Source organism: Enterobacter sp. RHBSTW-00318 (assembly GCF_014101375.1).
In the GTDB taxonomy this organism is placed as follows: domain Bacteria; phylum Pseudomonadota; class Gammaproteobacteria; order Enterobacterales; family Enterobacteriaceae; genus Enterobacter; species Enterobacter ludwigii.
On the sequence record NZ_JABXQH010000001.1, the window covers coordinates 2,579,296 to 2,636,966 of the forward strand.

The 57,671-nt window shown below is 54.1% G+C and carries 42 protein-coding genes, 5 tRNA genes, 3 rRNA genes and 1 riboswitch (2 of these 51 only partly in view); of the genes, 14 read left to right on the forward strand and 36 right to left on the reverse strand.

The features are described 5' to 3' along the window. On the reverse strand, window positions 1-42 hold the start of the coding sequence (locus HV157_RS12855; RefSeq protein WP_182268116.1) for a Na/Pi cotransporter family protein. It extends 1,590 nt beyond the left edge of the window; the window shows 42 of its 1,632 coding nt (coding positions 1-42); it begins with the start codon at window positions 40-42; its stop codon lies off the left edge, out of view. A 114-nt stretch (window positions 43-156) separates the two neighbouring features. Further along, the gene (gene metH / locus HV157_RS12860) at window positions 157-3,840 is read right to left on the reverse strand and encodes a methionine synthase (RefSeq protein WP_032681927.1); all 3,684 of its coding nucleotides are present in this window, start codon (window positions 3,838-3,840) and stop codon (window positions 157-159) included. A gap of 194 nt (window positions 3,841-4,034) precedes the next feature. Between metH and iclR the strand changes: the two genes are divergently transcribed. After that, on the forward strand, window positions 4,035-4,859 hold the full coding sequence (gene iclR / locus HV157_RS12865) for a glyoxylate bypass operon transcriptional repressor IclR (RefSeq protein WP_153853448.1): 825 nt from the start codon (window positions 4,035-4,037) through the stop codon (window positions 4,857-4,859). A 43-nt stretch (window positions 4,860-4,902) separates the two neighbouring features. On the opposite strand, the gene aceK is transcribed toward iclR, so the two are convergent. From aceK to HV157_RS12900, 7 genes are all read right to left on the reverse strand, one after another. Next, window positions 4,903-6,630: a bifunctional isocitrate dehydrogenase kinase/phosphatase gene (gene aceK, locus HV157_RS12870; RefSeq protein ID WP_182268115.1), complete on the reverse strand. Its 1,728-nt coding sequence runs from the start codon at window positions 6,628-6,630 to the stop codon at window positions 4,903-4,905. Window positions 6,631-6,718: 88 nt separating this feature from the next. After that, entirely contained in the window at window positions 6,719-8,023 is a 1,305-nt protein-coding gene (gene aceA, locus HV157_RS12875; RefSeq protein WP_040018675.1) for an isocitrate lyase, read from the reverse strand. Window positions 8,024-8,054: 31 nt separating this feature from the next. After that, the gene (gene aceB, locus HV157_RS12880) at window positions 8,055-9,656 is read right to left on the reverse strand and encodes a malate synthase A (protein WP_182268114.1); all 1,602 of its coding nucleotides are present in this window, start codon (window positions 9,654-9,656) and stop codon (window positions 8,055-8,057) included. 270 nt (window positions 9,657-9,926) lie between these two features. After that, on the reverse strand, window positions 9,927-10,856 hold the full coding sequence (gene metA, locus HV157_RS12885; protein WP_014168174.1) for a homoserine O-succinyltransferase: 930 nt from the start codon (window positions 10,854-10,856) through the stop codon (window positions 9,927-9,929). A 178-nt stretch (window positions 10,857-11,034) separates the two neighbouring features. Beyond that, window positions 11,035-11,150 (reverse strand): 5S ribosomal RNA (rrf, locus tag HV157_RS12890). Between the two features lie 63 nt (window positions 11,151-11,213). Next, window positions 11,214-14,119, reverse strand: a 23S ribosomal RNA gene (locus HV157_RS12895). 208 nt (window positions 14,120-14,327) lie between these two features. Next, window positions 14,328-15,867, reverse strand: a 16S ribosomal RNA gene (locus HV157_RS12900). The 16S, 23S and 5S rRNA genes sit together here, the layout of an rRNA operon. Before the next feature lie 563 nt (window positions 15,868-16,430). Here HV157_RS12900 and purH point away from each other — a divergent pair. Both purH and purD read left to right on the forward strand, forming a co-directional pair. Continuing rightward, window positions 16,431-18,020, forward strand: a complete 1,590-nt coding sequence (gene purH / locus HV157_RS12905) for a bifunctional phosphoribosylaminoimidazolecarboxamide formyltransferase/IMP cyclohydrolase (RefSeq protein WP_047954909.1) — start codon at window positions 16,431-16,433, stop codon at window positions 18,018-18,020. Window positions 18,021-18,035: 15 nt separating this feature from the next. Continuing rightward, window positions 18,036-19,328 (forward strand): phosphoribosylamine--glycine ligase, encoded by a 1,293-nt coding sequence (gene purD, locus HV157_RS12910; RefSeq protein WP_182268113.1) that lies wholly within the window; start codon window positions 18,036-18,038, stop codon window positions 19,326-19,328. Between the two features lie 43 nt (window positions 19,329-19,371). Here the strand turns inward: purD and HV157_RS12915 are convergent, their stop codons facing one another. The 6 genes from HV157_RS12915 to nudC form a co-directional block, all read right to left on the reverse strand. Further along, window positions 19,372-20,064, reverse strand: coding sequence for a DUF1481 domain-containing protein (locus HV157_RS12915; RefSeq protein ID WP_020882988.1), 693 nt, complete (start codon window positions 20,062-20,064; stop codon window positions 19,372-19,374). A gap of 11 nt (window positions 20,065-20,075) precedes the next feature. After that, the gene (gene hupA / locus HV157_RS12920; protein ID WP_002445246.1) at window positions 20,076-20,348 is read right to left on the reverse strand and encodes a nucleoid-associated protein HU-alpha; all 273 of its coding nucleotides are present in this window, start codon (window positions 20,346-20,348) and stop codon (window positions 20,076-20,078) included. Between the two features lie 186 nt (window positions 20,349-20,534). Further along, window positions 20,535-21,125, reverse strand: coding sequence for a YjaG family protein (locus HV157_RS12925; protein ID WP_014168169.1), 591 nt, complete (start codon window positions 21,123-21,125; stop codon window positions 20,535-20,537). 44 nt (window positions 21,126-21,169) lie between these two features. Next, window positions 21,170-21,838, reverse strand: a complete 669-nt coding sequence (gene nfi / locus HV157_RS12930; protein ID WP_025206412.1) for a deoxyribonuclease V — start codon at window positions 21,836-21,838, stop codon at window positions 21,170-21,172. Window positions 21,839-21,847: 9 nt separating this feature from the next. After that, window positions 21,848-22,912: a uroporphyrinogen decarboxylase gene (gene hemE / locus HV157_RS12935; RefSeq protein WP_020882986.1), complete on the reverse strand. Its 1,065-nt coding sequence runs from the start codon at window positions 22,910-22,912 to the stop codon at window positions 21,848-21,850. A gap of 38 nt (window positions 22,913-22,950) precedes the next feature. Next, window positions 22,951-23,724, reverse strand: coding sequence for an NAD(+) diphosphatase (gene nudC / locus HV157_RS12940; protein ID WP_032679367.1), 774 nt, complete (start codon window positions 23,722-23,724; stop codon window positions 22,951-22,953). 95 nt (window positions 23,725-23,819) lie between these two features. Here nudC and HV157_RS12945 point away from each other — a divergent pair, with 95 nt between their 5' ends. The 10 genes from HV157_RS12945 to HV157_RS12990 all read left to right on the forward strand — a co-directional run bounded on the left by HV157_RS12945 (window position 23,820) and on the right by HV157_RS12990 (window position 32,646). Next, complete coding sequence (locus HV157_RS12945) at window positions 23,820-24,317, forward strand: Rsd/AlgQ family anti-sigma factor (protein WP_014168165.1); 498 nt, start codon at window positions 23,820-23,822, stop codon at window positions 24,315-24,317. 98 nt (window positions 24,318-24,415) lie between these two features. Next, window positions 24,416-24,525, forward strand: a riboswitch (TPP riboswitch). Between the two features lie 78 nt (window positions 24,526-24,603). After that, window positions 24,604-26,499, forward strand: coding sequence for a phosphomethylpyrimidine synthase ThiC (gene thiC / locus HV157_RS12950; protein ID WP_182268112.1), 1,896 nt, complete (start codon window positions 24,604-24,606; stop codon window positions 26,497-26,499). Then, window positions 26,499-27,134: a thiamine phosphate synthase gene (gene thiE / locus HV157_RS12955; RefSeq protein WP_182268111.1), complete on the forward strand. Its 636-nt coding sequence runs from the start codon at window positions 26,499-26,501 to the stop codon at window positions 27,132-27,134. Before thiC ends, thiE begins: the two co-directional genes overlap by 1 nt. Beyond that, window positions 27,127-27,882, forward strand: coding sequence for a HesA/MoeB/ThiF family protein (locus HV157_RS12960; protein ID WP_014168162.1), 756 nt, complete (start codon window positions 27,127-27,129; stop codon window positions 27,880-27,882). The genes thiE and HV157_RS12960 overlap by 8 nt, the downstream gene beginning before the upstream one ends. Beyond that, a complete protein-coding gene (gene thiS, locus HV157_RS12965; RefSeq protein WP_014168161.1) occupies window positions 27,866-28,066 on the forward strand; it encodes a sulfur carrier protein ThiS in 201 nt (66 codons plus the stop codon). Before HV157_RS12960 ends, thiS begins: the two co-directional genes overlap by 17 nt. 1 nt (window position 28,067) lies before the next feature. Next, complete coding sequence (gene thiG, locus HV157_RS12970) at window positions 28,068-28,838, forward strand: thiazole synthase (protein WP_014168160.1); 771 nt, start codon at window positions 28,068-28,070, stop codon at window positions 28,836-28,838. Continuing rightward, entirely contained in the window at window positions 28,835-29,968 is a 1,134-nt protein-coding gene (gene thiH, locus HV157_RS12975) for a 2-iminoacetate synthase ThiH (RefSeq protein WP_182268110.1), read from the forward strand. The genes thiG and thiH overlap by 4 nt, the downstream gene beginning before the upstream one ends. Window positions 29,969-30,297: 329 nt before the next feature. Continuing rightward, the gene (locus tag HV157_RS12980; RefSeq protein WP_182268109.1) at window positions 30,298-31,839 is read left to right on the forward strand and encodes a sensor domain-containing diguanylate cyclase; all 1,542 of its coding nucleotides are present in this window, start codon (window positions 30,298-30,300) and stop codon (window positions 31,837-31,839) included. A gap of 180 nt (window positions 31,840-32,019) precedes the next feature. After that, window positions 32,020-32,325, forward strand: a complete 306-nt coding sequence (locus HV157_RS12985) for a PTS sugar transporter subunit IIB (RefSeq protein ID WP_014068453.1) — start codon at window positions 32,020-32,022, stop codon at window positions 32,323-32,325. Window positions 32,326-32,328: 3 nt separating this feature from the next. Beyond that, on the forward strand, window positions 32,329-32,646 hold the full coding sequence (locus HV157_RS12990) for a PTS lactose/cellobiose transporter subunit IIA (RefSeq protein WP_014168157.1): 318 nt from the start codon (window positions 32,329-32,331) through the stop codon (window positions 32,644-32,646). 58 nt (window positions 32,647-32,704) lie between these two features. Here HV157_RS12990 and rpoC read toward each other — a convergent pair whose 3' ends face one another. The 13 genes from rpoC to HV157_RS13055 form a co-directional block, all read right to left on the reverse strand. Then, a complete protein-coding gene (gene rpoC / locus HV157_RS12995; RefSeq protein WP_014168156.1) occupies window positions 32,705-36,928 on the reverse strand; it encodes a DNA-directed RNA polymerase subunit beta' in 4,224 nt (1,407 codons plus the stop codon). A 76-nt stretch (window positions 36,929-37,004) separates the two neighbouring features. Further along, entirely contained in the window at window positions 37,005-41,033 is a 4,029-nt protein-coding gene (gene rpoB, locus HV157_RS13000; RefSeq protein ID WP_020882980.1) for a DNA-directed RNA polymerase subunit beta, read from the reverse strand. Window positions 41,034-41,352: 319 nt separating this feature from the next. Then, window positions 41,353-41,718 (reverse strand): 50S ribosomal protein L7/L12, encoded by a 366-nt coding sequence (gene rplL, locus HV157_RS13005; RefSeq protein WP_014168154.1) that lies wholly within the window; start codon window positions 41,716-41,718, stop codon window positions 41,353-41,355. Window positions 41,719-41,784: 66 nt separating this feature from the next. Then, the gene (gene rplJ, locus HV157_RS13010; RefSeq protein ID WP_004097644.1) at window positions 41,785-42,282 is read right to left on the reverse strand and encodes a 50S ribosomal protein L10; all 498 of its coding nucleotides are present in this window, start codon (window positions 42,280-42,282) and stop codon (window positions 41,785-41,787) included. Between the two features lie 291 nt (window positions 42,283-42,573). Continuing rightward, window positions 42,574-43,278 carry a 50S ribosomal protein L1 gene (rplA, locus tag HV157_RS13015; RefSeq protein WP_006810530.1) on the reverse strand — a complete coding sequence of 235 codons (705 nt, stop codon included), beginning with the start codon at window positions 43,276-43,278 and terminating at the stop codon, window positions 42,574-42,576. A gap of 3 nt (window positions 43,279-43,281) precedes the next feature. Then, window positions 43,282-43,710, reverse strand: coding sequence for a 50S ribosomal protein L11 (gene rplK, locus HV157_RS13020; protein ID WP_008808007.1), 429 nt, complete (start codon window positions 43,708-43,710; stop codon window positions 43,282-43,284). 155 nt (window positions 43,711-43,865) lie between these two features. After that, window positions 43,866-44,411: a transcription termination/antitermination protein NusG gene (gene nusG, locus HV157_RS13025; protein ID WP_003862341.1), complete on the reverse strand. Its 546-nt coding sequence runs from the start codon at window positions 44,409-44,411 to the stop codon at window positions 43,866-43,868. Between the two features lies 1 nt (window position 44,412). Further along, complete coding sequence (gene secE / locus HV157_RS13030; protein ID WP_003862342.1) at window positions 44,413-44,796, reverse strand: preprotein translocase subunit SecE; 384 nt, start codon at window positions 44,794-44,796, stop codon at window positions 44,413-44,415. A gap of 229 nt (window positions 44,797-45,025) precedes the next feature. Then, window positions 45,026-46,210: an elongation factor Tu gene (tuf, locus tag HV157_RS13035; RefSeq protein ID WP_014830236.1), complete on the reverse strand. Its 1,185-nt coding sequence runs from the start codon at window positions 46,208-46,210 to the stop codon at window positions 45,026-45,028. Between the two features lie 118 nt (window positions 46,211-46,328). After that, a tRNA-Thr gene (locus tag HV157_RS13040) sits at window positions 46,329-46,404 on the reverse strand. A gap of 6 nt (window positions 46,405-46,410) precedes the next feature. Next, window positions 46,411-46,485 (reverse strand) — tRNA-Gly (locus HV157_RS13045). 116 nt (window positions 46,486-46,601) lie between these two features. After that, window positions 46,602-46,686 (reverse strand) — tRNA-Tyr (locus HV157_RS13050). Between the two features lie 8 nt (window positions 46,687-46,694). Further along, a tRNA-Thr gene (locus HV157_RS13055) sits at window positions 46,695-46,770 on the reverse strand. Between the two features lie 315 nt (window positions 46,771-47,085). Between HV157_RS13055 and coaA the strand changes: the two genes are divergently transcribed. After that, window positions 47,086-48,036 carry a type I pantothenate kinase gene (gene coaA, locus HV157_RS13060; RefSeq protein ID WP_025206418.1) on the forward strand — a complete coding sequence of 317 codons (951 nt, stop codon included), beginning with the start codon at window positions 47,086-47,088 and terminating at the stop codon, window positions 48,034-48,036. 50 nt (window positions 48,037-48,086) lie between these two features. Here the strand turns inward: coaA and dppF are convergent, their stop codons facing one another. From dppF to HV157_RS13100, 8 genes are all read right to left on the reverse strand, one after another. After that, on the reverse strand, window positions 48,087-49,100 hold the full coding sequence (gene dppF / locus HV157_RS13065) for a dipeptide ABC transporter ATP-binding subunit DppF (RefSeq protein WP_151712454.1): 1,014 nt from the start codon (window positions 49,098-49,100) through the stop codon (window positions 48,087-48,089). Further along, window positions 49,097-50,080, reverse strand: a complete 984-nt coding sequence (dppD, locus tag HV157_RS13070) for a dipeptide ABC transporter ATP-binding protein (protein ID WP_014168148.1) — start codon at window positions 50,078-50,080, stop codon at window positions 49,097-49,099. Before dppD ends, dppF begins: the two co-directional genes overlap by 4 nt. A gap of 10 nt (window positions 50,081-50,090) precedes the next feature. After that, entirely contained in the window at window positions 50,091-50,993 is a 903-nt protein-coding gene (gene dppC / locus HV157_RS13075; RefSeq protein ID WP_014168147.1) for a dipeptide ABC transporter permease DppC, read from the reverse strand. 9 nt (window positions 50,994-51,002) lie between these two features. Then, window positions 51,003-52,022: a dipeptide ABC transporter permease DppB gene (dppB, locus tag HV157_RS13080; RefSeq protein WP_020882632.1), complete on the reverse strand. Its 1,020-nt coding sequence runs from the start codon at window positions 52,020-52,022 to the stop codon at window positions 51,003-51,005. Window positions 52,023-52,183: 161 nt separating this feature from the next. Beyond that, window positions 52,184-53,791: a dipeptide ABC transporter periplasmic-binding protein DppA gene (dppA, locus tag HV157_RS13085; protein WP_014168145.1), complete on the reverse strand. Its 1,608-nt coding sequence runs from the start codon at window positions 53,789-53,791 to the stop codon at window positions 52,184-52,186. Between the two features lie 620 nt (window positions 53,792-54,411). Beyond that, a tRNA-Pro gene (locus tag HV157_RS13090) sits at window positions 54,412-54,488 on the reverse strand. Window positions 54,489-54,579: 91 nt separating this feature from the next. Continuing rightward, window positions 54,580-56,274 carry a kdo(2)-lipid A phosphoethanolamine 7''-transferase gene (gene eptB, locus HV157_RS13095; RefSeq protein ID WP_151712455.1) on the reverse strand — a complete coding sequence of 565 codons (1,695 nt, stop codon included), beginning with the start codon at window positions 56,272-56,274 and terminating at the stop codon, window positions 54,580-54,582. A gap of 240 nt (window positions 56,275-56,514) precedes the next feature. Then, window positions 56,515-57,671: the 3' portion of an MFS transporter gene (locus tag HV157_RS13100; protein ID WP_134179809.1), read on the reverse strand. It continues 46 nt past the right edge of the window; 1,157 of the gene's 1,203 nt are visible here — the last part of the coding sequence; its start codon lies beyond the right edge, outside the window; it ends in the stop codon at window positions 56,515-56,517.

Sequence of the window (57,671 nt, forward strand, 5' to 3'; positions counted from 1 at the left end):
CAGCAGTGCTACTGCGGAAAGCAAGTGTAACAGGGTCAGCACGGAAGGTTCTCCTCCTTATCGTTCTACGTTTTTATGATTCAGTATAAGGGTTTAAACGTAAGAAAGAGACAGGGCGCCTAATGAGCGCCCTGTTTGTTGTAAGGAAAAGTGACGTTAGTCAGCGTCGTAGCCTAAATTGGGTGCCAGCCAGCGTTCAACCTCTGAGACACTCATACCTTTGCGCAGGGCGTAATCTTCAATCTGATCGCGCTGCAGCTGCGCGACGGCGAAGTATTTGCTGTCGGGATGGCTGAAATACCAGCCGGACACCGATGCCCCAGGCCACATGGCGAAAGACTCGGTGAGCTTCATGCCGGTATGGGCTTCTACATCCAGCAATGTCCAGATAGTGCCCTTTTCGGTGTGTTCCGGGCAGGCTGGATAGCCCGGAGCCGGACGAATCCCCTGGTAGTTTTCGCGGATCAGCTCCTCGTTGCTGAGGTTCTCATTGGCCGCGTAGCCCCAGTGTACCTTGCGCACGCGCTCGTGGAGGTACTCTGCGAAGGCTTCCGCCAGACGATCGGCAATCGCTTTCACCATGATTTTATTGTAATCATCGTGCTGCGCATCGAACGCCTCCGCCAGCGCATCTTCCTCAAGACCCCCGGTCACGGCAAACGCCCCGATATAATCCGCTTTGCCGGAAAGCTTCGGTGCAACGAAATCGGCCAGGCAGTAGTTAGCAAAGCCCACTTTCTCGGTTTGCTGGCGCAGATGGCGACTTACTGCCAGCACGTGCGTGCGGGTCTCGTCGCGATAAATTTCGATGTCGTCGCCCACACGGTTCGCCGGGAACAGGCCCACCACGCCGCGCGGGTTGAGGCTTTTCTGCGCACTCAACTGGTCAAGCATTTCGTTGGCGTCGTTGAACAGGCGTTTGGCTTCTTCCCCGACCACCTCATCTTCAAGGATGCGGGGATATTTGCCCGCCAGTGACCAGGTCATGAAGAACGGTGTCCAGTCGATGTAGTTACGCAGCGTCTCGATGCTGGCAGTGACGTCCTGAACGCCCAGACGATGCGCCACAGGGGGCGTATAGCTGGCCCAGTCAAACGCCAGATCGTTATCGCGAGCGGCCTGGAGTGTCACCGGCGGCGTCCGCGGTTTCTTACGGCCATGCTGAATACGCACGGTCTCGTACTCTTTGCGGGTACGCGCGACAAAATCATCACGCTGGGTGGCAGACAACAATGCCGACACGACGCCCACGGTACGCGAGGCGTTTTGCACATAAACCGTCGGGCCACTGTAGTTCTGCTCGATTTTCACCGCCGTGTGCGCTTTGGACGTTGTCGCCCCGCCAATCAGCAGTGGAATGGTAAAGCCCTGACGCTCCATCTCTTTCGCCACGTTGACCATCTCGTCCAGCGACGGGGTAATCAGCCCGGAAAGTCCAATCAGGTCAGCATTCACTTCGCGCGCGGTTTTGAGGATTTTATCCGCCGGCACCATCACGCCAAGATCGATAATCTCGTAGTTATTACACTGCAGTACGACGCCCACAATGTTCTTACCGATGTCATGCACGTCGCCCTTCACGGTGGCGATCACCATTTTACCGTTGCTGGAGCCTTTCTCTTTGCTGGCTTCGATAAAGGGTTCGAGATAGGCCACCGCCTGCTTCATGACGCGTGCGGATTTCACCACCTGCGGCAGGAACATTTTGCCTTCACCAAACAGATCGCCGACCACGTTCATGCCGTCCATCAGCGGCCCTTCGATCACTTCAATCGGGCGCGTGGATTGCTGACGTGCTTCTTCGGTGTCCTGTTCAATAAACTCGGTAATTCCTTTAACGAGTGAGTATTCCAGACGTTTTTTCACGTCCCAGGCACGCCACTCCGCCTGCTGAATATTTACCGATGCATCGGATTTACTGCCGCGGTATTTCTCGGCCAGATCCAGCATGCGCTCGGTGGCGTCATCACGCCGGTTGAGGATCACGTCTTCTACGGCGTCGCGCAGTTCCGCCGGCAGGTCGTCGTAAATGGCCAGCTGTCCGGCGTTAACGATCCCCATGTCCATACCGTTACGGATAGCGTAATAGAGGAACACGGCGTGGATAGCTTCACGCACCGGATCGTTACCGCGGAAGGAGAATGACACGTTCGATACGCCGCCGGAGATCAGCGCATGCGGCAGCTCGCGTTTGATGTCTTCACACGCGCCAATAAAGTCCTGCGCGTAGTTATTGTGCTCTTCAATACCGGTGGCAACCGCGAAAATGTTCGGATCGAAGATGATGTCTTCCGGCGGGAAGCCCACCTCTTCCGTCAGAATTTTGTATGCGCGGCGACAAATCTCAATTTTGCGCGCACGGGTATCGGCCTGGCCCATTTCATCGAAGGCCATCACCACCACGGCGGCACCATAACGGCGCACCATCTTCGCGTGGTGGATAAAGGTATCAACGCCTTCTTTCATCGAGATGGAGTTAACAATGCCTTTACCCTGAATACACTTCAGCCCTTTCTCGATGACTTCCCACTTAGAGGAGTCAATCATGATCGGCACCCGGGCAATGTCCGGCTCACCGGCTATCAGGTTGAGGAAGCGCACCATCGCCGCTTCGGCGTCGAGCATCCCCTCATCCATATTGATGTCGATGATCTGGGCACCGCTCTCAACCTGCTGGCGGGCCACGTCCAGCGCTTCACTGTACTTCTCTTCTTTAATCAGCCGTTTGAATTTCGCCGAACCGGTCACGTTAGTCCGCTCCCCGACGTTCACAAACAGGCTGTCGTCACCGATGGTCAACGGCTCAAGGCCGGCCAAACGGCAGGCAACCGGCAGCGTAGGCAGTTGACGCGGCGGCAGACCCGCCACCGCATTGCTCATCGCGGCAATATGCTCTGGCGTGGTACCGCAGCAACCACCGACGATATTCAGAAAACCGGATTCGGCCCACTCGCGGATTTGCGCCGCCATGGTGTCTGCATCCAGATCGTATTCACCAAAGGCGTTCGGCAGGCCGGCGTTCGGGTGTGCGGTGACATAGCATTCAGCGATGCGCGAAAGTTCCTGCACATACTGGCGCAGCTCATCGGGACCCAGCGCGCAGTTCAGGCCGAAAGAGAGCGCTTCAGCGTGACGCAGGGAGTTATAAAAAGCTTCTGTGGTCTGGCCGGAGAGGGTACGACCAGAGGCGTCGGTGATGGTACCGGAAATCATGATCGGCAGGTCGACGCCCAGCGCCTCGAACTCCTCTTTCACCGCGTAAATCGCGGCTTTGGCATTGAGGGTGTCGAATACCGTTTCAATCAGGATCAGATCGGAACCGCCTTCCACCAGCGCTTTGGTCGATTCACGATACGCCGCCACCAACTGATCAAAGCTGATGTTACGAAAGGCCGGGTCGTTTACATCGGGTGAAATCGACGCGGTGCGGTTGGTCGGGCCAAGCACCCCGGCCACGTAGCGCGGTTTGTCCGGCGTACGGGCTGTCCATTCATCAGCGCAGGCGCGGGCCAGCTTTGCCGCGGCAAGGTTTATCTCCGCCGACAGGGATTCCATCTGGTAATCCGCCATGGCGATGGTTGTCGAGTTAAAGGTGTTGGTTTCGACGATATCCGCACCCGCCTCGAAATACGCGTTGTGGATCGCCGAAATGACCTGCGGTTTGCTGAGCACCAGAAGGTCGTTGTTACCTTTGAGGTCGCATGGCCAGTCGGCGAAACGCTCGCCGCGGAAATCGTCTTCACTCAGACGATAGCTCTGGATCATGGTACCCATGCCGCCGTCCAGCACCAGAATTCGTTTATTTAACTGCGCACGCAGTTGCTCTACTTTGCTGCTCACACTTGCTCCCGACAACGCTCAACCAGGCCAAAAGGCCAGCAGTCCATACTGGCACAATCTCGCAGGGTGTAAAAGTCACACAGCGGTAACATGAGACATGTTCACTATCACTCATCCGATCAGTCAGGATAACGGTTGCAAAATCACCAAATAAAACGAAAATGATTTCCACGATACAGAAAAAGGAGTTCGTCATGGTCACGACCGTTCCCGCTAAACGCGGCAGAAAACCTGCCACCACCGCCGCCTCTCAGGGCGGACAGGTTCAATCGCTCACGCGCGGTTTGAAGCTGCTGGAATGGATAGCCGAGTCACACAGCAGCGTGGCCCTGACAGAGCTGGCACAGCAGGCTGGCCTGCCGAACTCAACGACCCATCGACTGTTGACCACGATGCAGCAGCTGGGCTTTGTGCGCCAGGTGGGCGAGCTGGGACACTGGGCGGTGGGCGCACATGCGTTTATCGTCGGCAGCAGCTTCCTGCAGAGCCGCAACCTGCTGGCGATTGTGCACCCTATTCTGCGTAAGCTGATGGAAGATTCCGGCGAGACGGTAAACCTGGCCGTGCTCGACCAGAGCGACCATCAGGCCATTATCATCGACCAGGTACAGTGCACGCAGCTAATGCGTATGTCGGCACCGATTGGCGGCAAGCTGCCGATGCATGCCTCCGGGGCGGGGAAAGCGTTTCTGTCGCAGCTCAGCGAAGAGCAGGTCACCGGACTGCTGCACCGGAAAGGGCTGCACGCCTACACCCACGCCACGCTGGTCTCACCGGTACATCTGAAAGAAGATCTGGCCCTGACCCGCAAGCGCGGCTATTCGTTTGATGACGAGGAGCATGCGTTAGGCCTGCGCTGCATTGCGGCCTGCATCTTTGACGAGCACCGCGAGCCGTTTGCCGCCATTTCGATCTCCGGACCGATTTCCCGTATGACCGATGACCGCGTCACGGAGTTAGGTGCGCTGGTGATTAAGGCGGCGAAAGAGGTCACGCTGGCATATGGCGGGATTCGATAACATCGGGTGCACCTGAATCCCTCTCCCGTCGGGAGAGGGGGCATTACACCGCATATCGGATGCAAAACCGTTGTTTGCGGCGATAGGCATACACATCTTCCACATGCCCATTCTTGATGCGCGTCTGCAGGCCCCGCCAGTAGCTGGCGCGGAACAGGTCATCATGCATCTCTTCAAACAGTGGCCTGATGCGCGGGTCAGCGCACAGCCAGTGGCGAAACTCCTCAGGAAAGACATCTCCCGGTGAGATGCTGTACCACGGCTCGCCGGACAGTTCATCTTCCGGATAGCGGGGCTGCGGTATATCGCGGAAATTCACCTCAGTCATATAGCAAATTTCATCGTAATCGTAGAACACCACCCGCCCGTGACGGGTGACCCCGAAGTTTTTAAACAGCATGTCGCCCGGGAAGATATTCGCGGCGGCAAGCTGACGGATAGCGTTGCCGTATTCTTCAATGGCATCACGCAGTGCCTGACCTTCGGACTGCTCGAGCCAGATATTAAGTGGGATCATGCGGCGTTCGATATAGAGATGGCTGATGGCAATTTTGTCACCCAGATCGGTGATTTTCGCCGGCGCTTCCTGCAGTAATAACGCCATTAATGCCGGATCGATCTGCTGCTTATCCAGCACAAAGTTCTCGAACTCCTGGGTGTCCGCCATTCGCCCGACGCGATCGTGCTCTTTAACCAGCTGGTAGCAGGCGCGGACGTGAGCAGCGGTCATCTCCTTCTGCGGCGCGAACGTATCTTTGATGACCTTAAACACCCGATCAAAACCCGGCAGGGTAAAGACCAGCATCACCATGCCGCGAATACCGGGGGCTTCGATAAATTGCTCATCTGCCGTGGTGACATAGCGCAGATATTCCCGATAGCTTTCCGTCTTGGCGTGTTTCTGACAGCCAATGGCCATGTACAGCTCGGCGGTGGTTTTCCCCGGCAGGATCTCGCGCAACCACTCCACCAGAGCAGCAGGCAGCGGGGCATACACCATAAAGTAGGAGCGGGCGAAACCAAAGACAATGCTGGCCTCGGCGCTGGTCGTCAGGCAGGCATCAACAAACAGTTCACCGTCATCGGTACGATGGATGGGTAACAGAAACGGCACAATGGCCGACGGTGTCATCAGTTTACCGACCAGCCAGGCAGCCTTATTACGGTAAAAAAGCTCATTGGCAACCTGCAAATGGCTTTGCCCGAGCACCTCTTCGCCAAAGGTCTCCTTGAGATGCGCAGAGATATAGCCGATATCACGGGTTTTATTCTCCCAGGGCAAACGCAGCGGCAAATCCGTTAATACGCGATGCAGGAGCTTTTCCCAGCCGCGATCGGGAAAGAAATCCTTCGCCAGCGGACGCGGAATAGTGCGAAAGCGGCGTTCCGGCTGAGAGCTAAAGATAAATAACCGCTCAGGAGATAATGAGCGGTGGTCAAATAACCGGCAATAGACGGAGTTGAAAAAGCTCTCCGCAATCTCGAAGCGCGGGTAATCAGGTAACAGATGGGTGTAATGCTTCTTCACGCGCAGTAAAAACTCCGCGTCAGGGATTTTGCCGTCGGTAATGCAGCGCAACTGCTCCACCACCAGACCCACATGGTGATCGTAAAGGTGGATTCGCTGCTTCATGGCCTGCTGAACCGCATGCCAGTCGGCGTGCTCAAAACGCTGCTGCGCGCCGGATGTGACTTCCAGGAAACGTCCGTACTGGGCATCGAAGCCCTGCAGAATAGTTTGGGCAATCAGTAATTCCAGACCACGCGACATTGTTCATGCTCCCTCACCCCGGCCCCCTCCCGACGGGAGAGGGAGTATGTTCACAGGCCCGGTAGCGTGCCACCGGGCGTTACACGGCTCAGAACTGGGCTTCTTCCGTCGATCCCGTTAAGGCGGTGACGGAGGAGGTGCCCCCCTGGATGATAGTGGTCACGTTATCGAAGTAACCGGTCCCGACCTCCTGCTGATGCGAAACGAAGGTATAGCCCTCTTTACCGGCAGCAAATTCCGGCTGCTGCACCTTCTCAACGTAATGCTTCATGCCTTCACCCTGCGCGTAGGCATGCGCCAGGTCGAACATGTTGAACCACATGCTGTGAATGCCAGCCAGCGTGATGAACTGATATTTGTAGCCCATGTCGGACAGTTGCTGCTGGAAGCTGGCGATGGTTTTATCGTCCAGTTTCTTCTGCCAGTTGAAGGACGGCGAGCAGTTATAGGCCAGCAGTTTGCCCGGATATTTGGCGTGGATAGCATCGGCAAAGCGTTTTGCCAGCGCCAGGTCCGGCGTGGAGGTTTCGCACCAGACCAGGTCCGCATACGGTGCATATGCCAGCCCACGGCTGATCGCCTGTTCAATGCCAGCATGGGTACGATAGAACCCTTCGCTGGTGCGTTCACCGGTAATGAACTCGCTGTCGTAAGGATCGCAGTCAGAAGTGATCAGGTCAGCCGCATCCGCATCGGTACGGGCAATCACCAGCGTGGGTACGCCGAGCACGTCAGCCGCCAGACGCGCCGCAACCAGCTTCTGAATCGCTTCCTGGGTTGGGACAAGGACTTTCCCGCCCATGTGTCCGCATTTCTTCACTGACGCGAGCTGGTCTTCGAAGTGAACGGCCGCTGCACCGGCCTCAATCATCGATTTCATCAGCTCAAAGGCGTTCAGCACGCCGCCGAATCCCGCTTCCGCATCCGCGACGATTGGCAGAAAATAGTCAATAAAACGCGGATCGTTTGGCTCAATGCCTGCCGCCCACTGGATCTGATCCGCACGGCGGAAGGTGTTGTTGATCCGATCCACCACGGTTGGTACCGAGTTTGCCGGATAGAGCGACTGATCCGGATACATGCTGGAGGCCAGGTTGGCGTCCGCCGCAACCTGCCAGCCGGAAAGATAGATGGCTTCGATGCCGGCTTTCGCCTGCTGCAGGGCCTGGCCGCCAGTCAGCGCGCCGAGGCTATTGATGTAACCTTTTTTGGCACCGCCGTGCAGCAGCTCCCACATTTTCGCAGCGCCGCGCTGCGCCAGGGTACATTCCGGATTGACCGAGCCACGCAATTTCACCACCTCTTCCGCGCTATACGGGCGGCGGATGCCTTCCCAGCGAGGTTGGGTCCACTCTTTCTTCAATTCTTCGATTTGTTGGGTACGGGTTTTCATGTGCAGATGCTCCATATTGTTGTGGGGTGAATTACGCCAGGAAGCGGTAGCCCGGCAGGGTCAGGAAGTCGATTAAGTCATCGGATGTGGTGATTTGCTCCATCAGGCGTGCGGCGTCATCAAAACGTCCGCTGCTGAAGCGGTGTTCACCCAGTTCGTCCTGGATCACCCGCATCTCTTCAGCCAGCATCTGACGGAACAGGGATTTGGTCACCGGCTTGCCGTTGCTGAGCGTTTTTTGATGGTGGATCCACTGCCAGATTGAGGTGCGAGAGATTTCGGCGGTAGCGGCATCTTCCATCAGGCCGTATATCGGCACGCAGCCGTTACCGGAGATCCACGCTTCAATGTACTGGACGGCTACGCGGATATTGGCGCGCATACCCTCTTCCGTACGCTCGCCCGCACACGGTGCCAGCAGGTGTTCTTCAGCCGTTGGGGCATCCTCATCACGCGTCACAAACAGCTGGTTTTTGTTCTCACCGAGTACGCGGTTGAAGACGTCCATTGCCGTATCCGCCAGACCCGGATGCGCGATCCACGTTCCGTCATGGCCATTTCGTGCTTCAAGCTCTTTATCGGCTTTCACCTTGTTGAGCACCTGATTGTTACGTTCAGCATCTTTGCTTGGGATAAATGCTGCCATTCCCCCCATCGCAAAGGCCCCACGCTTGTGGCAGGTCTTAATCAACAGGCGTGAGTAGGCACTCAGGAACGGTTTATCCATGGTGACCACCTGGCGATCCGGCAGCACACGATCGGGATGATTTTTCAGGGTTTTGATGTAGCTGAAGATGTAATCCCAGCGTCCACAGTTCAGCCCAACAATATGGTCGCGCAGCGCATGCAGAATTTCGTTCATCTGGAACACGGCAGGCAGCGTTTCAATCAGCAGGGTGGCTTTAATGGTGCCGCGCGGCAGGTTGAAACGATCTTCCGTGAAGCTAAACACTTCACTCCACCAGGCCGCTTCCTGCCAGGCCTGTGTTTTCGGCAGATAGAAATAGGGGCCGCTGCCTTTTGCCAGCAGATTCTTGTGGTTGTGGAAGAAATAGAGGGCGAAGTCAAACAGACTGCCCGGAATGGCTTCGCCACGCCAGGTGACATGCTTTTCAGGCAGATGCAGTCCACGTACGCGACAGATCAGAACCGCCGGATTGGGTTTCAGTTGATAGATTTTGCCGGCTTCGTTGGTATAGCTGATGGTGCCGTTCACGGCATCGCGCAGATTGATTTGCCCGTCGATGACCTTATGCCAGTCCGGCGCCAGTGAGTCCTCAAAATCTGCCATAAAGACTTTTACGTTCGCGTTCATGGCGTTGATCACCATTTTGCGCTCCACCGGGCCGGTGATTTCGACGCGCCGATCCTGTAAATCATCCGGAATGCCGCGGATTTTCCACTCACCACGGCGAATGGAAGCGGTTTCCGAAATAAACCCAGGCAACTTGCCATCATCAATTTCCTGCTGCTGATGAATGCGTGCCGCCAGCATCTTATTGCGCGTTGGCGTAAAGCGGGTCACCAGTTCGGTCAGGAATTCGACAGCGTCTGCTGTCAAAATTTGCTGTTCTTGCTCGCCATGCGGCTGGGTAAAGGCCAGTTCATCGACCGTCGTTGCCTGTTGAGTCATTACTCTGCTCCTCATCAAAGATCCAAAATCACGCCCCCGATGCGAACGAAAGATCGTTGTGTAGTTTTCGCTCAGCAGAATTAAGACTATCTATATTTTTTCCAAAATCAAAAACAATTTCCATTTTAATTATTAAATGCATTTAACGCATTGATTAATATGAAATTAAAGTTTTATTGTTTGTTGAGTGACATTTCGGAAATGAAAAAGGCACCCGAAGGTGCCTGATGTGAATAGCTGAAACGCTTTAGGATCGTTTAGTGCAGAAGATTACTCCAGCGTTGGATTCATGTGGCGCAGATCGTATGGTGTGATCTGGTAGACGTAATAGTTGAGCCAGTTCGTAAACAGCAAATTCCCGTGGCTACGCCAGGTGGCTCTCGGTTTGTTCTGTGGATCGTTTTTGGGGAAATAGTTGTACGGAACGTCCGGATTCAGACCGGCTTCAACGTCACGGAAATACTCCGACGCGAGGGTGTTCGGATCGTACTCAGGATGGCCGGTAACAAAGGCAATGCGCTTGTCTTTACTGGCAAACAGGTAAGCATCCCCGTCTTCGGTTTCGGCCAGGATATCGAGATCGGTGTAATCACGAATCAGCTGTGCCGGGAAATCGGCGTAGCGCGAGTGTGGGGCCAGGAAGGAGTCATCGAACCCGCGCGTCAACAGGGCGTGAGGTTGGACAAGGTGGTGCTCGTAAACACCTGAAAGCTTCTCAGTGCGGGTTTGTTTGGGGATCCCATAGAGGATATTCAGGGCGGCTTGCACCGCCCAACAAACAAACAGCGTGGACGTGACGTGATCTTTAGCCCACTCCAGTACCTGTTTGATCTGCGGCCAGTAGGCAACATCATTAAATTCGACCAGGCCCAGCGGTGCACCGGTCACAATCAGCCCATCGAAGTTTTCGTCGCGAATGTCGTCGAAGTTACAGTAAAAATTATTCAAATGCTCAGAAGGCGTATTTCGCGACTCACGGGCATCGATTCGCAGCAGCTGGATATCAACCTGCAGCGGCGAGTTCGAAAGCAAACGCAGGAACTGGTTCTCTGTTTCGATCTTTTTCGGCATCAGATTGAGAATAAGCACCTTCAGTGGGCGAATTTCCTGACCTGTAGCGCGTGAAGTCGTCATCACAAAGACGTTTTCATCACGTAAGAAATTGACGGCTGGTAGCTCGTCCTGCACCCGAATCGGCATAACCTCATATCCTCACAGCATACGTATAAACGTTTAGACATCCAGACAGCTAACGATACCCAGAAACAGGCTGAATGTCGAGTCTGCAAGCGGAAGGTGAGAAAGTTTCAAGGAGGAAATAAGAAGCCCAAAAAGCAAAAAACCCCGCACCATACGGTACGGGGTTCTTTTAATTGATGCCTGGCAGTTCCCTACTCTCGCATGGGGAGACCCCACACTACCATCGGCGCTACGGCGTTTCACTTCTGAGTTCGGCATGGGGTCAGGTGGGACCACCGCGCTAAAGCCGCCAGGCAAATTCTGTAATCTGTATCAGCTGAAAATCGTCTCTCATCGCCAAAACACCTTCGGCGTTGTAAGGTTAAGCCTCACGGTTCATTAGTATCGGTTAGCTCAACGCATCGCTGCGCTTACACACCCGACCTATCAACGTCGTAGTCTTCAACGTTCCTTCAGGAGACTTAAAGTCTCAGGGAGAACTCATCTCGGGGCAAGTTTCGTGCTTAGATGCTTTCAGCACTTATCTCTTCCGCATTTAGCTACCGGGCAGTGCCATTGGCATGACAACCCGAACACCAGTGATGCGTCCACTCCGGTCCTCTCGTACTAGGAGCAGCCCCCCTCAATTCTCCAGCGCCCACGGCAGATAGGGACCGAACTGTCTCACGACGTTCTAAACCCAGCTCGCGTACCACTTTAAATGGCGAACAGCCATACCCTTGGGACCTACTTCAGCCCCAGGATGTGATGAGCCGACATCGAGGTGCCAAACACCGCCGTCGATATGAACTCTTGGGCGGTATCAGCCTGTTATCCCCGGAGTACCTTTTATCCGTTGAGCGATGGCCCTTCCATTCAGAACCACCGGATCACTATGACCTGCTTTCGCACCTGCTCGAGCCGTCACTCTCGCAGTCAAGCTAGCTTATGCCATTGCACTAACCTCCTGATGTCCGACCAGGATTAGCTAACCTTCGTGCTCCTCCGTTACTCTTTGGGAGGAGACCGCCCCAGTCAAACTACCCACCAGACACTGTCCGCAACCCGGATTACGGGTCTACGTTAGAACACCAGCCATTAAAGGGTGGTATTTCAAGGTTGGCTCCACGCAGACTGGCGTCCACGCTTCAAAGCCTCCCACCTATCCTACACATCAAGGACCAGTGTTCAGTGTCAAGCTATAGTAAAGGTTCACGGGGTCTTTCCGTCTTGCCGCGGGTACACTGCATCTTCACAGCGAGTTCAATTTCACTGAGTCTCGGGTGGAGACAGCCTGGCCATCATTACGCCATTCGTGCAGGTCGGAACTTACCCGACAAGGAATTTCGCTACCTTAGGACCGTTATAGTTACGGCCGCCGTTTACCGGGGCTTCGATCAAGAGCTTCGCGTTACCGCTAACCCCATCAATTAACCTTCCGGCACCGGGCAGGCGTCACACCGTATACGTCCACTTTCGTGTTTGCACAGTGCTGTGTTTTTAATAAACAGTTGCAGCCAGCTGGTATCTTCGACTGATTTCAGCTCCACCCGCAGGGGCTTCACCTACATATCAGCGTGCCTTCTCCCGAAGTTACGGCACCATTTTGCCTAGTTCCTTCACCCGAGTTCTCTCAAGCGCCTTGGTATTCTCTACCTGACCACCTGTGTCGGTTTGGGGTACGATTTGATGTTACCTGATGCTTAGAGGCTTTTCCTGGAAGCAGGGCATTTGTTACTTCAGCACCGTAGTGCCTCGTCATCACACCTCAGCGTTAACAAGGAACCGGATTTACCTGGAACCTCCGCCTACATGCTTAAACCGGGACAACCGTCGCCCGGCTAACATAGCCTTCTCCGTCCCCCCTTCGCAGTAACACCAAGTACAGGAATATTAACCTGTTTCCCATCGACTACGCCTTTCGGCCTCGCCTTAGGGGTCGACTCACCCTGCCCCGATTAACGTTGGACAGGAACCCTTGGTCTTCCGGCGAGCGGGCTTTTCACCCGCTTTATCGTTACTTATGTCAGCATTCGCACTTCTGATACCTCCAGCACCCCTCACAGGACACCTTCAACGGCTTACAGAACGCTCCCCTACCCAACAACACATAGTGTCGCTGCCGCAGCTTCGGTGCATGGTTTAGCCCCGTTACATCTTCCGCGCAGGCCGACTCGACCAGTGAGCTATTACGCTTTCTTTAAATGATGGCTGCTTCTAAGCCAACATCCTGGCTGTCTGTGCCTTCCCACATCGTTTCCCACTTAACCATGACTTTGGGACCTTAGCTGGCGGTCTGGGTTGTTTCCCTCTTCACGACGGACGTTAGCACCCGCCGTGTGTCTCCCGTGATAACATTCTTCGGTATTCGTAGTTTGCATCGGGTTGGTAAGCCGGGATGGCCCCCTAGCCGAAACAGTGCTCTACCCCCGAAGATGAGTTCACGAGGCGCTACCTAAATAGCTTTCGGGGAGAACCAGCTATCTCCCGGTTTGATTGGCCTTTCACCCCCAGCCACAAGTCATCCGCTAATTTTTCAACATTAGTCGGTTCGGTCCTCCAGTTAGTGTTACCCAACCTTCAACCTGCCCATGGCTAGATCACCGGGTTTCGGGTCTATACCCTGCAACTTAACGCCCAGTTAAGACTCGGTTTCCCTTCGGCTCCCCTATACGGTTAACCTTGCTACAGAATATAAGTCGCTGACCCATTATACAAAAGGTACGCAGTCACCCCATAAAAGAGGCTCCCACTGCTTGTACGTACACGGTTTCAGGTTCTTTTTCACTCCCCTCGCCGGGGTTCTTTTCGCCTTTCCCTCACGGTACTGGTTCACTATCGGTCAGTCAGGAGTATTTAGCCTTGGAGGATGGTCCCCCCATATTCAGACAGGATACCACGTGTCCCGCCCTACTCTTCGAGTTCACAGCCTGTGTGCTTTCGTGTACGGGACTGTCACCCTGTACCGTGCGACTTTCCAGACGCTTCCACTAACACACAAGCTGATTCAGACTCTGGGCTGCTCCCCGTTCGCTCGCCGCTACTGGGGGAATCTCGGTTGATTTCTTTTCCTCGGGGTACTTAGATGTTTCAGTTCCCCCGGTTCGCCTCGTTAACCTATGTATTCAGTTAACGATAGTGTGTCGGAACACACTGGGTTTCCCCATTCGGACATCGCCGGGTCAAAGGTTCATATCACCTCGCCGGCGCTTTTCGCAGATTAGCACGTCCTTCATCGCCTCTGACTGCCAGGGCATCCACCGTGTACGCTTAGTCGCTTAACCTCACAACCCGAAGATGTTTCTTTCGATTCATCACCGGTTTGCGAAAATTTGAGAGACTCGAACACACATTAACTGTGTGTCGTTTCAATTTTCAGCTTGATCCAGATTTTTAAAGAGCAAAGTTTCACAATGCACTTCGCAGTACATTTTGAAATTTATCATTCATCAGACAATCTGTGTGAGCACTACAAAGGCAGGTTCTTTAAGGTAAGGAGGTGATCCAACCGCAGGTTCCCCTACGGTTACCTTGTTACGACTTCACCCCAGTCATGAATCACAAAGTGGTAAGCGCCCTCCCGAAGGTTAAGCTACCTACTTCTTTTGCAACCCACTCCCATGGTGTGACGGGCGGTGTGTACAAGGCCCGGGAACGTATTCACCGTAGCATTCTGATCTACGATTACTAGCGATTCCGACTTCATGGAGTCGAGTTGCAGACTCCAATCCGGACTACGACGCACTTTATGAGGTCCGCTTGCTCTCGCGAGTTCGCTTCTCTTTGTATGCGCCATTGTAGCACGTGTGTAGCCCTACTCGTAAGGGCCATGATGACTTGACGTCATCCCCACCTTCCTCCAGTTTATCACTGGCAGTCTCCTTTGAGTTCCCGGCCGGACCGCTGGCAACAAAGGATAAGGGTTGCGCTCGTTGCGGGACTTAACCCAACATTTCACAACACGAGCTGACGACAGCCATGCAGCACCTGTCTCAGAGTTCCCGAAGGCACCAATCCATCTCTGGAAAGTTCTCTGGATGTCAAGAGTAGGTAAGGTTCTTCGCGTTGCATCGAATTAAACCACATGCTCCACCGCTTGTGCGGGCCCCCGTCAATTCATTTGAGTTTTAACCTTGCGGCCGTACTCCCCAGGCGGTCGACTTAACGCGTTAGCTCCGGAAGCCACGCCTCAAGGGCACAACCTCCAAGTCGACATCGTTTACGGCGTGGACTACCAGGGTATCTAATCCTGTTTGCTCCCCACGCTTTCGCACCTGAGCGTCAGTCTTTGTCCAGGGGGCCGCCTTCGCCACCGGTATTCCTCCAGATCTCTACGCATTTCACCGCTACACCTGGAATTCTACCCCCCTCTACAAGACTCTAGCCTGCCAGTTTCGAATGCAGTTCCCAGGTTGAGCCCGGGGATTTCACATCCGACTTGACAGACCGCCTGCGTGCGCTTTACGCCCAGTAATTCCGATTAACGCTTGCACCCTCCGTATTACCGCGGCTGCTGGCACGGAGTTAGCCGGTGCTTCTTCTGCGGGTAACGTCAATTGCTGCGGTTATTAACCACAACACCTTCCTCCCCGCTGAAAGTACTTTACAACCCGAAGGCCTTCTTCATACACGCGGCATGGCTGCATCAGGCTTGCGCCCATTGTGCAATATTCCCCACTGCTGCCTCCCGTAGGAGTCTGGACCGTGTCTCAGTTCCAGTGTGGCTGGTCATCCTCTCAGACCAGCTAGGGATCGTCGCCTAGGTGAGCCGTTACCCCACCTACTAGCTAATCCCATCTGGGCACATCTGATGGCAAGAGGCCCGAAGGTCCCCCTCTTTGGTCTTGCGACGTTATGCGGTATTAGCTACCGTTTCCAGTAGTTATCCCCCTCCATCAGGCAGTTTCCCAGACATTACTCACCCGTCCGCCACTCGTCACCCGAGAGCAAGCTCTCTGTGCTACCGTTCGACTTGCATGTGTTAGGCCTGCCGCCAGCGTTCAATCTGAGCCATGATCAAACTCTTCAATTTAAGTTTGATGCTCGTGAATTAAACTTCGTAATGAATTACGTATGTTCACTCAGAGACTTTGGTATTCATTTAGTGTCCGAAGACATTAAGAATCCATGTCACTTTGAGTGCCCACACAGATTGTCTGATAAATTGTTAAAGAGCAGTTGCGACGCGGCTTACAGCTCACCGTCGCGAGGTGGCGTATATTACGCTTTCCTCTTTCAGAGTCAACCCTGAAGTTCAGGATTTTTTCTCTTCAACCGACCGGGTTAACTGTGAAGTGATTCACATCTGCCGTGTCGATGGAGGCGCATTATAGGGAGTTCTCAGCAGGCCGCAACCGCTAAATGACAGAAAAATGACTGACTGCTGCATTCCCCAGCAAAACCCCGCCTTATACCCTTTTACGCACAGACTTATCCACAGAGATACGAAAAAGTGAAAATTCGCGAGCGTTGCGCAAACGTTTTCGTTAAAATGCTCGCGCTTAACAAGGATGCCTCGTCAGGTGTGTTAGATGAGTTTTTCGCTGGAAAATTCATCTAACGCTCTCTGTAATCGTGAAATCCAGGGGATTTACCATGCAACAACGTCGTCCAGTCCGCCGCGCTCTGCTCAGTGTTTCTGATAAAGCCGGTATCGTCGAATTCGCTCAGGCACTTTCTGCACGCGGTGTGGAGCTGCTTTCTACAGGTGGTACCGCTCGCCTGTTAGCAGAGAAAGGTCTGCCGGTAACCGAAGTGTCCGATTACACCGGTTTTCCGGAAATGATGGATGGACGCGTCAAGACCCTGCACCCGAAGGTCCACGGCGGTATTCTTGGCCGTCGCGGCCAGGACGACGGCATTATGGAAAAGCATGATATCGCGCCAATCGACATGGTCGTCGTTAACCTCTACCCGTTCGCACAGACCGTTGCCCGCGAAGGCTGCTCTCTGGAAGACGCCGTCGAAAACATTGATATCGGCGGCCCAACCATGGTGCGCTCAGCGGCTAAGAACCATAAAGATGTTGCCATCGTGGTGAAGAGCAGCGACTACAACACCATTATTAATGAGATGGATGCCAACGAAGGGTCGCTGACGCTGGAGACGCGTTTCGACCTCGCCATCAAAGCATTCGAGCATACCGCCGCGTACGACAGCATGATCGCCAACTACTTCGGTAGCCTGGTGCCTGCTTATCATGGCGAAAGCACTGAACCTTCCGGCCGCTTCCCGCGTACGCTGAACCTGAACTTCATTAAGAAGCAGGATATGCGTTACGGAGAGAACAGCCACCAGCAGGCTGCCTTCTATATAGAAGAAGAGGTAAAAGAAGCCTCTGTTGCGACCGCACAGCAGGTTCAGGGCAAGGCACTCTCCTATAACAACATCGCTGACACCGATGCAGCGCTCGAGTGCGTGAAAGCGTTCAGTGAACCCGCCTGCGTAATCGTGAAGCACGCGAACCCATGTGGCGTAGCGGTAAGCACCTCCATTCTCGACGCCTATGATCGCGCGTATAAAACCGACCCAACCTCCGCATTCGGCGGCATTATCGCCTTCAACCGCGAGCTGGACGCTGACACAGCACAGGCCATCATCTCCCGTCAGTTTGTCGAAGTGATCATCGCTCCTTCTGCATCCGACGAAGCCCTGAAAATCACCGCGGCAAAACAGAACGTGCGCGTACTGGTGTGTGGCCAGTGGGATGAGCGCGTACCGGGTCTGGACTTCAAACGCGTGAACGGCGGTCTGCTGGTTCAGGATCGCGATCTGGGCATGGTTACCGCGGGCGATCTGCGCGTCGTGACGAAACGCCAGCCTACCGAGCAGGAACTGCGTGACGCGCTGTTCTGCTGGAAGGTCGCGAAGTTCGTGAAATCCAACGCGATTGTCTATGCAAAAGAGAACATGACCATCGGAATAGGCGCAGGCCAGATGAGCCGCGTTTACTCCGCGAAAATTGCCGGTATCAAAGCGGCCGATGAAGGTCTGGAAGTGAAAGGCTCGGCAATGGCCTCTGACGCCTTCTTCCCGTTCCGTGACGGTATCGACGCTGCTGCGGCAGTGGGCATTACCTGTGTTATCCAGCCTGGCGGCTCAATCCGTGACGACGAAGTCATTGCCGCTGCTGACGAACACGGCATTGCGATGATCTTCACCGACATGCGTCACTTCCGCCATTAATCCACGGAGCAGAAAATGAAAGTATTAGTCATTGGTAATGGTGGGCGCGAGCATGCTCTGGCGTGGAAAGCGGCTCAGTCGCCGCAGGTGAAAACCGTCTTTGTGGCACCGGGTAATGCCGGTACTGCGCTGGAACCCACGTTACAGAACGTCGCTATCGGCGTGACCGATATCCCGGCCCTGTTGAGCTTTGCTCAGCAGGAGAAAATCGATCTGACCATCGTGGGTCCGGAAGCGCCGCTGGTGATTGGCGTCGTTGACGCCTTCCGGGCTGCTGGTCTGCAAATCTTCGGCCCAACGGAAGGGGCTGCACAGCTGGAAGGTTCGAAAGCCTTCACCAAAGATTTCCTCGCACGTCATAACATCCCGACGGCGGAATATCAGAATTTCACCGAAGTAGAGCCAGCCCTGGCTTACTTACGTGAAAAAGGTGCGCCTATCGTTATCAAAGCCGACGGTCTGGCCGCCGGTAAAGGCGTTATCGTGGCGATGACGCTCGAGGAAGCCGAAGCCGCGGTTCAGGATATGCTGGCAGGCAACGCCTTTGGCGATGCGGGCCATCGCATCGTGATTGAAGAGTTCCTTGACGGTGAAGAGGCGAGCTTTATCGTGATGGTCGACGGCGAGCATGTTCTGCCGATGGCCACCAGCCAGGATCATAAACGCGTTGGCAATGCAGATACCGGGCCGAACACCGGCGGTATGGGCGCTTACTCCCCTGCCCCTGTGGTCACTGACGAAGTGCATCAGCGCACCATGGACCGCATTATCTGGCCAACCGTCAAAGGCATGACTGCTGAAGGTAATACTTACACCGGTTTCCTCTATGCAGGCCTGATGATCGACAAGCAGGGCAATCCGAAGGTGATTGAGTTCAACTGCCGCTTCGGCGATCCGGAAACGCAGCCAATCATGCTGCGCATGAAATCTGACCTGGTGGAACTGTGTCTTGCCGCCTGTGAAGGTAAGCTGGATGAGAAAACGTCTGAGTGGGATGAACGTGCTTCTCTGGGCGTGGTGATTGCTGCAGGGGGTTATCCAGGCAATTACAACACCGGTGATGAGATCCACGGTTTACCGCTGGAAGAAGTGGAAGGCGCGAAGGTATTCCACGCCGGCACGAAGCTGTCTGACGACGATCGCGTGCTGACCAATGGCGGCCGTGTACTGTGCGCGACCGCGCTGGGTCACACCGTTGCAGAAGCACAGAAGCGTGCCTATGCGCTGATGGCAGATATTCACTGGAACGGTAGCTTTAGCCGCCAGGATATCGGTTATCGCGCAATTGCGCGTGAGCAGGGCGAGTAATTCTTCAGCCAGCCCCTCTCCCGTCAGGGAGAGGGGACGTCACTCAAAAACTCTTTTCTGTCGGCTGCCAGGTGCAGAAGTCTTCGTTCGCGACCAGCAGCAGTTGAGAACCTTCCGGCGCTTCCAGCCACGCCACACTCACTTCCATGGATGAATGCCGCTGACGGCGCTCAATATGTTCGGTTGCCCAGGCTTCAAGCTCAGGCTTAACGGTTTGCCCTTCGCAGGTTGTTACCGTGCCATCGGCATGCCAGCGCCCCTGACGCAGCACAACGCGTCCCTGACGCAGCGCATCGCTGGTCTGGCGGATTTGTTCGGCACGATAACGATAGAGTGCGACTTGATCGCTGGAAAGCTGCTGTTTTTGACCGCTGACTTCCCGCTGCATAAAGCTCAGCTCGCCATGGTCATCAAAACGCACTTTCACATGTTCGGGGGTCTTGCTGTAGACATTCAGTTCTATCAGCGACAGGTCATCGCCCTGCCAGCGATACTCCGCGGTCGACGTATTGCCGTTATGCCACGGACTGAAAGCAGAAAGCAGATGCACTTCGCCGCCAGAATCTTTGCGCCAGATCCTCACCGCGCCCTGGTTGTCAGCGTAGCCGCTGGCGGTAAACGGTGGCAGAGAGGTGTCGTGGCTACAGGCGGACAGAAACATCACGCCCGCCAGCGCGAAAAGACCGCGCCAGACAGACAAAAGGGGCGTTGCCGCCCCTTCGTTAAAACTGTTCACTGCCACGCGTCTTACTTAACAGCGTCTTTCAGTGCTTTACCAGAAACAAATGCCGGCACGTTAGCTGCGGCGATTTTGATTTCTTTACCGGTCTGCGGGTTGCGGCCAGTACGCTCAGCGCGGTGGTTCACTTTGAAGGTACCGAAACCAACCAGTTGTACAGCATCACCTTCTTTCAGAGACTCAGTAATAGCAGCCAGGGTAGATTCCAGAGCAGCTTTAGCCTGCACTTTAGACAGATCAGCCTTGTCCGCAATTACATCAATCAGTTGAGTCTTGTTCATAAGTTATCCTTTCAATGTGTTTATCGCTTGCTAAGCATCGAGTGCGACGAAAATGCCAAAAAAGCACTCTCCTGCATACACGCACCGATAGCCACTTTTTTTCGCCCCCCAAATGTAGACCAGACAAGGGGCGAAAGGGAAGAGTCGAGGAGCGACAAAACGAGCGTTATATCAAGTTTTGTTGTCTCATTGGTTAAAAATTATACCAATATTGCTCTCACCAGCCTCACGTAAGTCCGCACGGAGCCCTTTTATCAGCTCAATATCGCGTTCTTCACACTCTGCCAGCAGGCGGAAAATTTCCCACTGGATATCCCATTCCTGCTCAACCGCGGGGTTCACTCGCAGCTCTTCGTCGGTCATTTCGCGACCTTCCTGGGTCATTTCCAGCATCGCGACGGTCGTAATGGATGCCTTGCTGACTTCGATAGCATGCTCCAGCGTTTCACCGCTCAGACGGGAATGAATCAGTTCGCTTAATGCCACGCAGGCATCAATGGCCGGATAGACACCATACAGGTCGTAGTCATCCGCCGCCGGGATCGCCTCTTCAAGCTTTTCAAGCTGAGAGTCGAAGTTCACCTTAGCGTCTTTGACCGTCAGCGTCTCCCAGATTAAATCCAGGATGCGGCGATAAATCTGCCCTTCACCAAAGCCTGTCTGCTTGCAGAACGCGGCATAGTTGGGATACATGCGCTCGCACAGGCAAGCCATAAAAGTCACGTGCTGCCAGCTTTCCAGCTTCTCAAGGCGCAGATGAATCGGGTTTTGTAGCATGATGAGGTCTCGAATCGAAAATTAGCCGCAGTTTACCTGAATCATCACTGAATTTCTTGCCAACGCGTAAAAGCCGGACGCCCTGACGCTACCGCATCAGCCCAGCGGGTGGGCTCCGGTAAGCGATACCCTTTCATGCAGCGTTGCACCCAGGCCAGCGCACTGTCCGTGCTCACCCGATGCCCGGTGGCGATAAACAGGGGGTTACAACGTGCTTTACTGCGCCAGACCCACGCCAGTTGCTCACCCTTATCGATGAGAGGTGCCAGCGCGCCTGGCTCGGCGGAGAGCGGCTCAAACGCACCGCACAGACGTTTTTTAGCCACACCGATGGTGGGGACATCCACCAGCAGCCCAAAATGGCTGGCGACGCCTAAGCGGCGCGGATGAGAGATACCATGGCCGTCGACAAACAGCAGGTCGGGTTTTTGCGAGAGTTGCTCCCACGCTGCCAGCAGCGCGGGATATTCACGGAATGAGAGAAAGCCAGGAATGTACGGCATGGTGGTGGCGATACGCGCCACCTTGTACTCCACCAGTTCCAGCGAGGGATACTTCAGCAGCACCATTGCCGCCCGCGTCACTTCACCTCCCTGCTCAAACCCCACATCTGCTCCGCCAATGTACTGCGGCGGGTCTGTGTCCAGACGATCCTCACGGATCACAGATGAGGCCAGTTCTATCTGTTGAGCGCGTAATGACGCGAGATCCATAACCACTCCTTACTGATGATAATGTGCAGAAAGTCGGTGCACCGCCTCCACAAACGCGCCAGCGTGTTCTGGCGGTACATCCTGATGAATACCGTGCCCGAGGTTGAACACGTGTCCTTCGCCCTGGCCGAAACCAGCGAGAATGGAGGCCACCTCTTCCTCAATACGGGCAGGCTGAGCATAGAGCATAGACGGGTCCATGTTGCCCTGCAGCGCCACTTTGTCACCCACGCGACGGCGCGCATCGGCAATATCGGTTGTCCAGTCGAGACCCAACGCGTCACAGCCGGTTGCGGCCATGGCTTCCAGCCACTGCCCGCCGCCTTTGGTGAACAGCGTCACCGGCACCCGGCGACCTTCGTTTTCACGCAGCAGGCCATCGACGATTTTATGCATGTAATACAGCGAGAACTGCTGGTAATCGCGCCCGGTCAGCACGCCGCCCCAGGTATCGAAAATCATCACCGACTGCGCGCCTGCTTTAATCTGCGCGTTAAGATAGAGTGTGACGCTCTTCGCCAGCTTGTCGAGCAGCGTATGCAGCGCCTGTGGCTCCGCGTACATCATCTTTTTAATGACGGTAAAGGCTTTGCTGCTGCCACCTTCCACCATATAGGTCGCCAGCGTCCACGGGCTGCCTGAGAAGCCAATCAGCGGCACTTCGCCTTTCAGTTCACGGCGAATTGTGCGCACGGCGTTCATCACATACCCCAGCTCCTGCTCAGGATCCGGTACCGGCAGCTTATCAACGTCGGCTTTGCTTTTGATCGGGGAGGTGAAACGCGGACCTTCACCGGTTTCGAAATAGAGCCCAAGGCCCATGGCATCCGGAATGGTCAGAATGTCCGAAAAGAGAATAGCGGCATCCAGCGGGTAGCGGCGCAGCGGCTGGAGCGTCACTTCGCAGGCCAGCTCGGCATTTTTGCACAGCGACATAAAATCACCCGCCTGCGCACGCGTGGCTTTGTACTCTGGCAGATAGCGCCCCGCCTGGCGCATCATCCACACCGGGGTGACATCAACGGGCTGGCGCAGCAGCGCACGCAGATAACGATCGTTCTTCAGTTCGGTCATTTTGCAGTTCCTTATTGCGTCAGTCCGTGAGTGTAACACTACTCATACTCGGCCCGACACATTGCCACGGTATCTTCTATCAGCCGACGGGCTACCGTTCCCGGCGGGGGTAACAGTGGCAAATCGTCATAACGGTACCAGTTCGCGTCCAGCAGCTCTTTCTGGTCGATAACAATCTCACCGCTATCGTATTCGGCCATAAACGCCGTCATCAGCGACTGCGGGAACGGCCACGGCTGAGACGTTACGTAACGCAGGTTCTTCACCCGGATCCCGCTCTCTTCCATCACTTCACGCGCCACCGCCTGCTCCAGCGTTTCGCCCACTTCAACGAACCCGGCAAGAACAGTATGAATGCCGTTGCGATGGCGGGTATGTTGCGCCAGCAGGATGGAATCGTCACGCCGGATAGCGACGATAATGCACGGCGCAATCTGCGGATAATAGCGTTCACGGCAGTGGCTGCAGAGCATGGCCCACTCGGTTTTGCTCGGGTGCATGGTATGCCCGCAGTAGCCGCAGTATTTATGCGATCGGTAAAACTCGGCCAGCTGCACGCCACGGCCTGCCAGCTGGAACAGGCCCACATCAAGATCCAGCACCTGACGAACGGATCCCATGTCCTGGCGGCGAGGCTGCTGGATCAACCACACCGGCTCCCCTTGCCACTCGCCGATCTTCAGTGCAGGCTGACCAACGAGATCGAAACGATCGGCAGTGCCATGGGGTATTTCCCCACCGGGTAGCCATAATTTTTGTTCGTGACTGACAATCCACCAACCCAGATCTGATTTTTCAATAATACGATCCATATCTATTGCACTACCTTCGCTTCACTGACATGTTGTTAGCATTGTGGTTACATTTTGGATAAGCAGAATCAATTCTAAACCTTGCGGAGTCGAACATGTTAAACCAGCTAGAAAGCCTGACTGAGCGCGTTAGAGGAAGTAACAAACTGGTGGATCGCTGGCTACATGTGCGCAAGCATCTACTCGTGGCTTATTACAATCTGGTCGGTATTAAGCCTGGCAAAGAATCGTTTATGCGGCTGAATGAAAAAGCGCTGGATGATTTTTGTCAGAGCCTGGTCGACTACCTGTCCGACGGCCATTTCAATATTTATGAACGCATTATCCGCGAAATGGAAGGCACTAGCCCGTATTTAACGGCATCCAAACTCTACCCGCTGCTGGAAGCCAATACCCAGCAGATCATGAATTACTACGATTCAACCCTCGAGAACGCCATCGATCACGACAACTACCTTGAGTTTCAACAGGCGCTGTCCGATCTCGGCGAAGCGCTGGAAGAGCGATTCTCGCTGGAAGATAAGCTGATCGCCCTCGTACTGGATAACGATTCTAAGGCCAGCAACGAAGATAACATCGCGCGGCCTGCTTGAGTTCTTAATCGTTAACGAGTAGTTTACAAACATTCGCCCCTCTCAGGAGGGGGTATTACACGAAATCATTCATGCGATAGCGTGAACGATGGCGTGTAAATTTCTTGTCGGAGTGCCCAGTGTGAAAGCACGGGCTGAGACCGTTAATTCGGGATCCGCGGAACCTGATCAGGCTAATACCTGCGAAGGGAACAAGAGTAAAACTGCTGTAGTATCGCCCCCGGGCGATCTCCTCTTGCTTCATCCGTCGTCTGACAAGCCATGTCCTTCACTTTTGGAATGAGCTATGTCTACTACTAAACTGACCCGCCGCGAACAGCGCGCACACGCCCAACATTTCATCGACACCCTGGAAGGCACCGCTTTCCCGAACTCTAAGCGTATTTACATCACCGGCTCTCAGGCGGGTATCCGCGTTCCGATGCGCGAAATCCAGCTTAGCCCGACGCTTCTTGGCGGCAGCAAAGAAAACCCGCAGTATGAAGACAACGAAGCCGTGCCAGTCTACGACACGTCTGGCCCATACGGCGATCCTGATGTGGCCATTAACGTGCAGCAGGGGCTGGCAAAACTGCGCCAGCGCTGGATTGACGCGCGTAACGACTGCGAAGAACTGACGGTTCGCAGCTCTGCCTACACCAAAGAGCGTCTGGCCGACGACGGCCTGGACGAACTGCGCTTCGCGGGCCTGCTGACGCCGAAACGTGCGAAAGCGGGCAAATGCGTCACCCAGCTGCACTATGCGCGTCAGGGGATCGTCACCCCGGAGATGGAGTTTATCGCCATCCGTGAAAATATGGGCCGTGAGCGCATCCGTAGCGAAGTGCTGCGCCACCAGCATCCGGGCGAAGGTTTCGGTGCCCGCCTGCCGGAAAACATCACCCCGGAGTTTGTGCGCGATGAAGTGGCCGCTGGCCGCGCGATTATCCCCGCCAACATCAATCACCCGGAATCTGAACCGATGATTATCGGCCGTAACTTCCTGGTGAAGGTCAACGCTAATATCGGTAACTCCGCGGTCACCTCCTCCATCGAAGAAGAGGTCGAGAAGCTGGTCTGGTCAACGCGCTGGGGCGCGGACACGGTAATGGATCTCTCCACCGGGCGTTATATCCACGAAACCCGCGAGTGGATCCTGCGTAACAGCCCGGTGCCTATCGGAACGGTGCCGGTCTATCAGGCGCTGGAGAAAGTGAACGGTATCGCTGAAAACCTCACCTGGGAAGCGTTCCGCGACACGCTGCTGGAGCAGGCTGAACAGGGTGTAGACTACTTCACCATCCACGCGGGGGTGCTGCTGCGCTACGTGCCGATGACCGCGAAGCGTCTGACCGGCATTGTCTCGCGCGGGGGCTCAATCATGGCGAAGTGGTGTCTGTCTCATCATCAGGAAAACTTCCTCTACGAACACTTCCGCGAGATCTGCGAAATCTGTGCCGCTTACGACGTCTCGCTGTCGCTGGGCGACGGCCTGCGCCCTGGTTCCATTCGTGATGCCAACGACGAAGCGCAGTTTGCTGAACTGCACACGCTGGGCGAGCTGACCAAAATCGCCTGGGAGTATGACGTGCAGGTGATGATTGAAGGCCCGGGCCATGTCCCCATGCAGATGATCCGCCGCAATATGACGGAAGAACTGGAGCACTGCCATGAAGCACCATTCTATACCCTGGGGCCGTTGACCACCGATATTGCCCCGGGTTACGACCACTTCACCTCCGGAATTGGTGCGGCAATGATCGGCTGGTTCGGTTGCGCCATGCTCTGCTATGTGACGCCAAAAGAGCACCTCGGTCTGCCCAACAAAGAGGACGTGAAGCAGGGGCTTATCACCTACAAAATTGCCGCCCACGCTGCGGACCTGGCGAAAGGCCATCCGGGCGCGCAAATTCGCGATAACGCGATGTCGAAGGCCCGCTTTGAATTCCGCTGGGAAGATCAGTTTAACCTCGCGCTCGACCCGTTTACCGCCCGCGCCTATCACGACGAAACCCTGCCGCAGGAGTCGGGCAAAGTGGCCCATTTCTGCTCCATGTGTGGGCCAAAATTCTGCTCGATGAAGATCAGCCAGGAAGTGCGTGACTACGCCGCCGCGCAAACCATTGAAGTGGGCATGGCGGATATGTCAGAAACCTTCCGCGCGAAAGGCGGCGAAATCTACCTCAAAAAAGAGGAGGCGTAATGTACCAGCCCGATTTCCCACCCGTGCCCTTTCGTTTGGGGCTCTACCCGGTGGTGGACAGCGTGGAGTGGATTGCCCGCCTGCTGGAGGCAGGTGTACGCACGCTGCAGCTACGCATCAAAGATAAACGCGATGAGGAGGTGGAGAACGATGTCGCCGCCGCCATCGCGCTGGGGCGTCGGTCTCACGCCCGCCTGTTTATCAACGACTACTGGCGACTGGCGATAAAGCACCAGGCCTACGGCGTGCATCTGGGTCAGGAGGACCTGGAGACCACAGACCTGAATGCCATCCGGGAAGCCGGTTTGCGCCTGGGTGTCTCGACCCATGACGATATGGAGATTGACGTGGCGCTGGCGGCACGCCCTTCGTACATTGCGCTTGGACACGTCTTCCCGACGCAAACTAAACAGATGCCCTCCGCGCCACAAGGGCTGGTACAGCTGGCGGCTCACGTGAAGCGTCTTGCGCAGTACCCGACCGTGGCCATCGGCGGGATTAGCCTTGAACGCGCGCCGGCCGTGCTGGATACCGGTGTCGGCAGTATCGCCGTCGTCAGTGCCATCACCCAGGCCGCAGACTGGCAGGCCGCCACCCGGCAGCTCTTACAACTGGCAGGAGCAGGCGATGAATGATCGTGACTTTATGCGCTATAGCCGCCAGCTCCTGCTGGAGGATATCGCCATCGACGGGCAGCAAAAGCTGCTCGCCAGCCGGGTTTTGATTGTCGGGCTGGGCGGATTAGGCGCGCCTGCCGCGCTCTATCTGGCCGGTGCAGGCGTGGGCACGCTGGTACTGGCCGATGACGACGAGGTGCATCTTAGCAACCTGCAGCGTCAAATCCTCTTTACCACCGAGGATATCAACCAGCCCAAAGTACACATTACCCGCCAGCGTCTGAACCAGTTGAACCCGGATATTGAGCTCATTGCGTGTCAGGAGCGGCTCAGCGGCGACAATCTGCTCCGAGAAGTCGCCCTGGCCGACGTGGTGCTGGACTGCACCGACAATATGGCAACCCGCCAGGCGATCAACGCCGCCTGTGTCGCAAAAAATACGCCGCTTATCACCGCCAGCGCGGTGGGATTCGGCGGGCAGATGATGGTCCTGACACCGCCATGGGCGCAGGGCTGCTATCGCTGTCTGTGGCCAGACGATGCTGAGCCAGAGCGTAACTGTCGCACCGCGGGCATTCTTGGCCCGGTTGTGGGGGTGATGGGTACCCTGCAGGCGCTCGAGGCCATCAAGCTGCTCAGCGGAATGGAGACCGAGCGCAACACGTTGCGGTTATTTGACGCCCGCTCCAGCGGATGGCGTCATCTGGCGTTACACCGTGCCAGCCACTGCCCGGTATGCGGAGGCGGCAATGCGCATTCTGTTTAACGATGAGCCGATGAAATGCGAGGACGGGCTCACCGTTGCCGTGCTGCTCGATAAGCTTCGCCAGCTCAAGCCGGGAACGGCGCTGGCGCTCAATCAACAGATCCTGCCGCGCGAGCAGTGGGAACATCAGCAGGTCAGTGAAGGCGACCAGATCCTGCTGTTTCAGGTTATCGCAGGGGGCTGAGATGTTACGTATTGCCGATAAAGTCTTTGATTCACATCTGTTTACCGGAACCGGGAAATTCGCATCACCCCAGCTGATGGTCGATGCCATCCGTGAAAGCGGCAGCCAGCTGGTCACGCTGGCGTTAAAGCGCGTGGATCTGCGCCATCACAGTGATGCCATTCTGGCGCCTTTACTGGAAGCTGGCGTCACGCTACTGCCAAATACTTCCGGCGCGAAAACGGCCGAAGAGGCCATTTTCGCCGCTCAACTGGCGCGTGAAGCGCTCGGCACACGCTGGCTGAAGCTGGAAATTCACCCGGATGCTCGCTGGCTGTTGCCCGACCCGATCGAGACGCTGAAAGCGGCGGAAAAGCTGGTACAACAAGGGTTCATCGTTCTGCCTTACTGCGGTGCCGATCCGGTACTCTGCAAACGTCTGGAAGATGTTGGCTGCGCCGCCGTTATGCCGCTGGGCGCGCCTATTGGCTCCAACCAGGGGCTGGAAACCCGGGCAATGCTGGAGATCATCATTGAGCAGGCCACCGTGCCGGTGGTGGTGGATGCGGGTATTGGTGTACCAAGCCATGCCGCGCAGGCGCTGGAGATGGGGGCGGACGCGGTGCTGGTAAACACGGCCATCGCGGTTGCCGACGATCCGGTCATGATGGCGCGCGCGTTTCGCATGGCGGTGGAGGCTGGCCTGCTGGCACGGCAATCAGGCCCTGGCTCACGCAGTTTTCAGGCGCAGGCCACCAGCCCGCTGACCGGTTTTCTGGAGGCAATCTCATGACCACCTTTACCGACCGCTGGCGGCAGCTTAACTGGGACGACATTGCCCTGCGCATCAACAGCAAAACGCCGGTCGACGTCGAGCGCGCACTGAATGCACGCCATCTGACCCGCGACGATTTAATGGCCCTGCTCTCCCCTGCGGCCAGCGCTTACCTGGAACCGATGGCCCAGCGCGCCCAGCGTCTCACCCGACAGCGCTTTGGCAACACGGTGAGCTTTTACGTCCCGCTCTATCTCTCAAACCTGTGCGCCAATGACTGTACCTACTGCGGCTTCTCCATGAGCAACCGCATTAAGCGTAAGACGCTTGATGAGGAGGAGATCGCGCGCGAGTGTGTGGCCATCCGGGAAATGGGCTTCGAGCATCTCCTGCTGGTCACCGGTGAGCACCAGGGCAAAGTCGGGATGGACTATTTCCGCCAGCACCTTCCTGCCATTCGTCGTCAGTTCGCCTCGTTGCAGATGGAAGTGCAGCCCCTGTCGCAGGATGAGTATGCGGAGCTCAAAACGCTCGGACTGGATGGAGTGATGGTCTATCAGGAAACGTACCACGAAGCGACCTACGCACGGCATCACCTGAAGGGCAAGAAACAGGACTTCTTCTTCCGCCTTGAAACACCGGACAGGCTCGGACGTGCCGGGATCGACAAAATTGGCCTTGGTGCGCTGATTGGGCTTTCCGATAGCTGGCGCGTGGATTGTTACATGGTGGCGGAACATATGTTGTGGCTCCAGCAGCACTACTGGCAGAGCCGCTACTCCATCTCCTTCCCCCGGCTGCGCCCGTGTGCTGGCGGGATTGAACCGGCCTCACTTATGGACGAGCGCCAGCTGGTACAAACGATCTGCGCGTTTCGCCTGCTTGCCCCGGAGGTTGAATTATCGCTCTCAACACGTGAATCACCGGCGTTCCGCGACCGCGTGATCCCGCTTGCGATAAACAACGTGAGCGCATTTTCCAAAACACAGCCGGGCGGTTACGCCGATGATCACCCTGAACTGGAGCAGTTTGCCCCGCATGATGGACGACGTCCGGAAGCGGTCGCCGCGGCCCTGAGCGCACAGGGGCTGCAGCCGGTCTGGAAAGACTGGGACAGCTGGCTGGGAAGAGCCTCGCAATTACGCTGAAACATACTGCAACTCCGCAGAAATAAAACGAGGCGGCACGGAGAGTCACAACCGGATGATTGTCAGCTATCGTCCGGTTTTTTATTGTCATGTGGTCAGCAACGGACGCTGACCAGGGCGAAAAGCTTCTTCCTCGTTTCGCCCTGCCTCTGACTTATCGTGCACACTGAATTTCTGATTTTATGAGTAATTTCTTAGCCATTCTTAAGATAAATCATCTCGTCTGAAATCGTGTTCCGTATAATTCACAGCTAACCGCAGGACTGCGACTATGCTGAGAGGATATCGGCAGACGAAAAGCATTCACCCTCAGGAATGATGTACAACTCATGGCACTTCACAGCAAAAAACTCTCTTTTACCCGGCCAATAATGGCCAGCTTCGCGGGGATACTGTGCAGTTTTGCACTGATCGCTGTCGTGGTTACGCTTTCGCAACGAAAGGATTTTCTTGAGGATTATCATAAAATTAATGGTAATTTCACGCATAATCTGGCGGTTAACTATACCGAATCAATGTTGCGTGAAAACGACTATATTCTTGGTCGTTCTGCGATGTACTTTTCCCGCAACGAAATACTGAATGAGACGCTGAACATCAACCCGACGCAAGGGTTGCAGATGTTGATGCATTTGCAAAACCTGATGCCGACCGTGTCATCCATCTCGCTGGCCGACACGGAAGGGCATTATTTGCACGTTCCAGAAGCGCCTCCCACGGAAAAGAGTAAAAACGCCGATCCGCGGACTCGCCCGTGGTTTGTCGCCTACGCGGAAGCCAGTATTTTCAGCCATTATACCCACCCTTATATGGACTACTTTACCGGGCATCCAACGGTCACGCTTTATAAGCCATTGATTTCAACAGAAGGCAGACTCAAGGGAACCCTGGCCTTTCATCTTGATTTGGCGTCGATGGGGTATACCCTTCGACAGATGGTGGCCCCTGTACAAGGGGAATTCTTCGTCGTCGAGCGCGACGGAACCGTGGTGCTTCATCCTGACACGGGCGCGCTGTTCAAAAAATACGTGAGCGAAGCGCTGATGGACAAAATGACCAGCGGCGAGGGGCATTTATACGACCGGAAAAGTAAAACCTGGTATTACTACTACTCCTTCACTAACCCGGATTGGTTTGTCATCTACCGGGTCTCTGGCGCGACCCTGACGGATATAACCCGCCACGAAACCACTATCGTTGGCTGGGGATTTGCACTGGCGGCGATTATTATCATTCTCTTCGGTTTGTACCTTCGCCATGCCTCGCGTACCGTGCTGATGCATATTATCAACGCCATCAAAACTGGCGACGTCAGCCAGGCACCGCGTCTGGAAGCGATGCTGAGTCATACCATCCAGTCGAATAAAGAGCGTGAGATGGCATATGTCCGCCAGGCAACCCACGATGCGCTAACAGGCTGCAAAAACCGCCGCGCGTTCGATACCGATGTGGAAGAGTTAATGGCGGCTCAACAGCCTTTCGCACTGGCGCTGGTGGACATCGATAACTTCAAATCAATCAACGATACCTGGGGCCACCTTAGCGGCGATATTGTCCTGCGTAACGTGGCGCGTGAAGGGATCCAGATCATGCAACCGCACCACATCTCGGTGTACCGGTACGGTGGAGAAGAGTTTGCGGTGGTCTTCCAGGCTGCGCAAATTGCTGATGCAATCTCGTTGCTGGAAGCGTGGCGTACCACCATTGAAAAACGCGTCTGGCGGGAAGAAAACCTGCAGGTCACGTTCAGTGCAGGCCTGGGGGAATGGCATTTCGAACCGCTGGAGCAATTTGTCGGGAGCGTGGATAACGCACTTTACAGCGCAAAACAACAGGGTAAAAACCGCATCCTTCAGACCTCCATCCGTTAATTTCTTCCCTCCCACGCTGTCCGTTTCGACGGGCAGCGTGCGCTTTCATGCAAAATTGTAACCGGTTTCAGAAAATCACCCATTTCTTTGTGATGCCTGACACACAATCGCGGTAAAGCGGTTGTTGAAGCGGTCTGCACGGGATAATTATCAATAAACACATGTAGATCGAGGCTGATTATGAAGAACATCGTTTTATGCTGTGCAGCGGGAATGTCAACCAGCATGCTGGTTCAACGTATGAAAGACGCCGCGCAGAAAAAAGGGGTTGAAGTCACCATTAAGGCCGTTCCGGTTGCGGAGTTTAAAGATAATATCGCGACGGCTGACATCGTATTGCTGGGGCCACAGGTTAAATACGAGCAGGCTAAACTTCAGGCGCAGGCCGATCCGCTGGGTAAAAAGGTCGCGGTGATCGACATGATGGATTACGGCATGATGAAAGGTGATGTCGTCCTGGAAAAAGCGCTTAAATTACTGGAGTGACCCGTGGAAGATTTAGAAACAACGATCATGGAACTGCTGGTCAACGCGGGAGCAGCGCGCAGTGCTGCCCTTACGGCGTTGCAAATGGCCCGTAAAGGCGACTTTGACGAAGCCGAAAAGGCGATGGAAGAGTCGCGTGAATACGTGAAACATGCCCACACCATCCAGACGCAGCTGATTGGTCTTGATGAAGGGACCGGAAAGCTGCCGGTTAACCTGATCACCGTCCACTCTCAGGATCACCTGATGAACGCGATGGTCATTCAGGACCTGGCGGGCGATATGATTGAGCTGTATCGTCGGCTACCGCTGATAAACTGAAAATATGCAGACATAAAAAAACCCGCCGAAGCGGGTTTTTTATTTGCTGAATCAACGATTACTCGTTGTCAGAACCACCCAGACCTGCGTTCAGCAGCTCTGCCAGGCTCGCGGATGCATCTTCAGCAGTTACCTGCGGTGCAGCTGGCAGTTCGCCTGCAGCACGACGACGCATACGATCCTGATGGTACGCATAACCGGTACCAGCCGGGATCAGACGACCCACGATAACGTTCTCTTTCAGACCGCGCAGTTCATCACGCTTACCTGCTACAGCGGCTTCGGTCAGGACACGCGTGGTCTCCTGGAACGATGCTGCAGAGATGAAGGACTCGGTTGCCAGAGACGCTTTGGTGATACCCAGCAGATCGCGCGAGAAGGTCGCAGCGATTTTGCCGTTCGCTTCCAGATCGCGGTTAGCGATCTTGACGCGTGAGTATTCAACCTGCTCGCCTTCCAGGAACTCAGAGCTGCCCGCGCTATCGATGGTTGCTTTACGCAGCATCTGACGAACGATAACTTCAATGTGTTTATCGTTAATCTTAACGCCCTGCAGACGGTATACGTCCTGTACTTCGTTTACGATGTAACGAGTAACAGCATGCACACCACGCAGACGCAGGATGTCGTGCGGCGCTTCTGGACCGTCGGAAACCACGTCACCACGTTCTACACGTTCACCTTCGAACACGTTGAGCTGACGCCACTTAGGAATCATCTCTTCGTACGGCTCGCTGCCATCTACTGGGGTGATAACCAGACGGCGTTTACCTTTGGTCTCTTTACCGAAGGAGATGATACCGCTGATTTCAGCCAGGATTGCAGGCTCTTTCGGACGACGTGCTTCGAACAGATCCGCAACGCGTGGCAGACCACCGGTGATGTCCTTGGTACCGCCGGATTCCTGAGGAATACGCGCCAGGGTGTCACCAGAACTGATCTGTACGCCATCTTCCAGCTGTACAATCGCTTTACCCGGCAGGAAGTACTGCGCAGGCATATCGGTACCAGGGATCAGAACGTCGTTACCCTGAGCATCAACGATTTTCAGTGCAGGACGCAGATCTTTACCACCGGCAGTACGCTCAGCAGAGTCCAGAACGACCAGAGAAGACAGACCGGTCAGCTCGTCGGTCTGACGAGTAATGGTCTGGCCGTCGATCATGTCAGTGAAGCGGATGAAACCACTTACTTCGGTGATAACCGGCATGGTGTGTGGATCCCAGTTTGCAACGGTTTCACCGCCGGCAACCTGCTCGCCATCACCTTTCGCCATAACAGCACCGTAAGGCACTTTATAGCTCTCTTTGGTACGACCGAATTCGTCGATCAGCTTCAGCTCGGTGTTACGAGAGGTCACAACCAGCTTGCCTGCGGAGTTAACAACAGACTTCGCGTTGCTGAGCTTGATGCTACCTTTGTTTTTCACCTGGATGCTGGATTCAGCAGCCGCACGAGATGCCGCACCACCGATGTGGAACGTACGCATCGTCAGCTGTGTACCCGGTTCACCGATGGACTGTGCCGCGATAACACCGATTGCTTCACCTTTGTTGATGATGTGGCCACGCGCCAGGTCACGACCATAGCAGTGCGCACATACACCGAAATCGGTGTCACAAGATACAACGGAACGAACTTTCACAGAGTCAACAGAGTTCGCTTCCAGCAGGTCACACCACTGTTCGTGCAGCAGCGTGTTGCGTGGAACCAGAATGTCTGCGGTACCCGGCTTCAGAATGTCTTCCGCGGTTACACGACCCAGTACGCGATCGCGCAGCGGCTCTTTAACATCACCACCCTCGATAACCGGGGTCATGGTGATACCTTCGAGGGTGCCACAATCGTCTTCGGTCACAACCAGATCCTGCGCAACGTCAACCAGACGACGCGTCAGATAACCGGAGTTCGCAGTTTTCAGTGCGGTATCCGCCAGACCTTTACGCGCACCGTGAGTAGAGATGAAGTACTGGAGTACGTTCAGACCTTCACGGAAGTTCGCGGTGATTGGCGTTTCGATGATGGAGCCATCTGGCTTCGCCATCAGACCACGCATACCTGCCAGCTGACGAATCTGTGCTGCAGAACCACGCGCACCGGAGTCGGCCATCATGTAAATGCTGTTGAAGGAAACCTGCTGCTCTTCTACACCGTCACGGTTAATCACGGTTTCGGTTTGCAGGTTATCCATCATCGCTTTGGATACACGATCGTTCGCCGCAGCCCAGATATCGATAACTTTGTTATAGCGTTCGCCCGCGGTAACGAGACCAGACTGGAACTGCTCCTGGATCTCAGCAACTTCGGCTTCCGCTTCAGAGATGATCTCGTGTTTCTTCTCTGGGATAACCATGTCATCGATACCAACAGATGCACCTGAACGCGCTGCATATGCAAAGCCGGTGTACATTGTCTGGTCAGCGAAGATAACCGTCGGCTTCAGACCCAGAATGCGGTAACAGGTGTTCAGCATTTTGGAGATCGCTTTCTTACCCAGCGCCTGGTTGACGATGGAGAAAGGCAGACCTTTCGGTACGATCATCCACAGAATGGCACGGCCAACGGTCGTGTCTTTCAGGCTGGTTTTCGCAACGAATTCGCCGTTAGCATCTTTTTCATATTCAGTGATACGCACTTTGACACGCGCATGCAGAGAGGCCAGGCCAGCGCGATAGATACGCTCAGCTTCTTTAGGGCCAGTCAGCACCATGCCTTCGCCTTTGGCGTTAACACAGTCACGGGTCATGTAGTACAGACCCAATACAACGTCCTGAGAAGGAACGATGATTGGTTCACCGTTCGCTGGAGACAGGATGTTGTTAGTAGACATCATCAGCGCACGCGCTTCGAGCTGGGCTTCCAGCGTCAGCGGTACGTGAACAGCCATCTGGTCACCATCGAAGTCGGCGTTATATGCCGCACAAACCAGCGGGTGCAGCTGGATAGCTTTACCTTCGATCAGTACCGGTTCAAATGCCTGGATACCCAGACGGTGCAGTGTTGGTGCACGGTTCAGCAATACCGGGTGTTCGCGGATAACTTCGTCCAGGATATCCCAAACGACAGCTTCTTCACGCTCAACCATTTTCTTAGCGGCTTTGATGGTGGTGGCCAGGCCACGCAGTTCCAGCTTGCCGTAGATGAACGGTTTGAACAGCTCCAGTGCCATTTTCTTCGGCAGACCGCACTGATGCAGACGCAGGTATGGACCTACGGTGATAACAGAACGACCGGAGTAGTCAACACGCTTACCGAGCAGGTTCTGACGGAAACGACCCTGTTTACCTTTGATCATATCGGCCAAAGATTTCAGAGGACGTTTGTTAGAACCGGTGATCGCACGACCGCGACGACCGTTATCCAGCAGGGCATCTACCGCTTCCTGCAGCATACGTTTTTCGTTACGTACGATGATGTCCGGCGCAGCCAGATCCAGCAGACGTTTCAGACGGTTGTTACGGTTGATAACGCGACGATACAGATCGTTCAGATCCGACGTTGCGAAACGACCACCATCCAGCGGAACCAGCGGACGCAGATCTGGCGGCAGAACCGGCAGAACGGTCAGGATCATCCACTCTGGTTTGTTACCAGACTGAACGAACGCTTCCAGCAGTTTGATACGCTTGGTCAGCTTTTTACGCTTGGTTTCGGAGTTGGTTTCGTTCAGCTCTTCACGCAGCTGCTCGCACTCTTGCTCCAGGTCCATGCTCTTCAGCAGGGCCTGAATAGCTTCCGCACCCATCTTCGCGTCGAATTCATCACCGAACTCTTCCAGCGCGTCCAGATACTGTTCTTCGGTCAGAATCTGGTGGCGTTCCAGGTTCGTCATACCGCCTTCGATAACGACATAAGATTCGAAGTACAGAACACGTTCGATATCGCGCAGCGGCATATCCAGCAGCAGGCCGATACGGGACGGCAGAGATTTCAGGAACCAGATGTGCGCAGTTGGAGATGCCAGTTCGATGTGGCCCATGCGCTCACGGCGCACTTTGGTCTGGGTCACTTCAACGCCGCACTTCTCACAGATCACACCACGGTGTTTCAGGCGCTTGTACTTACCGCACAGGCACTCGTAGTCTTTTACTGGCCCGAAAATTCGTGCACAGAAAAGGCCGTCACGCTCAGGCTTGAACGTACGGTAGTTGATGGTTTCCGGCTTTTTAACTTCACCGAAAGACCATGAACGGATCATGTCTGGCGAAGCCAGAGCAATTTTGATCGCATCAAACTCTTCGGTTTTAGTCTGCGCTTTCAGAAACTTTAATAAATCTTTCACGGATTTGCTCCCGTCGGAGTTAGCACAATCTGGTGTCGGGGGTTAGCCCGACACCAGTGACCTGTTTGAGCGAGAATTACTCGTCTTCCAGTTCGATGTTGATACCCAGCGAACGAATCTCTTTCAACAGTACGTTGAAGGACTCTGGCATGCCTGGTTCCATCTGATGATTGCCGTCCACGATGTTTTTATACATCTTGGTACGACCGTTCACGTCATCAGACTTAACGGTGAGCATTTCCTGCAGGGTGTATGCTGCGCCGTATGCTTCCAGCGCCCACACTTCCATCTCCCCGAAGCGCTGACCACCGAACTGCGCCTTACCACCCAGCGGCTGCTGAGTAACCAGGCTGTAAGAACCGGTAGAACGAGCGTGCATCTTGTCGTCGACCAGGTGGTTCAGTTTCAGCATGTACATGTAACCTACGGTTACCGGACGCTCGAACTGTTCACCGGTACGGCCATCAAACAGCGTAATCTGACCAGACGTTGGCAGACCACCCAGTTGCAGCAGCTCTTTGATTTCAGCTTCTTTTGCACCGTCGAATACCGGCGTTGCAATCGGCATACCTTTGCGCAGGTTCTCTGCCAGACGCAGCACTTCTTCATCGCTGAAGGTGCTCAGGTCGACTTTCTGACGAACGTCGGTACCCAGATCGTAGGCACGCTGGATGAATTCGCGCAGTTTCGCGACTTCTTCCTGCTGTTTCAGCATGGCGTTGATCTTATCGCCGATACCTTTCGCAGCCATACCCAGGTGGGTTTCCAGAATCTGACCGATGTTCATACGAGACGGTACGCCCAGTGGGTTCAGTACGATATCTACCGGCGTACCGTTAGCATCGTGCGGCATATCTTCGATCGGGTTGATCTTAGAGATAACACCCTTGTTACCGTGACGACCTGCCATCTTATCACCAGGCTGGATCTGACGTTTAACAGCCAGATACACCTTAACAATCTTCAGCACGCCTGGTGCCAGATCGTCGCCCTGAGTGATTTTACGGCGTTTCGCTTCGAGTTTTTTCTCGAACTCGTGTTTCAGTTCGTCATACTGCTCAGCCAGCTGTTCCAGCTGATTTTGTTTCTCTTCGTCGGTCAGGCCCAGTTCCAGCCAGCGATCGCGTGGCAGTTTGTCGAGCTTCTCAGCTTCAACGCCACCGGCAACCAGCACCGCATAGATACGGCTGAACAGACCCGCTTCGAGGATCTGCAGTTCTTCAGACAGGTCTTTCTTAGCCTGTTTGAGCTGCATCTCTTCGATTTCCAGCGCACGCTTATCTTTTTCAACGCCGTCACGGGTGAAGACCTGAACATCGATAACTGTACCGGAAACACCGTTTGGTACGCGCAGAGAAGAGTCTTTAACGTCAGACGCTTTCTCACCGAAGATAGCACGCAGCAGTTTCTCTTCTGGCGTCAGCTGGGTTTCACCTTTCGGCGTTACCTTACCAACCAGAATGTCGCCGCCGGTCACTTCTGCACCGATGTAAACGATACCGGATTCATCCAGTTTGGAGAGCGCAGCTTCACCCACGTTAGGGATGTCAGCGGTGATCTCTTCTGGCCCCAGCTTGGTGTCACGGGACACACATGCCAGTTCCTGAATGTGGATGGTAGTGAAACGATCTTCCTGAACCACACGCTCGGAGACGAGGATGGAGTCTTCGAAGTTGTAACCGTTCCACGGCATGAACGCTACACGCATGTTCTGACCGAGCGCCAGTTCACCGAGGTCGGTGGACGGACCGTCTGCCAGCACGTCGCCGCGCTCAACGGGCTCACCCAGAGACACACAAGGCATCTGGTTGATACAGGTGTTCTGGTTAGAACGGGTGTATTTGGTCAGGTTATAAATGTCGATACCTGCTTCGCCCGGGTACATCTCGTCTTCGTTAACTTTGATAACGATACGGGAAGCATCCACGTACTGAACAGTACCGCCACGTTTAGCCACCGCAGTAACACCGGAGTCAACGGCAACAGCACGTTCCATACCGGTACCAACCAGCGGCTTATCAGCACGCAGAGTTGGAACGGCCTGACGTTGCATGTTCGCACCCATCAATGCACGGTTGGCGTCATCGTGTTCCAGGAACGGGATCAGGGACGCACCGACGGATACCACCTGCTGGGTGGATACGTCCATGTAGTCAACCTGGTCGCGGCTGAACAAGCTGGATTCGCCTTTGCTACGGCAGGTAACCAGATCTTCTACAAAGTGGCCTTCGTCATCCAGGTTGGAGTTCGCCTGAGCGATAACGTAGTTGCCTTCTTCGATAGCAGACAGGTAGTGAATTTCGTCAGTTACAACACCGTCGGTCACTTTACGGTACGGCGTCTCAAGGAAACCGTATTCGTTAGTCTGTGCGTACACGGACAGGGAGTTGATCAGACCGATGTTTGGACCTTCAGGCGTTTCGATTGGACATACGCGACCGTAGTGAGTCGGGTGTACGTCTCGAACTTCGAAGCCTGCACGTTCACGGGTCAGACCGCCTGGGCCAAGTGCAGAGATACGACGTTTGTGCGTGATCTCAGACAGCGGGTTGTTCTGGTCCATGAACTGAGACAGCTGGCTGGAACCGAAGAACTCTTTCACTGCTGCAGAAATCGGCTTGGCGTTGATCATATCCTGAGGCATCAGGGTATCCAGATCGCCCAGAGACAGACGCTCTTTCACCGCACGCTCAACACGTACCAGGCCAACGCGGAACTGGTTTTCCGCCATTTCGCCTACGGAACGGATACGACGGTTGCCGAGGTGGTCGATATCGTCCACTTCGCCTTTGCCGTTACGGATATCGATGAGCTTCTTCATCACTTCGATGATGTCGTCTTTGCTCAGGATACCGGAACCTTCGATCTCATCACGCAGCAGAGAACGGTTGAACTTCATACGACCAACCGCGGACAGATCGTAGCGGTCTTCGGAGAAGAACAGGTTCTCGAACAGGCTTTCAGCCGCTTCGCGAGTTGGTGGTTCACCAGGGCGCATCATGCGGTAGATTTCTACCAGCGCGCTCAGACGATCGGTCGTTGGATCGACGCGGATAGTCTCAGAGATATAAGGACCGTGGTCCAGATCGTTGGTGAACAGCGTTTCGATGCGTTTGTGGCCAGACTGGCTCAGCTTAGCCAGCAGATCCAGGCTCAGCTCCATGTTCGCCGGGCAGATCAGCTCGCCAGTTGATTCATCAACGTAATCTTTCGCGGCTACTTTTCCAGCAATGTATTCAACCGGAACTTCGATGAGTTTGATATCATCTTTTTCCAGCTGACGGATGTGGCGCGCGGTAATACGGCGGCCTTTTTCCACATACACTTTGCCGTCGGCTTCGATGTCGAACGACGCGGTCTCACCACGCAGACGCTCTGGCACCAGCTCCATCTGCAACTTGTTGTCGCGGATTTCAAAGATTACTTTCTCAAAGAACAGGTCCAGGATCTGTTCAGTGGTGTATTGCAGCGCACGCAGAATGATGGTCGCAGGCAGTTTACGACGACGGTCGATACGGACAAACAGGTTGTCTTTAGGATCGAACTCGAAGTCCAGCCAGGAACCACGGTAAGGAATGATACGCGCGTTATACAGTACTTTACCGGATGAGTGTGTTTTACCTTTATCGCTGTCGAAGAAGACACCCGGGCTACGATGCAGCTGGGAAACGATAACACGCTCAGTACCGTTGATGACGAAAGTACCGTTGTCTGTCATGAGTGGAATTTCACCCATGTAGACTTCTTGTTCTTTAATGTCTTTTACGGTGCCTTCTGGCGCTTCGCGCTCATAGATCACCAGACGCAGTTTTACGCGCAGCGGTGCGGAATAGGTCACGCCACGGATCTGACATTCCTGAACGTCAAACACCGGTTCGCCAAGGCGGTAGCTGACGTACTGCAGCTCGGAGTTACCGCTGTAGCTCTGAATCGGGAACACGGAACGGAAGGCTGCTTCCAGGCCGTACTGCCCTTCAGGATCTTGCTCGATAAACTTCTGGAACGAGTCAAGCTGGATAGAAAGGAGATATGGAATGTCCAGAACTTGTGGACGTTTACCAAAATCCTTACGAATACGTTTTTTCTCGGTATAGGAGTAAACCATAGGGTTCCTCAGCTCGCTGACAAGTCGACCCATCTGTCCGACGAAGGGACAGTTTGTGCAACACCATTTTGTGGACCGGAAAATTGAATACTTTCCGCAATACCTGTTGCTATCACGCTTAAATCATTTCGTCGCGATTTACACAGAGCGCGCACCCTGTCGCAATATATTAAGTCGTCGATAGAAACATGCATTGTCAGGACAACCAGTAGTCAAACAGTGTGAAATGCTACTGATGCCTTACAGCGCAAAAAGGCTGGTGACTAAAAAGTCACCAGCCATCAGCCTAATGACTTAGGCTGCAACCAGAAAAGTTGGCTTATTTAACTTCAACTTCAGCGCCAGCTTCTTCCAGAGATTTTTTCAGTGCTTCTGCGTCGTCTTTGCTCACGCCTTCTTTCAGCGCAGCTGGAGCAGCTTCTACCAGGTCTTTAGCTTCTTTCAGACCCAGGCCAGTTGCGCCACGTACTGCTTTGATAACAGCAACTTTGTTAGCGCCAGCAGCTTTCAGAATTACGTCGAATTCAGTTTTTTCTTCAGCAGCTTCAACCGGGCCAGCAGCTACAGCTACAGCAGCAGCAGCGGAAACACCGAATTTTTCTTCCATTGCAGAGATCAGTTCTACAACGTCCATTACGGACATAGCTGCAACTGCTTCAATGATTTGATCTTTAGTGATAGACATTTAAATTGTTCCTGAAAATCAGAATAAGTTTATACGTAAGCAAATGCTTTATAAAGATAACTGCGATTAAGCAGCTTCTTTCGCATCGCGAACAGCAGCCAGAGTGCGAACCAGTTTGCCAGCCGAAGCTTCTTTCATGGTTGCCATCAGGCGTGCAATTGCTTCTTCGTAGGTCGGCAGGGTTGCCAGGCGATCGATTTGCGATGCCGGGATCAACTCACCTTCAAAGGCTGCAGCTTTGACCTCAAATTTTGCATTCGCTTTCGCGAACTCTTTGAACAGACGAGCAGCAGCGCCCGGGTGTTCCATAGAGTATGCAATAAGGGTCGGACCAACAAACGTGTCTTTCAGGCACTCGAAAGGAGTACCTTCAACTACGCGACGCAGCAGGGTGTTACGAACAACACGCATGTATACGCCAGCTTCACGACCTGCTTTACGCAGTTCAGTCATTTTGTCTACAGTAACGCCACGGGAATCCGCAACTACTGCAGACAGCGCGCCTTTGGCTACTTCGCTGACTTCAGCAACAATCGCTTGTTTGTCTTGAAGATTTAAAGCCATTAGCTTTGCTCCTGGATGTTTGCCGGAACTCATGTTCCGGAACTCACTTCACTCTCCCCAACGGAAAGAGCGTCTTAATACGGTGAGCAGAAACAAGCCAGAGTATCCAAAAATAATCTTAGCGTTCTGTCACCGTCTACGCAGGGCATTAAGTTTCTTGCGAAACACCTGCGGTCTTCGACGGAGGCCTGGATTAGGCCAGGCTCCAACGAACAAATCTTTTAGCCGCTAACTTTTGTTAGCAAACGTGGGGGTAAGATTGTAGACAAAATCACCGCCCACGTAAAGGCATTAGTTTGCAGCAGCGCTCAGGCCAGCCTGGTCAACTGCAACACCTGCACCCATGGTGGTGGAGATGCTAACTTTCTTGATGTACACGCCTTTCGCCTGAGTTGGTTTTGCTTTTTTCAGCGCAACCAGCAGAGCTTCCAGGTTTTCTTTCAGTTTGTCAGCGTCAAAGTCCACTTTACCGATGGTGGTGTGGATGATGCCGTTTTTGTCGTTACGATAACGAACCTGACCTGCTTTAGCGTTCTTAACAGCTTCAGCAACGTTAGGGGTTACAGTACCCACTTTCGGGTTTGGCATCAGGCCGCGTGGACCCAGAACCTGGCCCAGCTGGCCAACAACGCGCATTGCATCTGGAGAAGCAATAACAACGTCAAAGTTCATTTCGCCTTTCTTGATCTGGTCAGCCAGATCTTCCATACCTACCAGTTCAGCGCCGGCAGCTTTAGCCGCTTCAGCGTTTGCACCCTGAGCAAATACAGCTACGCGTACGGAACGGCCAGTACCGTGTGGCAGTACAGTTGCACCACGAACGTTCTGATCAGATTTACGAGCATCGATGCCCAGGTTAACAGCAACGTCAACGCTTTCAACGAACTTAGCGGTAGCCAGTTCTTTCAGCAGAGCGATAGCTTCGTTGATGTCGTACTGTTTGGTCGCATCAACTTTGTCACGGATCACGGACATGCGCTTGGTCAGTTTAGCCATTTCTTAGTCCTCCACTACCAGGCCCATGGAACGTGCAGTACCTTCGATTGAGCGAGTCATCGCTTCAATGTCGGCACCAGTCATGTCGGCAGCTTTGGTCTGCGCGATTTCCTGCAGCTGAGCGCGGGAAATTTTACCCACTTTGTCTTTGTTCGGTTTACCGGAACCAGACTTGATACCCGCCGCTTTCTTCAGCAGAACTGCTGCTGGAGGGGTTTTGGTAACGAAAGTGAAAGAACGGTCAGCGTATACAGTGATAACAACTGGGATTGGCAGACCTTTTTCCATGGATTCGGTTTTGGCGTTGAACGCTTTACAGAATTCCATGATGTTCACACCCTGCTGACCCAGAGCTGGACCAACTGGTGGACTTGGGTTCGCCATACCTGCTGCAACCTGCAGCTTGACGTAGGCTTGTACTTTCTTAGCCATTCTAAAATCCTCTGGTTGGGTGATAACGCCTCAAGGAGGCTCCCCGTGAATAAAATCGTTTTACAGGCCGCAGCCCATAAAAACAAAAGGCGCGAAATTGTATTCCAATCTCGCGCCTTGTGCAACGATTAAATCGTCGCTTTTTTGATCGCTGCTTAGGCTTTTTCTACCTGGGCAAAGTCCAGTTCTACTGGGGTCGCACGACCGAAGATAGAAACGGACACTTTCAGGCGGGACTTTTCGTAGTCCACTTCTTCAACCACGCCATTAAAGTCAGCAAACGGACCGTCATTAACACGAACCATTTCACCCGGTTCAAACAGCGTTTTCGGACGCGGCTTATCACCCACCTGCTGCAGGCGGTTCATAATCGCATCAACTTCTTTGTCGCTGATTGGTGCCGGACGGTCAGACGTGCCGCCGATAAAGCCCATCACGCGCGGTACGCTGCGCACCAGGTGCCAGCTCGCGTCGTTCATAACCATCTGAACCAGCACGTAACCCGGGAAGAATTTACGCTCGCTTTTGCGACGTTGGCCGCCACGGATCTCGACCACTTCTTCGGTCGGAACCATAACTTCGCCAAATAACTCTTCCATGTTGTGTAATTTGATATGCTCACGCAGCGACGTTGCTACGCGGCCTTCAAAACCGGAAAACGCCTGAACGACGTACCAGCGCTTTTTAGGGGCTTCAGACATCTCAGAACCTCAGGCCAGTGATAAAGGATACCAGGCGAACCAGAATACCATCCAGTCCCCACAGGATCAGTGACATTACAGCGGTAACCGCCGCTACGATCAGCGTGGTGTGCAATGTTTCCTGGCGAGTCGGCCAAATTACCTTGCGGACTTCGGTACGCGCTTCGCGAGCAAAAGCGACAGTCGCTTTGCCTTTTGTCGTCAACAGCGCGACACCACCCGCTGCAGCAATCAGAATTACCACTGCAAGCGCGCGTAGCGGCAGCATCATGTCACGATAAAGGTAGTTGCCGACAATCGCTACAATCAGCAGCACGGCTACGACTACCCATTTCATCGCTTCCAGGCCGCGCCCGCTCCCTTGAGCTTCGGTATTCGCACTCATAAACCAACCTGTCAGAAGTATTCTACAAACATTTTCACCCCGCGATTGCGAGGCAAACCAAATCGAAATGCTAATTCGCTTTTCGGATTATACGCTCTCTGCAGAGCCTGTCTCAGCAATGATTATGACAAATTTAATCACTGATGAGCCAGGTTCTGATCTGAAAGCGTGCAAAAAGGGCATCAAATGATGCCCTTTTATTGCGCATTGCGTCAAATGTTATCAGCAATTAGCCGAGAACTTTAGCAACCACGCCCGCGCCAACGGTACGGCCACCTTCACGGATTGCGAAACGCAGACCGTCGTCCATCGCGATTGGGTGGATCAGCGTCACAACCATCTTGATGTTGTCGCCTGGCATTACCATCTCAACACCTTCTGGCAGTTCGATGGTACCGGTCACGTCAGTTGTACGGAAGTAGAACTGTGGACGGTAGCCTTTGAAGAACGGAGTATGACGGCCGCCTTCGTCTTTGGACAGGATATACACTTCAGATTCGAACTTGGTGTGTGGCTTGATTGAGCCTGGCTTAGCCAGTACCTGACCACGTTCGATTTCTTCACGTTTGATACCACGCAGCAGAACACCTACGTTCTCACCAGCACGGCCTTCGTCCAGCAGTTTGCGGAACATTTCAACGCCAGTACAGGTAGACTTAGCAGTCTCTTTGATACCAACGATTTCAACTTCTTCGCCAACTTTGATGATACCGCGCTCAACACGACCGGTAACAACGGTACCACGACCGGAGATGGAGAATACGTCTTCGATTGGCAGCAGGAACGGCTTATCAATCGCACGCTCTGGTTCTGGGATGTAAGAATCCAGGAAGCCAGCCAGTTCGATGATTTTCGCTTCCCACTCAGCGTCGCCTTCCAGCGCTTTCAGCGCGGAACCACGAACGATTGGGGTGTCGTCGCCTGGGAAATCGTACTGAGACAGCAGTTCACGAACTTCCATCTCTACCAGTTCCAGCAGCTCTTCGTCATCAACCATGTCACATTTGTTCAGGAACACGATGATGTAAGGAACGCCTACCTGACGACCCAGCAGGATGTGCTCACGAGTCTGAGGCATTGGGCCGTCAGTCGCAGCAACAACCAGGATCGCGCCGTCCATCTGCGCAGCACCGGTGATCATGTTTTTAACATAGTCGGCGTGGCCTGGGCAGTCTACGTGTGCGTAGTGGCGAGTCGGGGTGTCGTACTCAACGTGAGAGGTGTTGATGGTGATACCACGAGCTTTTTCTTCTGGCGCGTTATCGATCTGGTCGAATGCACGAGCAGAACCACCGTAGGTTTTAGCCAGAACGGTAGTGATTGCAGCGGTCAGCGTTGTTTTACCATGGTCAACGTGGCCGATAGTACCGACGTTAACGTGCGGTTTTGTACGTTCAAACTTTTCTTTAGACATCGATTGTCCCTCTAAGACACGGATAAATCGGTGATATCACCACATCAACCAGGCGAAATGCCTGAATTGTTGAATACAGTAAAATTGAAACAGAGAGAAACGGGAAGGAGAAGTGAAGTGGTGCTGATACCCAGAGTCGAACTGGGGACCTCACCCTTACCAAGGGTGCGCTCTACCAACTGAGCCATATCAGCACGTATTGGAGCGGGCAGCGGGAATCGAACCCGCATCATCAGCTTGGAAGGCTGAGGTAATAGCCATTATACGATGCCCGCATCCTGAAACTCGGCTACCCAGTTCTTTCTGTAACAAAAAAAGAGATTTCTCTCTTTTTAGGTTCGAGCTGATTCAATTTTCAAACCAGCTCCGGCGGCTTAACGCTGCCAGAAAGTGGTGGTGGGGGAAGGATTCGAACCTTCGAAGTCTGTGACGGCAGATTTACAGTCTGCTCCCTTTGGCCGCTCGGGAACCCCACCGGACTTGATGGTGCCGACTACCGGAATCGAACTGGTGACCTACTGATTACAAGTCAGTTGCTCTACCTACTGAGCTAAGTCGGCATCAAGTAGCGCGCATTCTATGGAGACATGCGCAGTCATGCAACTAAAAAATTGCATAAAACGTTCTTTCGCTCACATTTTATTCGAAACCAGGGTTAACCGCTGTAAATTCATCCACTCAAGGTCAAAAATTCAACATCTACGCCCGATTTACACCACTTATACCGTATCGTGATGACTCCCGCGTAAAGCATCGCTTCCCCATATTTTTTCTTATTATTCCTGTCATCTGGTGTTAACCTCCTGCCCATTGTCCAAAATTAACTATGTTGAGCCCGGACGCGCTGTGTTGTGCTGGCTCACTGAAGCATGCTTATGAGCAAAAAAGAGCAAACGTTAATGACACCTTATCTTCAGTTTAACCGTAGCCAGTGGGCTGCACTGCGTGACTCCGTCCCGATGACGCTGACGGAAGGCGAAATCGCACGGTTAAAGGGGATAAACGAAGATCTGTCGCTGGAAGAAGTGGCAGAAATCTATTTACCACTCTCGCGCTTGCTTAACTTCTATATCAGCTCCAACCTGCGCCGTCAGGCGGTGCTGGAGCAGTTCCTCGGGACGAACGGCCAACGCATTCCTTATATCATCAGCATTGCAGGCAGCGTGGCCGTCGGTAAAAGCACCACCGCACGCGTATTGCAGGCGTTACTGAGCCGCTGGCCAGAGCACCGCAGCGTGGAGCTCATCACCACTGACGGTTTCCTGCACCCGAATGAGGTGTTAAAGGAACGCGGGCTTATGAAGAAGAAGGGCTTCCCGCTCTCTTATGATATGCACCGTCTGGTGAAGTTTGTCTCTGACCTGAAATCGGGCGCGCCTAACGTGACGGCTCCGGTCTATTCGCACCTGATCTACGATCGCATCCCGGGTGGAGACAAAACGGTGGTTCAGCCGGATATCCTGATCCTCGAAGGGTTAAACGTCCTGCAAAGCGGGATGGATTATCCTCACGATCCCCATCATGTGTTTGTCTCTGACTTCGTCGATTTCTCTATTTATGTCGATGCGCCGGAAGACCTGCTGCAGAACTGGTATATCAACCGCTTCCTGAAGTTCCGTGAAGGGGCGTTCACCGATCCTGACTCCTATTTCCACCACTACGCCCAGCTTTCTGAAGAAGAAGCCATTAATGTGGCGAGAGGGCTGTGGAATGAGATCAACTACGTGAACCTGAAAGAGAACATCCTGCCCACCCGTGAGCGCGCCAGTCTGATCCTCACCAAGAGTGAGAAACACGCTGTCGACCAGATCCGTCTGCGCAAGTAATCACGCAGACATAAAAAAACCGGCTTAGCGCCGGTTTTTTTATTGATGGATTACGCCACCGGCTTTTCGCCATTCTCATCCTGATCGACCGCGAAGCAGGCAACCAGCTGACCGCCATAATCCTTGAGCTGTGGCTGCAACTGGGTGCACGGGCCAAAACGGCGACTGCAGCGGGCGTTGAATGCACAGCCTGGAGGCGGATTCAGCGGGCTGGGCAATTCACCCGTCAGCTTGATACGCTCACGACGATCGTCAGGGTTCAGACGCGGGGTCGCAGACAGCAGCGCCTGGGTGTACGGGTGACGAGGATGAGTAAAGATCTGCTCTTTTGTCCCCTTCTCCACGCAGCGCCCCAGATACATCACCATAACTTCGTCGGCAATGTGCTCCACAACCGACAGGTCGTGCGAAATAAACACGTACGACAGCCCCATGTCCTGCTGCAGATCCATCATCAGGTTCAACACCTGCGCACGCACAGAAACGTCGAGGGCAGATACCGGCTCATCGGCGATGACCACGTCAGGGTCGAGCATCAAACCACGCGCAATCGCGATACGCTGGCGCTGGCCGCCAGAGAACATATGCGGATAACGATCGTAATGCTCGGTCTTCAGGCCCACTTTCGCCATCATCGCCAGCGCTTTTTCACGACGCTGCTCTTTGTTCAGATTGCTGTTAATCAGCAGGGGCTCTTCCAGAATCTGTCCCACTTTTTTACGCGGATTCAACGATCCGTACGGGTTCTGGAACACAATCTGGATTTTCTGACGGCGCAGTTTCTGCGCCTGCGGATCGTGCTTGAGCAGGTCCTGTCCCTGATAATAGAGCTCACCGCCGGTGGGGACTTCAATCATCGTCAGCAAACGACCCAGTGTCGATTTGCCACAGCCTGACTCACCGACCACCGCCAGCGTTTTGCCGCGTTCAAGGGTAAAGGATACGCCATCCAGCGCTTTCACCAGGCGTTCAGGCGCAAACAGCCCCTTCTTCACCGGATAGTATTTTTTCAGGTCGATAGCCTGCAACAGCGGTTGTTGCGTGGTGGCCTGTTGCGTACTCATAGTGTTGGCCTCCCGGCATCATCGAGTGGGTAGTGGCATTTCGACTGACGACCGTCAGCAAGCAGGTTGAGCTCTGGCTCTTCTGCACGACATTTGTCTGTAGCATACGGACAACGCGGATTAAGCAGGCAGCCCTGCGGTCGGTCATATTTACCCGGTACGACGCCCGGAAGTGATGCCAGGCGCGCTTTGTCCTGGGCAAACTCCGGCAGCGCACGCAAAAGCGCCTGCGTATACGGGTGACGCGGCGCGCGGAAAATATCGTGCGAATGTCCAGTCTCGACCACCTGACCTGCATACATCACGATAATTTTGTGCGCCGCTTCGGCCACCAGCGCCAGGTCATGCGTAATCAGCACCAGCGCCATGTTCTCTTTCTGCTGCAGTTCCAGCAGCAGCTCGATGATCTGCGCCTGGATAGTCACGTCCAGCGCCGTTGTCGGTTCATCCGCAATCAGCAGTTTTGGCCGACAGGCAATCGCCATGGCGATCATCACCCGCTGGCTCATCCCACCGGAGAGCTGGTGCGGGTAAACGTCCAGACGCGATGCCGGGTCAGGGATACCGACCTGATTCAGCAGATCGATCGCACGCTGACGCCGGGTCTTCTTATTCCCGCCCTGGTGCACTTTGATGGCTTCCATAATCTGGAATCCCACGGTGTAACAAGGGTTCAGGCTGGTCATCGGGTCCTGGAAGATCATCGCCACTTCCGCACCGACCAGCTGGCGGCGCTGCTTTTCGGAGATACGCTGCAGGTCCTGACCGTTAAACTCCAGACTTTCGGCCATCACACGGCCGGGATAATCAATCAGCCCCATGATGGCCAGTGAACTGACCGACTTACCAGAACCCGACTCACCCACAATACCGACCACTTCGCCCTGATTTACGCTGTAGCTGATGCGGTCCACGGCGCGAAACGGAGTGCCTTCGTCACCGAAGTGCACCGATAATTTATCTACATTTAATAACGCCATCTCGTGCCTCTTACTGCTTCAGTTTGGGATCAAGTGCATCACGCAGGCCATCACCCATCAGGTTAAATGCCAGCACCGTCAGCAGGATTGCCAGACCCGGGAAGGTCACAACCCACCAGGCGCTTTGGGCGAACTGCAACACATCGGAGAGCATGGTGCCCCACTCCGGTGTTGGTGGCTGCGCACCCATGCCCAGGAAGCCAAGAGCGGCCATATCAAGAATGGCGTTAGAGAAACCGAGCGACGCCTGAACAATCAGCGGCGCCAGGCAGTTCGGGAAGATGTTGACGAACATTTGACGCATCGCGCCAGCACCCGCCACGCGGGAGGCCGTTACGTAGTCGCGGTTTACTTCCACCAGCACCGCCGCACGCGTGAGTCGCACATAGTGGGGAAGCGCCACGAAGGTTAATGCCAGCGCGGCGTTACTGATCGACGGACCAAAAATCGCCACCAGTACCAGCGCCAACAGCAAGCTGGGCAGCGCCAGCATGATATCGACGATACGCATGATGATGTTATCGATAATGCCGCCGAAGTAGCCGGCAACCAGACCGAGTACGATCCCCATAACCAGCGACAACACGACCACCAGGCAGCCGACCAGCAGCGACAGACGCGCACCGTACATCAGACGCGACAGCACATCGCGGCCCACGTCATCGGTACCCAGCAGGTGCGACAGGCTACCGCCATCCTGCCATGCTGGCGGTGCCAGCAACGCATCACGGAACTGATCCGCCGGGTTATACGGTGCAAGTACGTTGGCAAACACCGCAATCAGGATCATGACAGAGACATAAACCAGCCCCACAACCGCGCCTTTGTTGCGCTTGAAGTAGTGCCAGAATTCCTGCAGCGGCGTCATGGGAACCGGTGCAGTAACCACTTTATTTTCAGAAACGTGTGACATGATGGCCCCTTACTTCTTATGACGAATACGCGGGTTCACCACGCCGTAGAGCAAATCGACCAGCAGGTTGACGAGAATAATCATCGTCGCGACCAGCAATACCCCGCCCTGCACTACCGGATAATCACGGCGTTGCAGTGCGTCAATCAGCCAGCGTCCGAGGCCCGGCCAGGAGAAGATGGTTTCGGTCAGGATCGCCCCCGCCAGCAACGTCCCCACCTGCAGACCAATAACGGTCACCACCGGCAGCATGGCGTTACGCAGGGCGTGAACGATAATGACGCGCATACGCGTCAGACCTTTGGCGCGTGCGGTGCGAATGTAATCCTCACCCAACACTTCCAGCATTGAAGAACGGGTCATACGCACGATTACCGCCAGAGGAATGGTGCCGAGCACCATCGCAGGCAGGATCATATGTGCCACCGCATCAATGAAGTTACCCTCTTCGCCCCAGATAGCCGTATCGATCAGCATGAAACCGGTCAGAGGATTCGTATCATCCAGGAAGACCATATCGCTGACGCGTCCGGAGACCGGCGTCAGGTTTAGCTGCACCGAGACCAGCATGATCAGCATCATGCCCCACCAGAAGATAGGCATGGAGTAACCCGTCAGCGCCAGGCCAACAGCCGTATGGTCGAAAATAGAGCCACGTTTCACGGCAGCCAGGACCCCAACAGGGATACCCACCGCAGTGGCGAAAATCATGGCACAGACACCAAGCTCCAGTGTCGCTTTAAAACGCGGCACGAACTCGTCCCACACCGGAAGACGGCTTTTCAGCGAAATCCCTAAATCACCGTGCAACACGCCCCAGATATAGTTGAGGTATTGCTGCCACAGTGGTTTGTTCAGGCCAAGCTCAGCCAGCAGCTGTGCATGGCGTTCAGGTGAAATACCACGCTCGCCCGCCATAATCATTACCGGGTCGCCGGGGATCATATGGACGAAGGCAAAAGTGAGAAGGGTGATACCGATAAACGTGGGGATAACAAGTCCCAGACGTCGGAGGATGAACTGCAACATAACCCGGATTCTCTCTGATGACGTACAACCAGTTGGCGTGACGTCTGTATTGCTCACAAATGTAAATTCCCTCTCTCTTCAGGAGAGGATTAGGGTGAGGGAATGCATGCACGCCCTCACCCCTGCCCTCTCCGTGAAGGAGAGGGAGAACACCCTACTTATTATTCAACAGAGACGTTTTCGAAGTGGTGTTTGCCCAGTGGATCAACCACGTAGCCCTTCACTTCTTTACGCACTGGTTCGTACACGGTGGAGTGAGCCACAATCAGAGCCGGAGCCTGATCGTGCATCACAACCTGAGCCTGTTTGTACAGCTCGATACGTTTGTTGTGATCGTCAGTCGCACGCGCCGGCTGGATCAGGTCTTCAAACGGCTTATAGCACCAGCGAGAGTAGTTAGAACCGTCTTTCGCAGCTGCACAGCTGAACAGGGTAGCGAAGAAGTTGTCCGGATCCCCATTGTCACCGGTCCAGCCCATCATCACCGCCTGATGCTCACCCGCTTTGGCACGCTTCAGATACTCGCCCCACTCGTAGGTCACAATCTTGGCCTGAACGCCCACTTTAGCCCAGTCAGCCTGAACCATTTCAGCCATACGGCGTGCGTTCGGGTTATACGGACGCTGTACTGGCATCGCCCACAGCTCAACGGTAAAGCCTTTCTCCTGGCCTGCTTCTTTCAGCAGCGCTTTCGCTTTTTCAGGATCGTAGGTGTAGTCTTTAACGTCGTCGTTATAGCCCCACATGGTTGGTGGGATCAGGTTCTTGGCGGCAACACCCGCGCCCTGATAGACCGCTTTAATGATCGCTTCTTTATTCACCGCATAGGTCAGCGCCTGACGGACTTTCACGTCATCAAACGGTTTCTTCTCGGTGTTGAAGGAGAGGTAACCCACGTTCAGACCAGCCTGCTCCAGCAGGTTGATGTTTTTATCCTGCTTCATGCGCGCGATGTCAGCCGGGTTCGGGTATGGCATGACCTGGCATTCGTTTTTCTGCAGTTTTGCGTAACGCACAGAAGCATCTGGCGTGATGGAGAAGACCAGACGGTCGATCTGCGGCTTGGTGCCCCAGAAGCCCGGGAAGGCTTTATACAGAATACGGGAATCTTTCTGGTACTGCAGAAGCTGGAACGGACCGGTACCGATTGGGTTCAGGTCCACTTTCTCCGGGGTGCCGGCTTTCAGCATATTGTCCGCGTACTCTTTAGACAGAATAGAGGCGAAGTCCATAGCCAGGTCAGCCAGGAATGGTGCTTCCGGACGCGTCAGCACGAACTGAACGGTTTTATCGTCCACTTTTTTCACTTCAGCGATCAGGTCCTGCAGGCCCATCCCTTCGAAGTATTCATAGCTGCCGCCAGACACTTTGTGATATGGGTTCTGAGCGTTTTTCTGACGGTCGAAGGAGAACACAACGTCATCGGCGTTAAAATCGCGCGTTGGTTTGAATTCTTTGTTGTCCTGCCACTTCACGCCCTGGCGCAGGTGGAAGGTATAGGTCTTACCGTCTTCGCTGACGTCCCACTTCTCCGCCAGACCTGGGATCACTTCCGTGGTACCGGTTTTGAATTCAACCAGACGGTTATAGATAGGCACAGAGCTTGCGTCGTAAGTCGTACCAGAGGTAAAGAGCTGTGGGTTAAAGCCTTCCGGCGAGCCTTCAGAACAGTAAACCAGGGTTTTTGCCTGTACGCTTGCTGCCACGGTCATAGCCACCAGGCTCAGACCAAGCTTCAGCATCCCTGACTTCTTCAAGGAAATACTCATTATTCTGCTCCAATGTGATGTTTTGCTTTGTTGTGTTACGCCGCCAGACCTTTATTTATTTTTTACCCGGTCCGGTCGGTGATGCCCGAAGGCGTTTAAGGGATGGAGAATCCTTTCAGAAGAGCGTTTGAGTTGCAGCGCAGATCGTCCCTGAAATGCCCCTCATGCCCTACAATCTGTCAACAGAATGTGAAAACGTCAATACAGGTGACGGGGATTTACGCTGAGTGTGAGAAACCGCAAACAAAGATTAAAAAAACTATGTATGCCAGTTTTCAGCAGGGAAATTTATGCTACTCGCTATGTTGCAGCACAATTATCTTCATATTTCGCAACAATCAGTGATTAACTTTTATTCAGATCGGGTAAATTTTCTTGCAGAACGGTGATTATCTGAGCACTAAATACCGCGAACGTTAAAACGCACAGCGAAAAATGCTGAGGTTATCCATAAGCAACGCGAAAAAAGATCAATCTATATATAAAAAAATACAATGGATTATGTCACAAAATCGTTAACAGACAGGAAGAAGGCGGGATAAGGGGCGTTTTGGTGAATCAGGATGAGTAAGCTGCTAATGCAAAAAGGGCTAACCTTGCGGTTAGCCCTTCTTTAAATGTGGTCGGCGAGAGAGGATTCGAACCTCCGACCCACTGGTCCCAAACCAGTTGCGCTACCAAGCTGCGCTACTCGCCGAATGCGGAGCGCATCTTACTGCTGAGGTGCGCCCCCGTCAATCCCTTAAATTAAAAAAGCCCTTCAACTGGCGATATTCTCGCCAGACGCGTTACTGCGCGGCTTTCGCCTTGCTATCAGGGAGTTTGCACCAGTTGTTATTTTCGTTGATACCGCCGTCAGGAGAGGTATAACCCAGGCAACCCAAAATGGTGTCATACAGCTCAACATGACGACGCGGCACCTTCATGTCTGCCTCTTTTTTCAGGTGGGCAAACATCTTCGCTTTCTCTGGGTCTTCCAGGTACTTGTCCGACATCCACATGATCATCGGTACACGGAATTGTTCAGGCGGTGCCAGCTTGCGCGGCGTACCGTGCAAATGCTCTTTCTCGTTGATTGACTCTCCGTGGTCAGCAGCATAAATAACAATCGCTTTCTTATCACGAAGCTGGTCAATCACCCGGCTCAGGAACGTATCCACATACAGAACCGAGTTATCATAGGCATTGATCAGTTCCTGCTTGCTGCAGTCTTTATTGATGCCTACACACTCCGGCTGCCACTTCGCAAAATCACGCGTGTAACGCTGGTAATAGCTGTAATGGGAGCCTTTAGTATGCAGGATAACCAGATGTTTACCCTGCGGATGGCTCTTCAGGGACTGTGACATCTCCTCAAGGAGCAACATGTCATCCACGTTCTTGCCGCGGTTACGTGGTTCGGCGCCAATCTGCTCGCGATACGAGATGTTGTCCGCCAGCGTGTTGGTGTAGAACCACATCTCACTTTGCATCGCGAATAAATCGGAGCTGAAACCGAGCTGCTTCAGTACCGCAAATACGTTCTGCTCTTTCAGGGTACGCTGTGGGTTATCACTGGCACCGCCTTCACGAACAAACATACAACGCAGCGAGAGCTTGGTTGCGGTATCGCAAGAATACCCCCGGTAAGCCACCAGGTTCTTTTCCTGCGCCAGTTTTGGCGTGGTATCCCGGTCATAACCGAGGATGCCCATATGATCCCAGCGCGTCGTTTCACCAATAACAAAGACAACATAGGTATCATCGAGTTGGTTACCCGGCGCTTCGTAACTGAATTTTTTCATTGGGTTGATGAGCGATTTCACATCACTTGATTCATCCGCCTGCGCCCAGGCATAAAGACCCAGCGCTGAAATCCAGTTTGATGGCAGGTAGGAGTTTGCTACCACGCCGCCATAGCTTGGCATATCCACGCCCGTCGCTTTTTCGATTTGTTTTTGCTGTTTTTCCATCAAGCGGATGGGTACCCATACCAGCAAGGCCGCCAGTACAACGACGGCGATATTCCTGATTCGCTGCCCACGGGTGCGGAGCTGGCGCAGCAACGTATAGCGGCAGGTATTACTCCAGATAAAGAAGAGCGGGATCAGACAGGTTAATACCGTCCAGACGATAAACCCTTTTCCGACCACCTCTTTCGAGAGGTCGATATCCGTTGTCATTACCGACGCGACGATGCCGTAGCCAATAACGACATTCATAAAGGTCATGTAATAACTGGCAGCGGCGGAAATAATTACCACCAGTGAGGCCAAAATTTGCCAGGTGCGTCGGCCGAAGAGTGAGAGCAGGCGTAACAGGAAGAATGTGGCGAGAACGGAACCGAACACTTCAATTGCGGCAAAAATTCCATTTCTTACGGTGAGATGTTCTAAATAACCTTCCACTCTTCTGAACAACACCGCGCCATTCAGAAATAAACCGATATAGACAGCCAGCATCAGACACAATCTTTGCTGGGTAAGAGACCTAATGTATTTCATGCAAACAACCCTGGGGAAAGGGGTATAGAGACCCGCTTAATCTCGATGAGAAAGCAGACAGAGTAAGTAAGTGCGTAAGAAACCGTTATCAGAAACGTCTACAAGCGCGTTAAGTAGACCACAGCGGGAGAGAAAAGTGGCAGCAGAGAATGTGATCGGTGCATTTTTTTACAAAATAACACGAACAGGCATACTTTGGACGACCATAAAAAAGAGGCCGTAAAGGCCTCTTAGCGATAATCAGGCATGCACTTCGTTAAAGACTTCACGCTGCGGCTGGCGAATAGTGGTCGACAAGGCCAGCGAGATTATCAGCAAAGCAAATATCACGCAGAAGGTTACATAGAACCCACCGAACAGCGAGGCGATTAACGAGCCGCAAATACTGCCGATGCCAAAGCCCAGATAGATAACGCCATAGTTTTTCGCCAGATTGTTCAGGCCGAAGAACTCACTGACCAGCGACGGGAAGACTGTAATCGTGCCGCCGAAATTAAAGGCCACACAGGCAATCGCGGCGAAGAACGTGGCTTCGTTCAGTGGGGCAAACAACAGCGCCGCCATCCCCACCAGCGAAACAACCTGCCCGATAGTAATCACGCGGATACGGGCAATTTTGTCAGACAGAATCCCGAGCACCAGACGGCCAGAGAGGTTGGCAATGGAGATGACGGTGACCGCATTCGCCGCTGTTGCCGCATCCAGTTTCACCATTCCCTGAGCAATATCTTTCGCCACCCCAATCACATACAGACCGCTCATGCAGGCTGTCAGGAACATGACCGCCAGCATCCAGTACTGTGGTTGACGCATAGACTGCGCGAGGGTGAAATCATTCTCCACCACACCGTTAACGGTTTTCACTTCCTGCTGCGGCGCATCTTTCATCAGCGTGGCGCCGAACAGGATCATGACCAGAACGATAGCGCCCCAGATCATGAACGTTTTTTCGAGCCCCACGGAAGCAAGCAGGTGGGAATCGATAAATTTAAAACCGAGGCTCCCCAGGCCATAGGACCCGATGGCAAACGCAGATATTAAACCTTTACGTTCCGGGAACCACTTCACACAGTTTGACAGGGTCAGCAGATAACCTGCACCGTCGGCAAGTCCCACCAGCACCCCAGCGCTCAGCCACAGCATCATCAGGTTGCTGGAATGCGCCGTCAGGAAAAAGCCCACGCCCAGCAAGATACCGGATGCCATCGTCACCCGCTTCACGCCGAATCGCTCCTGCAATTTTCCCGCGACGGAAGATGAAAGTGCCAGCCCGAGGCTCAGCAAGCCGAAGGAGAACGCCACCTGGCTGACCGGTGCACCAAGCTTATCGGAAAGTGCACTGTTAAACAGGCTCCAGGTATAGACCGACCCCAGCGCAAACTGGGTCACGATGGTGC

Coding starts and splice junctions, on each gene's coding strand:
- iclR (WP_153853448.1), top strand. CDS start 4,035: ATGGTCACGACCGTTCCCGCTAAACGCGGCAGAAAACCTGCCACCACC.
- aceK (WP_182268115.1), bottom strand. CDS start 6,630: ATGTCGCGTGGTCTGGAATTACTGATTGCCCAAACTATTCTGCAGGGC.
- aceA (WP_040018675.1), bottom strand. CDS start 8,023: ATGAAAACCCGTACCCAACAAATCGAAGAATTGAAGAAAGAGTGGACC.
- aceB (WP_182268114.1), bottom strand. CDS start 9,656: ATGACTCAACAGGCAACGACGGTCGATGAACTGGCCTTTACCCAGCCG.
- metA (WP_014168174.1), bottom strand. CDS start 10,856: ATGCCGATTCGGGTGCAGGACGAGCTACCAGCCGTCAATTTCTTACGT.
- purH (WP_047954909.1), top strand. CDS start 16,431: ATGCAACAACGTCGTCCAGTCCGCCGCGCTCTGCTCAGTGTTTCTGAT.
- purD (WP_182268113.1), top strand. CDS start 18,036: ATGAAAGTATTAGTCATTGGTAATGGTGGGCGCGAGCATGCTCTGGCG.
- hupA (WP_002445246.1), bottom strand. CDS start 20,348: ATGAACAAGACTCAACTGATTGATGTAATTGCGGACAAGGCTGATCTG.
- HV157_RS12925 (WP_014168169.1), bottom strand. CDS start 21,125: ATGCTACAAAACCCGATTCATCTGCGCCTTGAGAAGCTGGAAAGCTGG.
- nfi (WP_025206412.1), bottom strand. CDS start 21,838: ATGGATCTCGCGTCATTACGCGCTCAACAGATAGAACTGGCCTCATCT.
- hemE (WP_020882986.1), bottom strand. CDS start 22,912: ATGACCGAACTGAAGAACGATCGTTATCTGCGTGCGCTGCTGCGCCAG.
- nudC (WP_032679367.1), bottom strand. CDS start 23,724: ATGGATCGTATTATTGAAAAATCAGATCTGGGTTGGTGGATTGTCAGT.
- HV157_RS12945 (WP_014168165.1), top strand. CDS start 23,820: ATGTTAAACCAGCTAGAAAGCCTGACTGAGCGCGTTAGAGGAAGTAAC.
- thiC (WP_182268112.1), top strand. CDS start 24,604: ATGTCTACTACTAAACTGACCCGCCGCGAACAGCGCGCACACGCCCAA.
- thiE (WP_182268111.1), top strand. CDS start 26,499: ATGTACCAGCCCGATTTCCCACCCGTGCCCTTTCGTTTGGGGCTCTAC.
- HV157_RS12960 (WP_014168162.1), top strand. CDS start 27,127: ATGAATGATCGTGACTTTATGCGCTATAGCCGCCAGCTCCTGCTGGAG.
- thiS (WP_014168161.1), top strand. CDS start 27,866: ATGCGCATTCTGTTTAACGATGAGCCGATGAAATGCGAGGACGGGCTC.
- thiG (WP_014168160.1), top strand. CDS start 28,068: ATGTTACGTATTGCCGATAAAGTCTTTGATTCACATCTGTTTACCGGA.
- thiH (WP_182268110.1), top strand. CDS start 28,835: ATGACCACCTTTACCGACCGCTGGCGGCAGCTTAACTGGGACGACATT.
- HV157_RS12980 (WP_182268109.1), top strand. CDS start 30,298: ATGGCACTTCACAGCAAAAAACTCTCTTTTACCCGGCCAATAATGGCC.
- HV157_RS12985 (WP_014068453.1), top strand. CDS start 32,020: ATGAAGAACATCGTTTTATGCTGTGCAGCGGGAATGTCAACCAGCATG.
- rpoB (WP_020882980.1), bottom strand. CDS start 41,033: ATGGTTTACTCCTATACCGAGAAAAAACGTATTCGTAAGGATTTTGGT.
- rplL (WP_014168154.1), bottom strand. CDS start 41,718: ATGTCTATCACTAAAGATCAAATCATTGAAGCAGTTGCAGCTATGTCC.
- rplJ (WP_004097644.1), bottom strand. CDS start 42,282: ATGGCTTTAAATCTTCAAGACAAACAAGCGATTGTTGCTGAAGTCAGC.
- rplA (WP_006810530.1), bottom strand. CDS start 43,278: ATGGCTAAACTGACCAAGCGCATGTCCGTGATCCGTGACAAAGTTGAT.
- rplK (WP_008808007.1), bottom strand. CDS start 43,710: ATGGCTAAGAAAGTACAAGCCTACGTCAAGCTGCAGGTTGCAGCAGGT.
- nusG (WP_003862341.1), bottom strand. CDS start 44,411: ATGTCTGAAGCCCCTAAAAAGCGCTGGTACGTCGTTCAGGCGTTTTCC.
- secE (WP_003862342.1), bottom strand. CDS start 44,796: ATGAGTGCGAATACCGAAGCTCAAGGGAGCGGGCGCGGCCTGGAAGCG.
- tuf (WP_014830236.1), bottom strand. CDS start 46,210: ATGTCTAAAGAAAAGTTTGAACGTACAAAACCGCACGTTAACGTCGGT.
- coaA (WP_025206418.1), top strand. CDS start 47,086: ATGAGCAAAAAAGAGCAAACGTTAATGACACCTTATCTTCAGTTTAAC.
- dppF (WP_151712454.1), bottom strand. CDS start 49,100: ATGAGTACGCAACAGGCCACCACGCAACAACCGCTGTTGCAGGCTATC.
- dppD (WP_014168148.1), bottom strand. CDS start 50,080: ATGGCGTTATTAAATGTAGATAAATTATCGGTGCACTTCGGTGACGAA.
- dppC (WP_014168147.1), bottom strand. CDS start 50,993: ATGTCACACGTTTCTGAAAATAAAGTGGTTACTGCACCGGTTCCCATG.
- dppB (WP_020882632.1), bottom strand. CDS start 52,022: ATGTTGCAGTTCATCCTCCGACGTCTGGGACTTGTTATCCCCACGTTT.
- dppA (WP_014168145.1), bottom strand. CDS start 53,791: ATGAGTATTTCCTTGAAGAAGTCAGGGATGCTGAAGCTTGGTCTGAGC.
- eptB (WP_151712455.1), bottom strand. CDS start 56,274: ATGAAATACATTAGGTCTCTTACCCAGCAAAGATTGTGTCTGATGCTG.